60 protein-coding genes and 2 pseudogenes (1 of these 62 cut by a window edge) are annotated in these 55,594 nt (G+C 56.3%); 43 read left to right on the top strand and 19 right to left on the bottom strand.

Annotation, left to right across the window (positions count from 1 at the left end; genetic code table 11):
- The 4 genes from EI185_RS18415 to EI185_RS13040 all read right to left on the bottom strand — a co-directional run.
- Window positions 1-553 carry the 5' portion of a phospholipase D-like domain-containing protein gene (locus tag EI185_RS18415; protein WP_306308281.1) on the bottom strand. It extends 29 nt beyond the left edge of the window, so only the first 553 of its 582 coding nucleotides appear in the window; the start codon lies at window positions 551-553; its stop codon lies beyond the left edge, outside the window.
- Between the two features lie 336 nt (window positions 554-889).
- Complete coding sequence (locus EI185_RS13050; RefSeq protein ID WP_223247825.1) at window positions 890-1,828, bottom strand: c-type cytochrome; 939 nt, start codon at window positions 1,826-1,828, stop codon at window positions 890-892.
- A 22-nt stretch (window positions 1,829-1,850) separates the two neighbouring features.
- Window positions 1,851-2,498 (bottom strand): c-type cytochrome, encoded by a 648-nt coding sequence (locus EI185_RS13045; protein WP_124705590.1) that lies wholly within the window; start codon window positions 2,496-2,498, stop codon window positions 1,851-1,853.
- 146 nt (window positions 2,499-2,644) lie between these two features.
- Entirely contained in the window at window positions 2,645-2,764 is a 120-nt protein-coding gene (locus EI185_RS13040; RefSeq protein WP_306308283.1) for a lmo0937 family membrane protein, read from the bottom strand.
- Here EI185_RS13040 and EI185_RS18215 point away from each other — a divergent pair.
- Window positions 2,715-2,894: a hypothetical protein gene (locus EI185_RS18215; protein ID WP_223247833.1), complete on the top strand. Its 180-nt coding sequence runs from the start codon at window positions 2,715-2,717 to the stop codon at window positions 2,892-2,894. The two genes, EI185_RS13040 and EI185_RS18215, sit on opposite strands and share 50 nt — an antisense overlap.
- Window positions 2,895-2,921: 27 nt before the next feature.
- On the opposite strand, the gene EI185_RS13035 is transcribed toward EI185_RS18215, so the two are convergent.
- The 4 genes from EI185_RS13035 to EI185_RS13020 all read right to left on the bottom strand — a co-directional run bounded on the left by EI185_RS13035 (window position 2,922) and on the right by EI185_RS13020 (window position 4,617).
- Window positions 2,922-3,533, bottom strand: a complete 612-nt coding sequence (locus EI185_RS13035; RefSeq protein WP_124705588.1) for a hypothetical protein — start codon at window positions 3,531-3,533, stop codon at window positions 2,922-2,924.
- A gap of 27 nt (window positions 3,534-3,560) precedes the next feature.
- Window positions 3,561-3,749: a DUF2188 domain-containing protein gene (locus tag EI185_RS13030; RefSeq protein ID WP_124705587.1), complete on the bottom strand. Its 189-nt coding sequence runs from the start codon at window positions 3,747-3,749 to the stop codon at window positions 3,561-3,563.
- A gap of 75 nt (window positions 3,750-3,824) precedes the next feature.
- Window positions 3,825-4,040 carry a CsbD family protein gene (locus EI185_RS13025; RefSeq protein ID WP_124705586.1) on the bottom strand — a complete coding sequence of 72 codons (216 nt, stop codon included), beginning with the start codon at window positions 4,038-4,040 and terminating at the stop codon, window positions 3,825-3,827.
- A 91-nt stretch (window positions 4,041-4,131) separates the two neighbouring features.
- Window positions 4,132-4,617: a glycine zipper 2TM domain-containing protein gene (locus EI185_RS13020; RefSeq protein WP_124705585.1), complete on the bottom strand. Its 486-nt coding sequence runs from the start codon at window positions 4,615-4,617 to the stop codon at window positions 4,132-4,134.
- A 112-nt stretch (window positions 4,618-4,729) separates the two neighbouring features.
- Here EI185_RS13020 and EI185_RS13015 point away from each other — a divergent pair, with 112 nt between their 5' ends.
- The 22 genes from EI185_RS13015 (at window position 4,730) to EI185_RS12910 (ending at window position 26,717) form a co-directional block, all read left to right on the top strand.
- Window positions 4,730-5,458, top strand: a complete 729-nt coding sequence (locus tag EI185_RS13015) for a Crp/Fnr family transcriptional regulator (protein ID WP_124705584.1) — start codon at window positions 4,730-4,732, stop codon at window positions 5,456-5,458.
- 200 nt (window positions 5,459-5,658) lie between these two features.
- Entirely contained in the window at window positions 5,659-6,804 is a 1,146-nt protein-coding gene (locus tag EI185_RS13010; RefSeq protein WP_124705583.1) for an MFS transporter, read from the top strand.
- Window positions 6,805-6,867: 63 nt separating this feature from the next.
- Window positions 6,868-8,271, top strand: coding sequence for a 3-isopropylmalate dehydratase large subunit (leuC, locus tag EI185_RS13005; RefSeq protein WP_124705582.1), 1,404 nt, complete (start codon window positions 6,868-6,870; stop codon window positions 8,269-8,271).
- Between the two features lie 17 nt (window positions 8,272-8,288).
- Entirely contained in the window at window positions 8,289-8,417 is a 129-nt protein-coding gene (locus tag EI185_RS13000; protein WP_124705581.1) for an entericidin A/B family lipoprotein, read from the top strand.
- Entirely contained in the window at window positions 8,417-9,055 is a 639-nt protein-coding gene (gene leuD / locus EI185_RS12995) for a 3-isopropylmalate dehydratase small subunit (RefSeq protein ID WP_124705580.1), read from the top strand. Before EI185_RS13000 ends, leuD begins: the two co-directional genes overlap by 1 nt.
- A gap of 31 nt (window positions 9,056-9,086) precedes the next feature.
- A complete protein-coding gene (leuB, locus tag EI185_RS12990) occupies window positions 9,087-10,151 on the top strand; it encodes a 3-isopropylmalate dehydrogenase (protein ID WP_124705579.1) in 1,065 nt (354 codons plus the stop codon).
- A 30-nt stretch (window positions 10,152-10,181) separates the two neighbouring features.
- Window positions 10,182-11,294, top strand: a complete 1,113-nt coding sequence (gene asd / locus EI185_RS12985; protein WP_124705578.1) for an aspartate-semialdehyde dehydrogenase — start codon at window positions 10,182-10,184, stop codon at window positions 11,292-11,294.
- Complete coding sequence (locus tag EI185_RS12980; protein WP_124705627.1) at window positions 11,294-12,316, top strand: aspartate-semialdehyde dehydrogenase; 1,023 nt, start codon at window positions 11,294-11,296, stop codon at window positions 12,314-12,316. Before asd ends, EI185_RS12980 begins: the two co-directional genes overlap by 1 nt.
- 82 nt (window positions 12,317-12,398) lie before the next feature.
- Window positions 12,399-15,086: a motility hub landmark protein FimV gene (locus EI185_RS12975; protein ID WP_124705577.1), complete on the top strand. Its 2,688-nt coding sequence runs from the start codon at window positions 12,399-12,401 to the stop codon at window positions 15,084-15,086.
- On the top strand, window positions 15,086-15,739 hold the full coding sequence (locus EI185_RS12970) for a CbiQ family ECF transporter T component (protein ID WP_124705576.1): 654 nt from the start codon (window positions 15,086-15,088) through the stop codon (window positions 15,737-15,739). The genes EI185_RS12975 and EI185_RS12970 overlap by 1 nt, the downstream gene beginning before the upstream one ends.
- Window positions 15,740-15,746: 7 nt before the next feature.
- A complete protein-coding gene (gene truA, locus EI185_RS12965) occupies window positions 15,747-16,523 on the top strand; it encodes a tRNA pseudouridine(38-40) synthase TruA (protein ID WP_124705575.1) in 777 nt (258 codons plus the stop codon).
- 13 nt (window positions 16,524-16,536) lie between these two features.
- Complete coding sequence (locus tag EI185_RS12960) at window positions 16,537-17,160, top strand: phosphoribosylanthranilate isomerase (RefSeq protein ID WP_124705574.1); 624 nt, start codon at window positions 16,537-16,539, stop codon at window positions 17,158-17,160.
- Entirely contained in the window at window positions 17,147-18,346 is a 1,200-nt protein-coding gene (trpB, locus tag EI185_RS12955) for a tryptophan synthase subunit beta (RefSeq protein ID WP_124705573.1), read from the top strand. The genes EI185_RS12960 and trpB overlap by 14 nt, the downstream gene beginning before the upstream one ends.
- 16 nt (window positions 18,347-18,362) lie before the next feature.
- Window positions 18,363-18,989, top strand: a complete 627-nt coding sequence (locus tag EI185_RS12950) for an FMN-binding negative transcriptional regulator (protein WP_124705572.1) — start codon at window positions 18,363-18,365, stop codon at window positions 18,987-18,989.
- A gap of 24 nt (window positions 18,990-19,013) precedes the next feature.
- Window positions 19,014-19,814 carry a tryptophan synthase subunit alpha gene (gene trpA, locus EI185_RS12945; protein WP_124705571.1) on the top strand — a complete coding sequence of 267 codons (801 nt, stop codon included), beginning with the start codon at window positions 19,014-19,016 and terminating at the stop codon, window positions 19,812-19,814.
- 9 nt (window positions 19,815-19,823) lie between these two features.
- A complete protein-coding gene (gene accD / locus EI185_RS12940; protein WP_124705570.1) occupies window positions 19,824-20,696 on the top strand; it encodes an acetyl-CoA carboxylase, carboxyltransferase subunit beta in 873 nt (290 codons plus the stop codon).
- Window positions 20,697-21,965 (top strand): bifunctional tetrahydrofolate synthase/dihydrofolate synthase, encoded by a 1,269-nt coding sequence (gene folC / locus EI185_RS12935; protein WP_124705569.1) that lies wholly within the window; start codon window positions 20,697-20,699, stop codon window positions 21,963-21,965.
- Window positions 21,966-21,983: 18 nt separating this feature from the next.
- The gene (locus tag EI185_RS12930; RefSeq protein ID WP_124705568.1) at window positions 21,984-22,703 is read left to right on the top strand and encodes an SPOR domain-containing protein; all 720 of its coding nucleotides are present in this window, start codon (window positions 21,984-21,986) and stop codon (window positions 22,701-22,703) included.
- The gene (locus EI185_RS12925; RefSeq protein ID WP_189836403.1) at window positions 22,700-23,191 is read left to right on the top strand and encodes a CvpA family protein; all 492 of its coding nucleotides are present in this window, start codon (window positions 22,700-22,702) and stop codon (window positions 23,189-23,191) included. The genes EI185_RS12930 and EI185_RS12925 overlap by 4 nt, the downstream gene beginning before the upstream one ends.
- Before the next feature lie 5 nt (window positions 23,192-23,196).
- A complete protein-coding gene (gene purF, locus EI185_RS12920; RefSeq protein WP_124705566.1) occupies window positions 23,197-24,729 on the top strand; it encodes an amidophosphoribosyltransferase in 1,533 nt (510 codons plus the stop codon).
- Window positions 24,730-24,864: 135 nt separating this feature from the next.
- A complete protein-coding gene (locus EI185_RS12915; protein WP_124705565.1) occupies window positions 24,865-26,040 on the top strand; it encodes an O-succinylhomoserine sulfhydrylase in 1,176 nt (391 codons plus the stop codon).
- Window positions 26,037-26,717, top strand: a complete 681-nt coding sequence (locus tag EI185_RS12910; protein ID WP_124705564.1) for a hypothetical protein — start codon at window positions 26,037-26,039, stop codon at window positions 26,715-26,717. The genes EI185_RS12915 and EI185_RS12910 overlap by 4 nt, the downstream gene beginning before the upstream one ends.
- On the opposite strand, the gene EI185_RS12905 is transcribed toward EI185_RS12910, so the two are convergent.
- The 4 genes from EI185_RS12905 to EI185_RS12890 all read right to left on the bottom strand — a co-directional run bounded on the left by EI185_RS12905 (window position 26,689) and on the right by EI185_RS12890 (window position 30,274).
- Window positions 26,689-27,477, bottom strand: coding sequence for a UDP-2,3-diacylglucosamine diphosphatase (locus tag EI185_RS12905; RefSeq protein WP_189836402.1), 789 nt, complete (start codon window positions 27,475-27,477; stop codon window positions 26,689-26,691). The two genes, EI185_RS12910 and EI185_RS12905, sit on opposite strands and share 29 nt — an antisense overlap.
- On the bottom strand, window positions 27,446-27,937 hold the full coding sequence (locus EI185_RS12900) for a peptidylprolyl isomerase (protein WP_124705563.1): 492 nt from the start codon (window positions 27,935-27,937) through the stop codon (window positions 27,446-27,448). Before EI185_RS12900 ends, EI185_RS12905 begins: the two co-directional genes overlap by 32 nt.
- Window positions 27,938-27,962: 25 nt before the next feature.
- Complete coding sequence (locus tag EI185_RS12895) at window positions 27,963-29,174, bottom strand: L,D-transpeptidase family protein (RefSeq protein WP_189836401.1); 1,212 nt, start codon at window positions 29,172-29,174, stop codon at window positions 27,963-27,965.
- A 62-nt stretch (window positions 29,175-29,236) separates the two neighbouring features.
- Window positions 29,237-30,274 carry a nuclear transport factor 2 family protein gene (locus tag EI185_RS12890; RefSeq protein WP_124705561.1) on the bottom strand — a complete coding sequence of 346 codons (1,038 nt, stop codon included), beginning with the start codon at window positions 30,272-30,274 and terminating at the stop codon, window positions 29,237-29,239.
- A 102-nt stretch (window positions 30,275-30,376) separates the two neighbouring features.
- Between EI185_RS12890 and cysS the strand changes: the two genes are divergently transcribed.
- Entirely contained in the window at window positions 30,377-31,744 is a 1,368-nt protein-coding gene (gene cysS, locus EI185_RS12885) for a cysteine--tRNA ligase (RefSeq protein ID WP_124705560.1), read from the top strand.
- A 252-nt stretch (window positions 31,745-31,996) separates the two neighbouring features.
- Here cysS and EI185_RS12880 read toward each other — a convergent pair whose 3' ends face one another.
- Both EI185_RS12880 and EI185_RS12875 read right to left on the bottom strand, forming a co-directional pair.
- Window positions 31,997-32,881 (bottom strand): NAD-dependent epimerase/dehydratase family protein, encoded by an 885-nt coding sequence (locus tag EI185_RS12880; protein WP_124705559.1) that lies wholly within the window; start codon window positions 32,879-32,881, stop codon window positions 31,997-31,999.
- 5 nt (window positions 32,882-32,886) lie between these two features.
- The gene (locus EI185_RS12875) at window positions 32,887-33,939 is read right to left on the bottom strand and encodes an LLM class flavin-dependent oxidoreductase (protein WP_124705558.1); all 1,053 of its coding nucleotides are present in this window, start codon (window positions 33,937-33,939) and stop codon (window positions 32,887-32,889) included.
- Between the two features lie 41 nt (window positions 33,940-33,980).
- Here EI185_RS12875 and EI185_RS12870 point away from each other — a divergent pair, with 41 nt between their 5' ends.
- From EI185_RS12870 to asnB, 16 genes are all read left to right on the top strand, one after another.
- Window positions 33,981-34,466 carry a DUF72 domain-containing protein gene (locus EI185_RS12870; RefSeq protein ID WP_124705557.1) on the top strand — a complete coding sequence of 162 codons (486 nt, stop codon included), beginning with the start codon at window positions 33,981-33,983 and terminating at the stop codon, window positions 34,464-34,466.
- Window positions 34,467-34,765: 299 nt separating this feature from the next.
- Window positions 34,766-35,575 (top strand): ABC transporter ATP-binding protein, encoded by an 810-nt coding sequence (locus tag EI185_RS12865; protein ID WP_124705556.1) that lies wholly within the window; start codon window positions 34,766-34,768, stop codon window positions 35,573-35,575.
- Window positions 35,572-36,366, top strand: a complete 795-nt coding sequence (mlaE, locus tag EI185_RS12860) for a lipid asymmetry maintenance ABC transporter permease subunit MlaE (RefSeq protein WP_124705555.1) — start codon at window positions 35,572-35,574, stop codon at window positions 36,364-36,366. Before EI185_RS12865 ends, mlaE begins: the two co-directional genes overlap by 4 nt.
- A 4-nt stretch (window positions 36,367-36,370) precedes the next feature.
- The gene (gene mlaD / locus EI185_RS12855; RefSeq protein WP_124705554.1) at window positions 36,371-36,886 is read left to right on the top strand and encodes an outer membrane lipid asymmetry maintenance protein MlaD; all 516 of its coding nucleotides are present in this window, start codon (window positions 36,371-36,373) and stop codon (window positions 36,884-36,886) included.
- On the top strand, window positions 36,883-38,250 hold the full coding sequence (locus tag EI185_RS12850; RefSeq protein ID WP_223247824.1) for a TolC family protein: 1,368 nt from the start codon (window positions 36,883-36,885) through the stop codon (window positions 38,248-38,250). The genes mlaD and EI185_RS12850 overlap by 4 nt, the downstream gene beginning before the upstream one ends.
- Window positions 38,251-38,293: 43 nt before the next feature.
- A complete protein-coding gene (locus EI185_RS12845; RefSeq protein WP_223247823.1) occupies window positions 38,294-38,986 on the top strand; it encodes an MlaC/ttg2D family ABC transporter substrate-binding protein in 693 nt (230 codons plus the stop codon).
- A complete protein-coding gene (locus EI185_RS12840; protein WP_124705552.1) occupies window positions 38,983-39,261 on the top strand; it encodes an STAS domain-containing protein in 279 nt (92 codons plus the stop codon). Before EI185_RS12845 ends, EI185_RS12840 begins: the two co-directional genes overlap by 4 nt.
- Complete coding sequence (locus tag EI185_RS12835) at window positions 39,262-40,167, top strand: ABC transporter ATP-binding protein (protein WP_124705551.1); 906 nt, start codon at window positions 39,262-39,264, stop codon at window positions 40,165-40,167. It begins immediately after the preceding gene.
- The gene (locus EI185_RS12830; protein WP_124705550.1) at window positions 40,167-40,922 is read left to right on the top strand and encodes an ABC transporter permease; all 756 of its coding nucleotides are present in this window, start codon (window positions 40,167-40,169) and stop codon (window positions 40,920-40,922) included. Before EI185_RS12835 ends, EI185_RS12830 begins: the two co-directional genes overlap by 1 nt.
- A 5-nt stretch (window positions 40,923-40,927) precedes the next feature.
- Window positions 40,928-41,170: a BolA family protein gene (locus EI185_RS12825; protein ID WP_124705549.1), complete on the top strand. Its 243-nt coding sequence runs from the start codon at window positions 40,928-40,930 to the stop codon at window positions 41,168-41,170.
- On the top strand, window positions 41,170-42,423 hold the full coding sequence (gene murA / locus EI185_RS12820) for a UDP-N-acetylglucosamine 1-carboxyvinyltransferase (RefSeq protein ID WP_124705548.1): 1,254 nt from the start codon (window positions 41,170-41,172) through the stop codon (window positions 42,421-42,423). Before EI185_RS12825 ends, murA begins: the two co-directional genes overlap by 1 nt.
- A 12-nt stretch (window positions 42,424-42,435) precedes the next feature.
- Entirely contained in the window at window positions 42,436-43,077 is a 642-nt protein-coding gene (hisG, locus tag EI185_RS12815; protein ID WP_124705547.1) for an ATP phosphoribosyltransferase, read from the top strand.
- Between the two features lie 6 nt (window positions 43,078-43,083).
- Entirely contained in the window at window positions 43,084-44,190 is a 1,107-nt protein-coding gene (locus EI185_RS12810) for a glycosyltransferase family 9 protein (protein WP_124705546.1), read from the top strand.
- Window positions 44,183-45,094, top strand: a complete 912-nt coding sequence (locus EI185_RS12805) for a glycosyltransferase family 9 protein (protein ID WP_124705545.1) — start codon at window positions 44,183-44,185, stop codon at window positions 45,092-45,094. The genes EI185_RS12810 and EI185_RS12805 overlap by 8 nt, the downstream gene beginning before the upstream one ends.
- Window positions 45,091-46,167, top strand: a complete 1,077-nt coding sequence (locus tag EI185_RS12800) for a glycosyltransferase (RefSeq protein WP_124705544.1) — start codon at window positions 45,091-45,093, stop codon at window positions 46,165-46,167. The genes EI185_RS12805 and EI185_RS12800 overlap by 4 nt, the downstream gene beginning before the upstream one ends.
- Window positions 46,167-47,966, top strand: coding sequence for an asparagine synthase (glutamine-hydrolyzing) (asnB, locus tag EI185_RS12795; protein WP_124705543.1), 1,800 nt, complete (start codon window positions 46,167-46,169; stop codon window positions 47,964-47,966). The genes EI185_RS12800 and asnB overlap by 1 nt, the downstream gene beginning before the upstream one ends.
- 165 nt (window positions 47,967-48,131) lie before the next feature.
- On the opposite strand, the gene EI185_RS12790 is transcribed toward asnB, so the two are convergent.
- From EI185_RS12790 to EI185_RS12775, 4 genes are all read right to left on the bottom strand, one after another.
- The gene (locus EI185_RS12790) at window positions 48,132-49,406 is read right to left on the bottom strand and encodes an O-antigen ligase family protein (RefSeq protein ID WP_124705542.1); all 1,275 of its coding nucleotides are present in this window, start codon (window positions 49,404-49,406) and stop codon (window positions 48,132-48,134) included.
- The gene (locus tag EI185_RS12785; RefSeq protein ID WP_124705541.1) at window positions 49,403-50,410 is read right to left on the bottom strand and encodes a glycosyltransferase family protein; all 1,008 of its coding nucleotides are present in this window, start codon (window positions 50,408-50,410) and stop codon (window positions 49,403-49,405) included. Before EI185_RS12785 ends, EI185_RS12790 begins: the two co-directional genes overlap by 4 nt.
- 1 nt (window position 50,411) lies before the next feature.
- Complete coding sequence (locus tag EI185_RS12780) at window positions 50,412-51,395, bottom strand: class I SAM-dependent methyltransferase (protein ID WP_124705540.1); 984 nt, start codon at window positions 51,393-51,395, stop codon at window positions 50,412-50,414.
- Between the two features lie 141 nt (window positions 51,396-51,536).
- A complete protein-coding gene (locus tag EI185_RS12775; protein WP_124705539.1) occupies window positions 51,537-51,734 on the bottom strand; it encodes a glycosyltransferase in 198 nt (65 codons plus the stop codon).
- A 9-nt stretch (window positions 51,735-51,743) separates the two neighbouring features.
- On the opposite strand from EI185_RS12775, the pseudogene EI185_RS12770 reads away from it, so the two are divergent.
- A pseudogene (locus EI185_RS12770) lies at window positions 51,744-52,175 on the top strand (DDE-type integrase/transposase/recombinase); the annotation flags it as partial.
- Between the two features lie 12 nt (window positions 52,176-52,187).
- Here EI185_RS12770 and EI185_RS18210 read toward each other — a convergent pair.
- A pseudogene (locus EI185_RS18210) lies at window positions 52,188-52,729 on the bottom strand (transposase); the annotation flags it as partial.
- 223 nt (window positions 52,730-52,952) lie between these two features.
- Between EI185_RS18210 and EI185_RS12760 the strand changes: the two are divergent.
- Together EI185_RS12760 and EI185_RS12755 are read left to right on the top strand one after the other, a co-directional pair.
- On the top strand, window positions 52,953-54,770 hold the full coding sequence (locus EI185_RS12760) for an alkaline phosphatase family protein (protein ID WP_223247821.1): 1,818 nt from the start codon (window positions 52,953-52,955) through the stop codon (window positions 54,768-54,770).
- Between the two features lie 391 nt (window positions 54,771-55,161).
- The coding region (locus EI185_RS12755; RefSeq protein WP_223247667.1) for an alkaline phosphatase at window positions 55,162-55,594 on the top strand (433 nt) is incomplete at its 3' end.

Here is a 55,594-nt window from a genome sequence, read left to right as displayed (position 1 = left end):
CGTAAATCAGGTTGACCTTGACTCCGTGGGCCTGTTTATCCAGCAGTAATTCCTCAAACTCATCGCCGACCTTGCCAACTTCAAAGATGTAAGTTTCCAGGTTGATCGTGTGCCGTGCGCTACGGATGGCAGAAAACATGGCTTTATAGGTGGATGGCCCATCCTGTAACAAAGTGACTTTGTTACCTAATACCAGCGGATTTTCAGGATTGATTTGCTGCTCCAGCGCCAGATGCTTCTGCAAGATATCCAGACTGCCTGCCTCCAGCTTTAATTGCCTGAGGATGGCTTGACTTTTTTTTGCAGGTAATGCGCCGTCGGCGTTATCAAATTGCACCGCCTGCGGAGGGGTCGCGAGGGTGGCTTTGGCATCGGGAAGACTGGCGCAGCCAGCCATCATCAGTAGACTTGTCATAGCTGCAATCAGTAATTTGGTATGCGATAAGCAATTAGAAAAACAATCTGCGAAGTATTGCAATTGCATCGTCATCACCATGAACAAACCAGTTTTTTGATTAGTATGTATATCCAGTCGGAACTGGCTTACTGTCATTCTTCAAGTGCAAATTTTGATCCCTATTCATGTTCGGGGCTTGCCTTTAAGCACTGGGAAGAGGTAAGAAGCAAACAGAATGCTTACTGTTGCATGATGTACTTTTTCACTGGCGGAAGATTTCCAATCCAGCCGCAGCCCAATGCGAGACAACGATATCGATGACGCAAGACCACCATGCTGATTAAACGGTCGATAAGTCTACGGTGTATGCGTGCCAACGCACCTCCACACGCCGGGCAGACTGGCCGTCTAATCTGGAGTGTTACCGTCTCTGGTAAGGGGTTAGGCATGCCGCATTCACCTATGATTTTCCTGCAGGCAGAATGAACTGCCTTATTTTTTTACTCTAGGGTCTGGCGGCCTGTCGTGGCTATCCACGAACTGTGCAACGTCCCAGGCCTCTTGTACCGAGAGCGAGTTGCCTTTGCCGAGCGGCATGTTGGCCTTGATAAAGGCAGCTGCATTTTTTACTGAATGCATACCTGCGCCCGCATTAAAGGAATCTTTTCCCCAGAGCGGCGGGAACGCATATTGTGCGTTTACTTTCGTACCCAGTCCATCTGCGCCATGACAAATTGCGCAGTTTTTCTCGAATACCGCAGCGCCGCGTTGCGCATCAGGCTGCCGTGGAGGTTTGTCCAGCTTTGGATAACCACGGCCAGCGAGTTCTTTACCGGTAGGAGCGCCTGTCGCCAGCCAGTAGCTGTAACTGGTCAAGGCCAGCATTTCCTTGCTGTTATAAGCGGGTGGCGTGCCATTCAGGCTGAATCGGAAGCACCCCGCTAAACGATCTTCAAAGCTGTTTACTTTGTGATTCTTGCTCCGGTAAGCAGGAAACATTACATACGCACCCCATAATGGCGCCGAGTCAGCTTTGCGACCTGCATCCAGGTGGCAATTCACGCAATTCAAACCATTGCCGACCAGATTTTTTGCATACACTTGAGTATGTACAAAAATATTTCTGCCCAGTTTGATCATGTCGCCCATTTCGCCGGTGGGCATATCGCGCTCTGCCGGGGGCGTGAAATGTGTCGTTTGGATAACTGCCGGCTCCGGTTTTGATTCGTGCTGTCCCGCATCCGGCTCGGGCAGGGTTTCTGCGGCTGCATGGTCGGCAACGGCTATTTTTTGTTTGGGTTCCTTGGAACCTTCATAACGCGCGGGAATAAAGACTATGGATGCAACAATCAATACCCCGGTGACGGCCAGCACGATCCACATGGGATGAAATTTGCCATTTTGCGTCAGTCGATCAAGCAATCGATTCATGGCGTGTCTCCATCAACTCTCATCATTTCGGATTCGCAAGATAGGCGCTGACAGCACTGATATCCTCGGGGCTCAGTTTGTCTGCAACAGCCTTCATCAATCCTTCAGGATCATTGATACGCGTTCCGGCTTTCCAGGCATTAAGCTGATTGCTTATGTAAACGGCATTTTGCCCGGCAATACTCGGGAAGTGCGGCGGGATCCCGGCGCCATTTGCACCGTGACAGGCAAAACAGGCAGGCATGCCTTTGTCCCAGTTGCCGTGCTGCGCCAGTTGCGCGCCACGGGGCGTTTGCGCTGTATTTTGGGCAGGGCCGGTGCCTGGTTTCCAGGGCGGCAAACTGGCGTAATAATCCGCGACGTCGTTCATCTGGGCAGTGTTCAATGCACTGGCGATGGGTCGCATCAAAGGATTGGTACGCAATTTTGCCTTGAAATCCTTTAATTGCTTGACCAGGTAGTCCCGATTCTGCCCTGCCAAACGCGGAAATCCAGCAGGCGGCCGACCTTCCCCGTTAAGGCCGTGACACAGCATGCAGGCGGAAATATTCCCGGTCCCGCTTTTTGCGATCGCTTCACCCGCCTTGACGTCGGCATGGCTCACGCCTGCTTGCCCTGCCAGGAGCAGGAGCAGTCCGATTTCTACCGCAGGATTGCGTGCGAAAGTCATTCTATTGCTCTCTTTGATTTTCTGTTCAACGCGGAGCCATGTATGGGAAACCCAACCATAACCGCCCTGGCTAAACGTGGCGAAATCGCCGTGGCAGCCATGACGCAAGCTGGGTGTCCATACATGAAACGATCACCACGCGCGGTTCATACCGGGGGCCGGCCGCTGATCACGCGGAGCAGGATAACCACTATCGCAATGACCAGAAGAATGTGAATGAATCCCCCCAAGGTGTATGAGGTGACCATGCCCAGCAACCAGAGAATGATTAAAATAACGGCGATGGTATATAGCATGACAAAACCCCTCTTTAAAATTTGTAATCAGTTTATGCTGGTCTATGACCCTTATCCGGTGCCGGAATATTCATTAAAATTGAACACCATTTCCGGATAATGGGTTGTAGCAGTTTCAGATGTCCAATTACATCCCGAACTGTGCTTTCGCCTGATTGATGCAACGGTCTTTGGCCGCACCGGAATAGGTCTCGCATTTTTCCTTGGCCACAGCGAAATCTGCCGAACGCTTGTCCTTTGCAGCGTCATGCTGCGCGTCGGAGGTTTTTTCCTTGGCTTTCATGTTGGCTTCTGCGGATGTATTGCTGGCCTTTTCATCTGCCTGCAGGCTCTTCATCTGGACTTTAGCATCGGCTTTCGCATGCACAAAAGCGGCCTTGGCTTCTTTCACGCAAACATCTTTGGCATTGCCCGATTTGTCGTCGCAGCGTTCCTTGCCCACTTTGTATGCGGCCTCTGCTTTCGCCATCAAAGCCTTGTAACGCGTCTTCTCGCTGGGTTTGTATTTCGCTTCCAGTTCAGCCTTGGCGACATTTTCGTTGCCCTTGGCCTCGGCCTCGCAAACGTCGTTGGCATTTCCTGACAATGAATCGCATTTTTCCTTGGCGGCCTTGTATTCGGAACTGATGCTGTTTTTGCTCGCCTTGTAATCGCTTTTGGACATGGTCTCAGCCATGGCCCCAGCGCTGAAAGCCAACAGAATGGCTGCGGTAAGTGCGGTAAGAGTGGTTTTTTTCATGATATTTCCTTTTGAGAATCAAGTGAGTCAGTCGATTACTTTGACGCCAGAACCTTCCTTGGTTTTGGCCAGGTCATTGGCATATTTCTTGGCATCTTCAGGGCTGTCGAAGGATGCAAGCGGCTTGTCAAAACCTTCTTCGCTTACTTCCCACTGCCCGGATTTACCATGTTGAACACAAAAAACGGTGGATCCTTTTTGGTCAAATCCCATCATTTTTCTCCTTCGGTTATCTGGCGGTTCTGATTTCATAAACCCGAACCGGGTGGTCGATGTGGTTTCGGGTACGCCTCAATGGGCGCGGAAGTCCTTGTTGCGCTCTTCGAATTCCTTGATCTGCTTTTCAGCCTCATCCTTGTTGACGCCATAAGCTTCCTGGATCTTGCCCACCAGTTGGTCGCGTTTGCCGGCGATTTGATCCAGGTGATCATCCGTAAGCTTGCCCCACTGTTGTTTGACATTACCTTTGAATTGTTTCCAGTTTCCTTGAACGATGTCCCAGTTCATGTTTTCTCCTTTGCAGTGAATTCGACAGGCGGGATTACCCGGCGAGAATTGATGCACTCTGGTACGGATGCAAGGGCAAAACCGCGTGATATCAATAGCGCGTGACGTGGTTGTTGTCGATGCGAACCCGATCCCCAACACGCATATCGCCTATATCATTCTGGGTAAAGGTTTCGTAAGCCCCGTTATCCAGACGTACGCGTATCTGAAAAGCATTGGCGTTCGCAGCATTGCGGTTCTTTTCGATTTGGTGACCCACAATGGCACCACCGACTGCGCCCGCCGCCGTGGCCACAGTTCTGCCTGTGCCACCGCCGACCTGGTTGCCCAGTACGCCGCCCACGACACCGCCAATGATGGTACCGATGCCTATCGGGCTGCCGTTACTGTCTGTACGCACTGTGTTGATGGAATCGACCACCCCATAGGCGCTGCTGTAACGCGGAGCATTGCCGTATTGATTGTCGGGGTATGGATTACTGGAGCGCGTATCCGGATATGGATTGGTGCTGGCGCAGCCACCCAGCAAGATCACGCTCACGCCTGCAATCGCAAGCACCTTGTGGAATGTTTTCATGGAATCTCCTATGATCGAGTTCGCAGATTAGGAGAAATGCCGACAGCAGTCTGTACGCTGTCGCACATTAAAGAGCCAAATCTTTTCGTGTCACAAAATCTGGGGCCAGGCCATGTCAGCTATACACGATCCAAAACAGAATCACTTGCTTGGCGCAATGCCCGACGATCAATTCGAGCACATCGCACCCCATCTTGAGTTGGTATCTCTGGAACGCTCCGAGGTGCTATATGAATTTGATGAAGCGCTGGAATATGGTTATTTCCCGACAACCTTGATTGCGTCCTTGCTGTGCAGTATGGAAGACGGCACCTCGGCAGAGGTCGCTGTGGTCGGAAACGAAGGCGTGCTGGGCGTGTCGATCTTCATGGGTGGACAGACTTCGCTCACGCAGGCCACGATCCAGCATTCAGGCCATGCTTACCGGATGAAATCCAGCATTCTGAAAGAGGAGTTCGACCACTGTGGAAGCTTGCAGCATTTGCTGATGCGCTACACTCAGACACTGATTGTTCAGATGTCGCAAACCACCGGCTGCAACCGTCGCCATTCGGTGGAACAGCAATTATGTCGCTGGCTGTTACAGAATATTGATCGCCTGCCTACGGACGAATTACGCATGACGCAGGAATTGATTGCAAACATGCTGGGTGTGCGTAGAGAGAGCATTACTGAAGCCGCAGTCAGGCTGCAGGATGCCGGTCTGATCAGCTATTCCCGGGGTCGCATCGAAATTCTGGATAGGCACAAGCTGGAAGCGCAGGCCTGCGAGTGTTACGACATTGTAAAAAAACAGTACGACAGCTTGCTCGCCGATTTGGCGGACAAGGCGGTGGGTTGACCCTGAGGCAATGAAGAACAGGACTGGAGCAATTCTGGCGGAAACATTTGGTGCTCGCGCAGCCACCAGCAACACGGGACTTTTAACGCCGCCGTAGATCATTGCGTCACGCTGAGTTCAGTGTCCGTTGCGAGTGCTTCATCACTCATCGCGGGACGGATTTTTTCCCATTTTCCCGTTTTTCCCGGTTTGAATTTCTGATGCAAAATCTTCCCTACTGGCGCCTGTCCGGTTTCTATTTTTTTTATTTTGCCTTTGTCGGGGCGATGTCACCGTTCTGGGCGATCTACCTCGAGTCGCTGGCGTTCAGCGCGTTCCAGATCGGTGTGCTGATGTCGCTGTTGCAGGTGATGCGTATTTTCGCACCGAATATCTGGGGCTGGATGGCGGATCGCAGCGGCAAGCGCGTGATGATCGTGCAAATCGCGGCGCTGGGGAGCCTGTTGTGCTATCTCGGCGTATTTTTTGGCACCAGCTTTGCCTGGTTGTTTGCGGTGATGGCGACCATGAGTTTCTTCTGGAGCGCGTCGCTGCCGCTGGTGGAGGCCACCACGCTGTCGCACCTGGGTGAGCACAGCCATCGCTACGGTCGCATCCGCCTGTGGGGGTCAGTGGGATTTATCGTGGCAGTGCTGGGGCTGGGTTACTGGTTCGATGTACGGCCCATCAGCGATTTGCCCTGGGCGGTACTGGGCTTCATGGCCGGTATTGCGTTGCTGGCACGGCGCATTCCGGAAGCGGCGATCGAAGTGCACGCGGCCGATCACCAACCAGTGTGGCACATCCTTCGCCGTCCCGAGGTGATGGCGCTGATCGCCGCATGTTTCCTGATGGCGGTGGCGCATGGCCCGTATTACACCTTTTATTCCATTGATCTGGTCGAGCATGGCTATACGAAAAGCGCAGTGGGCTGGTTGTGGGCGCTGGGGGTCATTTGCGAAATCGCCGTATTCATGTGGCTGCCGCGTCTGCTGCCGGGGGTATCCATGGCGCGCATTCTGCTGGCGACTTTTGCCATTGCAGTGTTGCGCTTCCTCCTCATCGGCTGGGCGGTGGACTACCCCGGCTGGGTGATTTTTGCCCAGGTGCTGCACGCGGCAACTTTTGGTGCATTCCACGCAGCGGCGGTGGCGTTGATCCACCGTTATTTCCGCGGCAGGCATCAGGCGCGCGGGCAGGGCATCTACAGCAGCCTGGCGTTCGGCGCGGGTGGCACGCTGGGCGGGTTATACGCCGGCGCCATCTGGGACAGCCTCGGCGCGCAATGGACGTTTACCATCGCAGCGGGATTCGCCTTGCTGGGATTCGGGCTGGTGGCATGGAAACTCAAGGCAATGGAGGCCTGATTCAGTGCATGGTTGCGACAGCCTGTGTATAATTTTCGGTTCAACTATTGAGTGGCTGCATCCATGAGCGCGCAAACCCTTTATGACAAACTTTGGCAGTCCCATCTGGTTCACGAGGAGCCGGACGGCGCCACGCTGCTCTATATCGACCGTCACCTGGTGCATGAGGTAACCAGCCCGCAGGCATTCGAGGGCCTGCGTCTGGCTGGGCGCAAACCCCGGCGACCTGCGGCGGCAGTGGCGGTACCCGACCACAACGTGCCCACCACCAACCGCGCCGGCGGTATTGCCGACCCGATTTCGCGTCTGCAGGTGGAAACGCTGGATCAGAATTGCGCTGACTTCGGCATTGTCGAATTCAAAATGGAAGACGTGCGTCAGGGCATCGTGCACGTGATCGGCCCGGAAGAAGGGCTCACCCTGCCTGGCATGACCGTGGTATGTGGTGATTCCCACACCAGCACCCATGGGGCATTCGGTGCGCTGGCGTTCGGTATCGGCACTTCTGAAGTGGAACACGTGCTGGCCACCCAGTGCCTGGTCACCAAAAAATCCAGGGCCATGCGCGTCAATGTGGAAGGCGAACTGGGACACGGCGTGACCGCCAAGGACGTGGCGCTCGCCATCATCGGAAAAATCGGCACTGCCGGCGGTAACGGCTACGCGATCGAGTTCGCCGGTTCGGCGATATGCGGACTCTCCATGGAAGGGCGCATGACCTTGTGCAACATGGCTATCGAGGCGGGTGCACGCGCCGGCATGGTGGCGGTTGACGACAAGACTATCGACTATGTAAAAGGCCGTCCTTACGCACCCACGGGCAAGCAGTGGGATCAGGCGGTGGACTGGTGGCGCACGCTGGTGTCGGATGCAGATGCGGTGTTCGACCAGGAAGTGCACATGGACGCCGCTGCCATCGTCCCGCAAGTGACCTGGGGCACTTCGCCTGAAATGGTGACCAGCGTGGACGGACGCGTGCCCGACCCGGCGGATGCGCCCTCCGAAGTAAAGCGCAGCGATTGGGAACGCGCATTAGCCTATATGGGGCTTGCGGCCAATACGCCGATCGAGAAAATCGCTGTGGACAAGGTGTTCATCGGTTCCTGTACCAATTCCCGCATCGAAGACCTGCGCGCCGCCGCCGCAGTGGTGAAAGGCCGGCAAAAAGCCGCCAGTGTGAAGCTGGCGATGGTGGTACCCGGTTCTGGCCTGGTCAAACAACAGGCGGAACAAGAGGGCCTGGACCGGATATTTCTCGCAGCCGGTTTTGAATGGCGCGATCCGGGCTGCTCGATGTGTCTGGCGATGAATGCCGACCGGCTGGAGCCGGGCGAGCGCTGCGCCTCCACCTCCAACCGCAATTTCGAAGGCCGCCAGGGGCAGGGCGGGCGTACCCATCTGGTGAGTCCGGCCATGGCTGCCGCCGCCGCCGTGGCGGGACACTTTGTCGATGTCCGTAAATTTTAACTTGAAGGAGTGAAATCATGCGCACCCTTGCTCTTATTGTTACCCTGTTTTCCGTTCTTGGCCTTTCCGCCTGCAATACCATGCATGGCTTCGGCCAGGATGTTGAAAAAGTCGGGGACACCATCCAGAAAAAATCGGAAAAATAATGCGTGCATTTACCCTACTAGACGGCTTGGTGGTGCCGCTCGACCGCGCCAATGTGGATACCGATGCCATCATTCCCAAGCAGTTCCTGAAATCCATCAAGCGTAGCGGTTTCGGCCAAAATCTGTTCGATGAATGGCGTTATCTCGACCATGGCGAGCCGGGGCAGGATGCCAGTAATCGCCCGAAAAATCCGGATTTCGTGCTCAACCAGCCGCGTTACCAGGGTGCGCAGGTGCTGCTTGCGCGCGAGAACTTCGGCTGCGGATCGAGCCGCGAACACGCGCCGTGGGCGCTGGAGGATTTTGGCTTGCGCGCCCTCATCGCGCCCAGTTTTGCGGATATTTTCTATAACAACTGCTTCAAGAACGGTCTGCTGCCTATCGTGCTGGACGCGGCCATCGTCGATCAGTTGTTCCGTGAAACCGAAGCGACGCCCGGTTACGCCCTGCAGGTGGATCTGGAACGGCAGAACGTTACCACGCCCGCTGGCGAGTCCTTCGGTTTCGACGTGGATGCGCACCGCAAGTATTGCCTACTTAACGGTCTCGACGATATCGGCCTGACCCTGCAACAAGCGGACAAGATCAAGGCTTATGAAGAACGGCGCAAGGCGGAAGCGCCGTGGCTGTTTGTGTAGTTTTTTCTGATTTTGAATTGAAAGAATCCTTATGAAAATCGCAGTATTGCCCGGCGACGGTATCGGTCCCGAAGTAACCGCCCAGGCAGTGAAGGTGTTGCAGGCGCTGAATAGCGACGGCTTCAGGATCGAGATGGAACATGCCGCCATCGGTGGGGCGGGGTATGACGCCGCTGGCGATCCATTGCCGGACGCTACACTCAAGCTTGCTCGCGAATCCGACGCAATTCTGCTCGGTGCGGTGGGTGGCTATCAGTACGATACGCTGCCGCGCCCGATGCGCCCGGAGCAGGGCTTGCTGCGCATCCGCAAGGAACTCAACCTGTTCGCCAACCTGCGTCCGGCCACGCTCTATCCGGAGCTGGCTGATGCTTCCACGCTCAAACCGGAAGTGGTGGCGGGGCTGGATCTGATGATCGTGCGCGAGCTTACCGGCGACCTCTACTTCGGCCAGCCGCGTGGCATCCATGTCAACGAGGCGGGCGAGCGCGAAGGCTACAACACCATGCGCTACAGTGAGTCGGAAGTGCGGCGCGTCGCGCACATCGGTTTCCAGATCGCCATGAAGCGCGGCAAGAAACTGTGCTCGGTGGAAAAAGCCAACGTGCTGGAAACCAGCGAGCTGTGGCGCGAGGTGGTGATCGAGACCGCCCGGCAATATCCCGAGGTGGCACTGTCGCACATGTACGTGGACAACGCAGCCATGCAACTGGTGCGCAACCCGAAGCAGTTCGATGTGATCCTCACCGGAAATATCTTTGGCGATATCCTTTCCGACGAGGCCTCCATGCTCACCGGCTCCATCGGCATGCTTGGTTCAGCGTCGCTGGACGAGAGCCGCAAGGGCATGTACGAGCCCATCCACGGTTCGGCGCCGGATATTGCCGGCAAGGACATCGCTAATCCGCTCGCCACGATACTTTCCGCCGCGATGATGATGCGCTATACCTTCGGCCACGATGGTGTGGCCGACCGCATTGAGAATGCGGTCAAAAAAGTGATTAGCCAGGGGCTGCGCACCGCCGATATTTACACGCCCGGCACCACCCGAGTGGGTTGCGCGGCCATGGGCGACGCAGTGCTTGCCGCGCTGTGACCGAAAATAGAACAACAGGAGACACATAAAATGATGCGAGTAGGTCTGGTTGGCTGGCGCGGCATGGTCGGTTCGGTGCTGATGCAGCGCATGCGCGAGGAGCGCGATTTCGACGTGATCGAGCCGGTATTTTTCACCACCTCGCAGGTGGGAGGCAAAGGCCCCGATATCGGCAAGGACGTTCCCGCATTGAAAGATGCCCGCAATCTGGATGAGCTGCGCGCGATGGACGCCATCATTTCCACCCAGGGCGGCGACTACACCAGTGAAATCTTCGGCAAGCTGCGCGCCGCCGGCTGGAAAGGCTACTGGATCGATGCCGCTTCCACGTTGCGTATGGAAGCGGGCAGCGTCATTATTCTCGACCCGGTCAACCAACACGTCATCCAGGATGCGCTGGCCAAGGGCGGCAGGGATTTCATCGGCGGCAACTGTACGGTTTCGCTGATGCTGATGGCGCTGGGCGGCCTGTTTCGCGAAGACCTGGTGGACTGGATCAGCGCGATGACCTATCAGGCTGCGTCGGGTGCCGGTGCTCAGAACATGCGCGAATTGCTCAGCCAGATGGGTGAAGCGCACCGGGTTGCGAAAACGCTGCTGGACGACCCGGCCTCCGCCATACTCGACATCGACCGCGAAGTTGCCGGCACACTACGCGACAACAGCTTTCCTACCGCCAATTTCGGCGTTCCGCTGGCAGGCAGTCTGATCCCGTGGATCGACAAAGACCTGGGCAACGGCCAGAGCAAGGAAGAATGGAAAGCGCGTGCCGAGACCAACAAGATACTTGGCCGCAGCGACGATGCCATTGCCATAGATGGCTTGTGCGTACGCATCGGCGCAATGCGCTGCCATAGCCAGGCGTTGACCGTGAAGCTGAAAAAAGACGTACCGATGGATGAGATAGAAGCCATCGTCGCTTCCCATAACGACTGGGTGAAGGTCGTGCCCAACCAGCGCCAGGCGAGCATGACCGATCTTACCCCCACCGCCGTGACCGGCACGTTGACCGTGCCGGTAGGCCGCATGCGCAAGCTCTACATGGGCGGCGAATACCTGTCTGCCTTCACGGTGGGCGACCAGTTGCTGTGGGGTGCTGCCGAACCGTTGCGGCGCATGTTGCGCATACTGGTAGAAGCTTGATGCCGAAAAAAGTGGATGTCGCCGTCCTTGGCGCGACCAGCCTGGTCGGTGAGGCAATACTGGAACATTTGTCCGAACGCGATTTCCCATTGGGCAAGTTATATTTGCTGTCGCCCAGCCTGTCCGTAGGTGAGGAAATCAGCATTGCCGGACGCGATATCGTGGTTCAGGATGCCGAGCAATTTGATTTTACCCAAGTGCGCATTGCATTGTTTGCAGCAGGCGCTGAAGCGGCAGCGCATTATGCCGCCAAGGCCGCAGCGGCTGGCTGCGTGGTGATCGACAGCAGCCCGCAATTCCGCACGGATGCAGCGGTGCCGCTGGTCGTGGCGGAGGTGAATCCGGACAGCATCGCAGATTATTTGCCACGCAAGCTGATCGCCAGTCCCAATGCTGCAACCATACATTTGCTGAAAGCCCTCAAACCGATTTACGACGCAGCTGGCATCAGCCGCATCAATGTGGTCTCTTTCCAGTCTGTATCGGGTAGCGGCAAAGAAGCCATCAATGAATTGGCTGATCAGACCCGCGCCATTTTTAATCTGTCGGAAACCGAAAATAACGTTTATCCAAAACGGATAGCATTCAATCTTCTGCCGCAAATTGGGGCCTTTTTGGACAATGGTTACACGGTGGAAGAAATGAAAATGGTGAATGAAACCCAACGTGTGCTGGCCGATGAAAGCGTGGCAATCAACCCGACTACGGTGCGCGTACCTGTGTTTTATGGGCATGCTCAGGCAGTGCACATTGAGACGCGCAACAGCATAAGCGCAGCGACCGCACGCGATTTACTAAAGAATACGCCGGGTGTGACCGTAATAGACGAACGCGAGGATGGCAGTTTCCCGACGCCGCTTGATGCAGCGGCACAAAATGATGTGTTGGTAGGCCGTATCCGTGCGGATATTTCGCATCCTAACGGATTGAATATGTGGATTGTTGCTGACAATGTACGGGCTGGAACGGCCCTGAATTGTGTCAACATTGCAGAAATTTTTATTGAAAAATATCTGAAATAAGCGTATTGATATGGTTGGCTTTAAATTCACAATATAACTACATGAAGTTCTTGATAAAAGTCTTCAGTAACGAGGGATTGGCATGAGTCAAAAAAAGATCATTGCGAGTTATCTGTCGGCAGGCATGTTGATGTTGCTGCCATTGACTTCACATGCGGCCGGACTGGGGAAGCTGTCCGTCAGATCGGCGCTGGGACAGCCTCTTAACGCAGAAATCGAGTTGCTCGCCAGGGACAAGTCCGAGCTTGATGCATTGTCTGCCCGCCTCGCGGGTAATGATGCGTTCCGCGAAGCTAAAATTGATCCGGCAGCGGTGCTATACAACCTTAAGTTTACGGTTGATAAAAAGCCCAATGGCCGCGCAGTATTGAAAATAACCTCGAGCAAGCCAATCAACGATCCTTTTCTGGACATGCTCATCGAGCTTGACTGGGCAACCGGTCGAATGGTTCGCGAATATACGGTTTTACTTGATCCTCCAGGCATGACGGCTGCACAAACGCCGGTGTCACCATTGGAAGTTAACTCGGCCAGCACTGGCGGCAACGAATCCGGGAAATCCGCAGAGTCGTCGGCAGAGACCAAGCCTTCCTCTTCGATGGGATCCAAAACAACGGGCGGAGCGACGGCAACTCGCAAATCCGCTCAAGCTGCCGAAAAAACAACCAAGCAATCTTACGGCCCGGTCAAACGGGGAGACACGCTGTCGTCCATCGCCAGTCAAACCAAACCGGATGGCGTCAATCTCGAACAGATGCTGGTTGGCTTGTACCGCGAAAATCGCAAGGCTTTCGCTGGCGATAACATGAACCGGCTCAAAACCGGCAAGATTCTTAAAGTACCGAGCCCGGAGCAAATAGCCGCGATTCCTGTGGCAGAAGCCGCGCGCGATATCAAACTGCAATCAGCCGATTGGCAAAGCTATCGTCAGAAGCTGGCCGGAGAAGTCGCCCAGGGAACGGCAGCGCCGGAGAAATCCGCACAGGCTGTCGGCAAGATCATGCCCAAGGTGGAAGATAAGGCTGCTCAGATGCAAGCCGGCAAGGACGTGCTGACGCTCTCCAAAGGAGAAGCTCCAGCCACCGGGAAACAGCCGGCATCCGGCAAAGATGCCAAGCAGGTAGCAGCTACCCAGGACAAACTTAATGCCCTGCAGGAAGATGCTGCTGCCCAGAAAAAAGCTTTGCAGGATGCCAACAACCGTGTAGCTGCCCTGGAGAAAAATATCCAGGACATGCAGCGGTTGCTGGATATCAAGAGCCAGGCGCTGGCAGAACTGCAAAAAAATGCAGCCAAGGCTGGCTCCACTGCAGCCCCTGCTGCAGAATCGACCCAGGTAATGCCGCCCGTTGCTGCGCCTGCAGCCGTCAAGCCAGCCACTCCGCCGGCACAGACAGCAACGGTACCCAAGCCGGTTGTGCCGACGCCAGCACCCATGCCCGCAAGCGCGGGGCCAAGCTGGTATGAAAATATTAATCCGCTCTACCTTGGCGGTGGCGCCTTGGCTGCACTGTTGCTGGCCCTGCTCGCATTCATGATGCATGGCAAACGCAAGCGCAAGGGGCTGTCAAATTTTGAAGACAGCATCATGGCTGGCACCGACATCAGAGCCAATACCGTCTTTGGAACCCAGGGCGGCGGTGCAGTGAATACCAACAACACCTCATTCCTTACTGACTTCAGTCAGGCCGGGCTGGGAACTATTGATACTCATGATGTGGATCCGATCGCCGAAGCCGAGGTTTACATGGCTTATGGACGTGATGCGCAAGCTGAGGAAATCCTCAAGGAAGCGTTGACCAAAGATCCGGGCCGGCATGAAATTCACCTCAAGTTACTGGAAATCTATGCAGCGCGCAAAAACCTGCCTGCGTTTGAGTCGGTAGCCACTGAGCTGTATGCAGCACTGGGCGGGGAGATGACCCCTGTGTGGGCAAAGGCGGCTGAACTGGGACGCAAGCTGGATCCCAATAATCCGCTGTACAACAATACTGGCGAAGCCAGCCATATTGGCGCAGCGCAGCAATCAGGTGAAAATAGGGACCCCGCAGCAGCAGTCGTGGTCGCCGCTGGCATGGCAACCGTTGCTCTGGCTTCGCGCAGGCGTGCAGAAGATGGTGATGCGCCTCCCGCAAGCGAGGAAATTCATGGCGATGCTGCGCCGGATTTTTCACACAATTTCAACATTGCAGATGTGGATGCTGCAGATGCGCCGATAGACCACAGCCTGGATTTTACGTCTAATGCAGAACAGGGGATTATCGCCGACGCAGTAGAAAAACATGCAGCGCATGAAGACTCGGTATTTCATGATCTGGATTCGATGGTGGCTTCAGATGCGGATGAAGATATCCAGGTAGGTTCTGTTGCTCATGATGAGTTGAACTTCCCTGATCTCGACTTTGCTGCCCATGATTTTGGCAGCCAGCCTGCTCCTGCACCACTCGAATCAACCAACGCGAATGAGTCAGGACTGGATTTTGACTTTGACTTGCCTGAACCTGAAGCGCCTCTGACGTCGCCGGATTCGGCTGCGGATTTGGATTTTTCTGATATCAGCCTGGATTTGAATGACATTGGTGACATGAGTCAGGCTGCGGGTGAACCGGACGAGGCCTTCCAGGAAGCAGCAACCAAACTTGACCTGGCACGCGTTTACCATGAAATGGGTGACAAGGAAAATGCCCGTGAAATTCTGCAGGAAGTGATGCAGGAAGGAAACCCAACGCAAAAAGAGGATGCGCAAATGCTCCTGGCCCAGATAGGCTGATGCATCGCATCATAGATTCGACTCGTTGCAAACTTCATCCAGCCACAGCCATCGTGCTGTGGCTGTTTTTTGTTGTATGGCTTGAATTCGCACCTCCTTCGATGCTCGGACTGGCAGCACTGGGATTGCTGTCCTGGCTGCGGGGTGCTGCCATGGCTCAATTTCTACGCTACCTGCGCCGCACCCGCTGGCTGCTGCTCACATTGCTGGCGATATATGCCTATACGCTGCCGGGTGAAAATATATCCACAGTGCTAGGTAGTTTCAGTCCAAGCGTGCAAGGTTTGCAGTACGGAATATTGCGCCTGGTGCGTATGGTCCTGCTGCTTGCTGCACTTTCCATACTGATGCGAAGCATTCCTCGTGATGATTTACTGTTGGGCATATACCGGATTTTAAGTCCGCTGCAATGGTTTGGCGTGGATGCGGAACGCATCGCCGTGCGTCTCTGGCTTACACTGCACTATGCCGAGACCGCTTTGGGCAATACCCGGACAACCAATATGAAACAGCGACTGGAAGCATTGCAGTTAAACTCGGTATTACCCGTTGATACGCAGTCGCAGGTCGAATTGCCGGATCGGACCATGGGATGGACTGATTATCTATGCATGTTTGTAGCGCTAGTCGGCGGCGCCGTTACGCTCTGGTAGATATGTCATGGTAAGAATAGCCCTCGGGCTGGAATATGACGGCAGGAATTTTTGTGGCTGGCAGACGCAATCCGCTGGCTGCAGCGTACAGGATGCATTACAGCGCGCATTGACGAGTATCGCCGGTCACCCGGTTGAGGTTGTCGCCGCGGGACGTACTGATGCGGGTGTCCATGCAGCCATGCAGGTAGTCCATTTTGATGCCCAATTCGACCGCCCAGCCAGCGCCTGGGTGCGTGGCGTCAACAGCTTTCTGCCGGATAGCGTGGCAGTGCTGTGGGCGTGCGTGGTAACGCAAGAATTCCATGCCCGTTTTAGCGCATTGGCGCGCAGCTACCGCTATGTGTTGCTCAACCATCCGGTGCGCCCGGCTTTGCAGGCGGGTAAGGCAGGCTGGTTTCATGCGCCATTAGCGCTCGAACCCATGCATGAAGCGGCGCAATTGCTGATCGGAACACATGATTTCAGCGCCTTTCGGGCTGCTGCCTGTCAGGCGAAATCGCCGGTGCGCGAGCTACGCAGCCTGGAAATCAGGCGCGATGGCGACCGCATCCTCTTTGACCTCAGTGCCAATGCCTTCCTGCATCACATGGTTCGCAACATCGTCGGTGCGCTGGTATATGTCGGCAAAGGCCGATATCCGTCGCACTGGGTAGCCGAGTTGTTGCAACAGCGCGACCGCAAACTGGCCGCGCCGACCTTCGCGCCGGATGGGTTATACTTGAGCGCCGTGCAATATGCTGATGAGTGGGGTTTGCCAACATCACAACGCATTGATTTATAAAGTCATTACCTTCATGCGAACCCGAATAAAAATCTGCGGCCTGACCCGCGTTGCCGATGCTGTACACGCAGCCCGCTGTGGCGCAGATGCCATCGGCCTGGTGTTTTACCCGCCCAGCCCACGTCACATCGCGCTGGAGCAGGGCCGTACCATCAGCCGGGCGTTGCCCGCGTTTGTTACTCGTGTCGCGTTGTTTGTGGATGCCGATCCGGCACAAGTGGAAACAGTGCTCACGGATGTGCGCCCCGACCTGCTTCAGTTCCACGGTGATGAATCGCCCGAATACTGCCGCCAGTTTGGTGTACCTTATATCAAGGCAGCGCGGGTCAAGGCAGGCTTGAATTTGGTACAATATGCGGCTTTATATGCGGATGCGCAGGGTTTGCTGCTGGATGCCTTCGTACCCGGGCAGCCCGGCGGTACGGGGCTATCGTTCGATTGGACGCTGATTCCGGAAAACCTGCCGCTGCCGCTGATACTGTCCGGCGGGTTGGACCCGGAAAACGTGCGCCACGCAGTGCAAAGTGTACACCCGTGGGCGGTGGATGTTTCCAGCGGCGTTGAAACAAGTAAAGGCATCAAGGACGCGGCTAAAGTAGCGAAATTCATTCAAGAGGTGGGTAATGCGGATCGGTGAACTTCCGGACGAACGCGGGCATTTTGGCCCTTACGGCGGTATTTTCGTGGCAGAAACGCTGATCGCCGCGCTGGACGAACTGCGCCGCGAATACGAGCTTGCGCGCAAGGACGCTGCCTTCATGGCCGAATTCCGCCATGAGCTGAAGCACTATGTGGGTCGCCCCAGCCCCATTTATCATGCCAAACGCTGGTCGGAGCACTTGGGTGGCGCACAGATTTATCTCAAGCGCGAAGACCTCAATCACACCGGCGCGCACAAAATAAACAACACGATTGGTCAGGCGCTGTTGGCGCGGCGCATGGGCAAGAAGCGCGTCATCGCCGAAACCGGCGCGGGTCAGCACGGCGTCGCCTCCGCCACTGTCGCCGCACGCTATGGCATGGAATGCGTCGTCTACATGGGCGCCGATGATGTGGTGCGGCAGTCGCCCAATGTGTTTCGCATGAAGCTCCTCGGCGCCACCGTGGTGCCGGTGTCTTCCGGTTCCAAAACCTTGAAGGACGCACTCAACGAGGCCATGCGCGACTGGGTCACCAATGTCGAATCTACCTTCTACATACTTGGCACTGCCGCGGGCCCGCACCCTTACCCCATGCTGGTGCGTGATTTCCAGTCGGTCATTGGTGATGAATGCCTTACCCAAATGCCCGACATGATTGGCCGTCAGCCCGACGCGGTGATTGCCTGCGTAGGTGGCGGCTCCAATGCCATCGGAATTTTCTATCCATACATAGATCACAAAAACGTACGCTTGATCGGTGTCGAAGCTGGCGGTGACGGTGTTGCCACAGGCCGCCATGCTGCGCCCCTGTCCGCGGGTACTCCGGGTGTGCTGCACGGCTTCCGCAGTTATCTGATGCAGGACGAAAACGGCCAGATCATCGAAACCCACTCGATTTCTGCCGGCCTGGACTACCCCGGCGTCGGCCCCGAACACGCCTGGCTCAAAGACAGCGGCCGCGCCGAGTATGTTGCCATCAACGACGACGAAGCCCTGCGCGCCTTCCATGATTTATGCCGGTTTGAAGGCATCATTCCAGCGCTGGAATCCAGCCATGCACTCGCTCATGCAGCCAAGATTGCGCCGGGCATGAGCAAGGATCAGGTACTGCTGGTCAATCTGTCCGGGCGCGGGGATAAGGACATCAATACCGTGGCGAAGCTGTCAGGAATTGAACTGTAGACTGGGCGAGGCTTGCATGTATATCCCATCGCAATTCAAGGAAGAAAATTTGGAGCGGCTCACGGCGCTTATTGAAGATTATTCCTTTGGAACGCTTGTTTCTACACACGAAGGATTGCCTTTCGTGAGCCATCTTCCGTTTTTGTTTGAACAGGATGCGAGCCCTCACGGCAAGCTGATTGGGCATATGGCGCGCGCCAATCCGCAATGGCAGCATTTGGCTCAAGGGCAGATGGCGCTGGCGGTTTTTCAGGGGCCTCATGCTTATGTATCTTCCGGCTGGTATGCCAAGCCGGGTGTTCCTACCTGGAATTATGCCGTTGTGCATTTATATGGCAGAGCGAGGATAGTTGAAGAGGAATCTCAACTTGAGGAGATTCTCGATAAATTGACTGCAGTACATGATGCGGACTATCCAGAGACTATGCAGACGGGCTATATGCGCGAGAATAAAACACGACTTTTGGATATGATTGTCGGCTTCGAAATCGAAGTCACCGAAATTCAGGGAAAATTCAAACTCAGCCAGAATCGCAGCAATGACGATCAGCAAAGTGTCATTCAACATCTGCAAGCTTCAGCGATAGCCTCGGATAAGGAAACCGCAGCCTTGATGGTTTCAAATCTTAAAGCGCGGCGCTAATCCAAATTTACCTATTGGTTATCTATGTCTCGTATTTCATCCGTTTTTGAACAACTCAAGGCGCAACATAAAACCGCGCTGATTCCTTTCGTTACTGCAGGCGATCCTGACCCGCAGCTCACCGTGCCGATTCTGCATGCCCTGGCGGCGGCGGGGGCGGACATTATCGAACTGGGAGTTCCTTTTTCCGATCCGATGGCGGATGGCCCGACCATCCAGCGTGCGTCCGAGCGGGCGTTGAAGCATCATATCGGCCTGAAGGATGTGCTGGCGCTGGTGGCGGAGTTTCGCAAAACCAATACCGCCACCCCGATTGTGCTGATGGGTTATGCCAACCCGGTGGAACACATGGGGTATGAAACGTTTGCAAAAAATGCCGCAGCTGCCGGCGTGGACGGGGTGTTGACGGTGGATATCCCGCCCGAGGAAAGTACCGGCGTCGCCGATGTGTTTGCCGCCCATGGTGTGGACATGATTTTCCTGCTCTCGCCGACCACGCCCGAGGCGCGCATCAACGTGGTGGCGCAGAAGGCCAGCGGTTTTGTATATTACGTCTCGCTCAAGGGTGTAACTGGTTCGGCCAGCCTGGACCTGACAGAGGTAGCGTCGCATATCCCCGCCATCCGTGAGCATTGCGGGCTGCCTGTGGGTGTGGGATTCGGTATTCGCGATGGTGAAACCGCCCATGCCATCGCCCGGTTTGCCGATGCCGTAGTGATAGGAAGCCGTATCGTACAGGAGATAGAAAACTCTCCGCGCGAGAAAATTATTGAAAACCTCACTAACTTCGTGCGCGGTATCCGCGTTGCGATAGACGCCAAATAAGGAAATCCCATGAGCTGGTTCCAGAAAATCCTGCGTCCCAAGATCAACCGCAGAGAAACTGACGGTGTAGCCAAGAAAGTCATGCCGGAGGGATTGTGGAGTAAGTGCCCGACCTGTGAAACGGTGCTGTACCGAGCTGATCTGGAAAACAATCTGGAAGTCTGTCCCAAGTGCGGCCACCATCATCGTATTGATGCGCGTGCCCGCCTGGCAATACTGCTGGACGCGGAGGATCAAGAAGAGATCGGTGCCAATGTGACGCCGCTGGATACGTTGAAATTCAAGGATAGCAAGCGTTACATTGATCGTTTGACCGAAGCTCAACGCGCCACCGAGGAAAAGGACGCGCTGATCGTCATGCGGGGCAGCATATTGTCGGTACCGGTAGTCGTGGCGGCATTTGAATTCAAATTCATGGGCGGCTCGATGGGTGCAGTGGTGGGCGAACGTTTTGTACGCGGCGTCGAAACCTGTCTGGAGCATGGCTTGCCGTTTGTCTGTTATGCGGCCAGCGGCGGGGCACGCATGCAGGAAGGGCTGTTCTCGCTGATGCAGATGGCCAAGACCAGCGCGGCACTGACCAAGCTGGCCGAGGCGAAGTTGCCGTTTATTTCGGTGCTGACTGATCCGACCATGGGCGGCGTGTCCGCCAGTTTCGCGATGCTTGGCGATCTGATCATTGCCGAGCCTAAGGCACTCATCGGTTTTGCCGGACCACGCGTGATTGAACAGACGGTACGAGAAACCTTGCCGGAAGGCTTCCAGCGTTCCGAGTTTTTGCAACAGCACGGTGCGATAGACCTGATTATTGACCGCCGCGAAATGCGTGGACGACTCGCCAGTTTGCTCTCCATGATGCAGCGTATGCCTACTGCTGCCTGAATGCCAAAAAATTCCCCGGCCAATCTTGCAGATTGGCTGACCTACCTCGAAACGCTGCATCCCAAGACCATAGAGTTGGGACTGGAGCGTGTCAATGCAGTCAAAACGGCACTGCAACTCACACCATCCTTTCCGGTGATTCTCGTTGGCGGTACCAATGGCAAAGGATCCACCTGTGCCTATCTGGAAGCCATGCTTGCGGCAGCTGGCTATCGGGTAGGGCTGTATACCTCACCGCATCTGCTGCGCTACAACGAGCGTGTGCGCATTGATCATCGCGTAGCAGATGACGCAGCGCTGTGTACCGCTTTTTCTGCGGTTGAAACCGCGCGCGGTGCGGTATCGCTGAGTTATTTCGAGTTCGGCACCCTGGCCGCCATGTGGTTGTTTGCACGCGCCGAAGTCGATGTGGCGGTACTGGAAGTAGGCCTGGGCGGACGGCTGGATGCGGTCAATGTGTTCGATCCAGAATGCTCGATTGTCACCAGTGTGGATATCGACCACACCGAATATCTGGGCGACACGCGCGAGAAGATCGGGTTTGAAAAAGCGGGTATTTTTCGCGCCGGACGTCCGGCAATTTGCGGAGATGATCTGCCACCGCAATCGTTGTTGCAACATGCCGCCGACATTGGCGCGGATTTGTGCGCCATCGGCGTCGCGTTCAGCCCTGTGCCTGAAGCAAGCGGCTGGCATTACAACGGGCAACACAAATTTCGGGATTTACCCAATCCAGCCATGACGGGTCGGTATCAGTTCAATAATGCCGCTTGCGCAATCGCCGCACTGGAAACCTTGGGCGAACGCTTGCCGGTGACCGAGGCGGCGATTCGCCACGGCCTGCAGACCGCGTGCGCAGTGGGGCGCTTCCAGATATTGCCGGGACAGCCGGAGGTGATATTGGATGTGGCGCACAATCCCCATGCCGCAGCTGCGCTGGCAGTTAATTTAAAAGCCCGTCCGAGCCAGGGTAAAACACTGGTGCTCATGGCGATGCTTGCAGACAAGGACATAAACGGTGTGGTGCAAGCCATGCACAACGAGGTGGACGAATGGCTGGTGGCCAGCCTGGATGTGCCGCGCGGCGCAACAGCACAGGCTCTGCACGAGGTGCTGCGTAAAGCAGGGATCAACGCACCGATAACATGTAGTGATAATGTGGAGGACGGGTGGCGGCTTGCCTGTGAACGGGCCCGCGAAAATGATAGAATCTGCGTCTTTGGTTCCTTCTACACTGTCGCTCAAATGTTGCAGCTTACTGGCAGATAAACAGGAAAATATTGCATCATGGCCATTCAAGCCACTTCCGAAGAACAATTGCGTATGCGCCGTCGCGCGCGGCGCCGATTACTGGGTGCAGCGACACTGCTATTGCTGGCAGCGATAGTTCTGCCCATGTTGCTGGATAAGCAACCACGCCCGCTAGATCGCGATATCGAAATTCGCATCCCTTCGCCCACGGCAGCGCCGATGGCTTCCGCCCCGCCGGTGGCTTCCAGCACACCGTCTGTTCCGCCGACTACAACTCAATCGGCACCCGTTGCAACGGATAAAACAGCCCCACCATCCCCGGCAACAACGGTCGACCGGACCGAACCTGCCATTACCCCTTCCAGGCCGCCCGCGGATACGAATACTGCGCATGAGATGACTGCGCCCAAAATCGCGGCAGCGCCCAAGCCGGAACAAACTTCCGGTAAATCTTCGGAAAAACCCGCACAGAAGGCCGAGCCTGCTCCAAAATTAGCCAAAGCACCCCTTGAAAAACCTGCAGTCTCTACCCATTTTGTTGTTCAACTGGGTGCATTCAGCAATGCCGAAAATGTGCGTCAGTTGCGCGACAAACTCCTGGCCGGAGGAATTCATACCTATACTGAAGGCCTGCCGGGCGGTGCAACCAGAGTGCGTGCCGGACCATTCAAAACGCGTGAGCAGGCGGATAGTACGCAGGCCAGGATTGCATTGCTGGGGGTGCAAGCCACAGTGGTGAGTTTAGACAAACCGTGACCGGTTTCGATTTTGTTGTAATAGGTATCGTTGCTCTGTCAGTCCTGGTTGGACTGATGCGGGGGATGGTCAAAGAGGTATTGTCGCTGGCTGCCTGGGTGCTGGCCTTTGTTGCGGCAAAATCATTTGCCAGCACTGCAGCGAACATGATACCGGGTTTTATAAGCAATCCGGCATTGCGTTACCTGGCCGGATTTATCGCGATCTTCATCGTGGTGATGGCACTGGCAATGTTGCTGAGCATGCTTTTATCCGAATCGTTGAAAGCGCTCGGTCTGGGAGCGATGGATCGAATATTGGGGATGGTGTTCGGTTTTTTACGAGGTATGGTGATTGTAACCATTTTGGTCTTGTTGGCCGGGCTGACCCAATTGCCGAAAACCGATATATGGCGTCAAGCATTGCTTTCCGGGGTGTTTGAACATTTGGCTATTATGATTCAACCGTGGTTGCCGATTGATCTGGTCAATCATATTCATTACAGGTAATTATCATGTGCGGCATTATCGGCATCGTCTCTCATAGTCCCGTCAATCAGTTACTCTACGATGGCCTGCTGGTGCTCCAGCATCGTGGCCAGGATGCTGCTGGTATTGTTACCGCCGAGGGCAACACTTTCCACATGCACAAGGCCAACGGCCTGGTGCGCGATGTGTTCCGCACCCGCGACATGCGCAATCTGCTGGGCAACGCAGGTATCGGTCATGTGCGTTATCCGACTGCCGGCAATGCCGCTTCGAGCGCCGAGGCGCAGCCGTTTTATGTCAATTCGCCGTTCGGTGTCGTGCTTGGTCACAATGGCAATCTAACCAATGCTGATCAGCTCAAGGAAGACCTATTCCGCCTCGATCTGCGTCACGTCAATACCAGCTCCGACTCCGAAGTATTGCTGAATGTGCTGGCGCACGAACTGGTCGAAGTGGGTAACAGCCAGCGGCTCAATCCGGAGCGGATTTTCAAGGCGGTATCCGGTGTGCATCGGCGCTGCAAAGGCGCCTATGCAGTGGTGGCAATGATTGCCGGGCATGGCCTGCTGGCGTTCCGTGACCCATACGGCATCCGCCCGTTGATCATTGGCAGCAGGCAGAGTGCTGAAGGCATGGAATACATGGTGGCCTCGGAAAGTGTGGCGATTGATGCGCTGGATTTCAAAATCATGCGCGATGTGGCACCCGGCGAAGCGATATATATCGATGAAGCCGGGCAGTTTCACAGCATGCAGTGCGCGCAACAGCATCAATATTATCCGTGCATTTTCGAATACGTTTACCTGGCGCGTCCGGATTCGGTGATCGATGGCGTGTCCGTGTACGAGAGCCGGCTGCGCATGGGCGAGAGTCTGGCGGAAAAGATACGCCGCGACTGGAGCCATCTACAGATTGACGTGGTGATCCCGATTCCCGATACCAGTCGCCCCAGCGCGCTGCAACTGGCCAACCAGCTTGGCCTGGACTACCGTGAAGGGTTTATCAAGAATCGCTATATTGGCCGCACTTTCATCATGCCGGGGCAGGCGATGCGCAAGAAATCGGTGCGCCAGAAACTCAACGCCATCGGTATTGAATTCAAAGGCAAAAACGTACTGCTGGTGGATGATTCCATCGTGCGCGGCACCACCAGCCGCGAGATTGTACAGATGGCCAGGGATGCCGGCGCACGCCAGGTATTCTTTGCATCCGCTGCGCCGCCGGTGCGTTTTCCCAATGTGTATGGCATCGATATGCCTACGCGCCAGGAATTGCTTGCCACCGGCCGTAACGATGCGGAAATTGCCCGTGAAATTGGCGCGGATGCCTTGATTTATCAGGATATCGATTCGCTGATCGACGCCGTGCGCGAACTCAATCCGGGTTTGTTGCATTTCGATGCGTCCTGCTTCAATGGAGAATATGTTACTGGTGATATCTCCGAAGCCTATCTGGCCTTGATCGAGTCCGTGCGCTGCAATCCAGGTATGAAAGACGGCAAGGACATGGATACCCTGCAGCTTGACCTTAATCTGGTCGCTGGCGGGCGCGGTGGTTGACGCGCTGTTGCGGGTAGGGCTATAGTCAATCCACACGCGCCGATTTGAAACAGCTTGCGGGCGCTTAATAAATTCAGCTAAAGCGGAACAACCCGTTCCAGCTTCTGGCTGAACGGGTTTTTTATTGGAGACAGCATGGACGAAAATTACGATATTGAAACCCTGGGCGTGCGCGCCGGTATAGAGCGCAGCCAGTTCAACGAGCATAGCGAGGCGTTGTTCCTCACTTCCAGCTTCGTGTTCAACAGTGCCGCGCAGGCAGCGGCGCGCTTCAAAGGTGAAGAACCGGGCAATATTTACGCGCGCTTCACCAACCCCACCGTGACCATGTTCGAACAGCGTCTGGCCGCACTGGAGGGAGCGGAGCGCTGTGTCGCTACGGCTTCCGGCATGTCCGCCATCCTGGCCACCGTGATGGGGCTGCTGTCGGCCGGCGACCATATTGTTGCTTCGCGTTCCATCTTCGGTTCCACCGTGCAATTGTTCAACAACATCATGGCGCGCTTTGGAGTTGAGACGACGCTGGTGTCACCGACGGATCTGGACGAATGGCGCCGCGCCATTCGTCCCAATACCAAGTTATTTTTCGTTGAATCGCCATCCAATCCACTGACTGAAATCAGCGATATCGGTGCGCTCGCTGCCCTGGCCCGGGAATGCGGCGCGCGGCTTGCGGTGGATAACTGTTTCTGTTCTCCGGCGCTACAACGCCCGCTGGAACTGGGCGCGGATATCGTGATTCATTCCGCTACCAAATACCTGGATGGCCAGGGCAGGGTGCTGGGCGGTGCTGTCCTGGGCAGCAAGGAACTGATGGAAGGCGTGTTCACTTTTTTGCGTACTGCCGGCCCTACCCTGAGCGCATTCAATGCCTGGGTGTTCCTGAAGGGGCTGGAAACGCTCAAGCTGCGCATGGATGCGCATTCAGCCTCGGCACTGCAACTGGCGAACTGGCTGGAACAGCATCCGGGTGTGGCGCGAGTGTATTATCCGGGCCTGTCATCGCATCCCCAGCACGCGCTGGCCATGCGCCAGCAGCGCAGCGGCGGCGGTATCGTCGCGTTTGATGTGAAGGGGGGCAAGGAAGCGGCATGGAAAGTAGTGGATGCAACCCGCATGATCTCGATCACCGCGAATCTGGGCGATGCAAAAACCACCATTACCCATCCGGCTACCACCACGCATGGCCGATTGTCCCCGGAGCAGCGCAGCGCAGCCAGTATCGGTGACGGTCTGTTGCGGGTGGCGGTTGGACTGGAATCAGTGCGCGATATTCGGAATGATCTGGCTAGAGGGTTAGACGCGCTATGAACAAGTTGGCTAAAAAACTGCTCTGGGTGGTACTGTTATGGCCTATGTTGGGATTGGCCGAGAGCATGACGGAACTGGATTATCTCGATCAGGATCCTGGTACTGCGGCTTATCCCACCCGTATCCTGGTGAACAAAAAATTCATGCGTATGGATTCGGGCAAGGACGCCGGCGATTTCATTTTGATGGATCGCCACACCGGCACGGTTTATAACGTGATACGGAGCGAGGCAAATATTTACCGCTACAATCCGCATCCGGTGACGCTGGCAAAGCCCACGCCCTGGAAAATCCAGGAGCAGGTCAAACAGCTGCCAGGCAACACGCGCAAATTTACCATCGGCGTCAATGGCAAGCCATGCATGGAAATCACAGCGACTGACAAACTTTTACCCGATGTCACCTCAGCACTTGCCACCTATCGGCAAACGCTGTCCTGGGTGGAAGCGTTAACCTGGCAGCGTACCCCCCCGGAAATGCGCGATCAGTGCGATCTGGCACAACATGTATTCGAGATCCGGCGTACCTTGCAATACGGGCTGCCTATTGAAGAGGTGTACGCCAATGGGCGCAGCCGTCGCTATGTCTCACACAGTACGCATGCATCGCAAGCGGCATTATTTGAATTGCCGCCCAAATACAAAATCATTAACGCGGATCAGGTTCAGGGCAAGTGAGTGAATGTGTACTGCAACCTTCAGCATCGCAGCGTAGATAGCCTCCGCTGTCATACCAGTCCTGCAATACCCAGCGCTCGCAGGCATGTCCATCGATTTGCAGAAGGTGGCGCGCAGGACGGTGAGTATGGCCATGGATCAGGCGCGGATAAGCATATTCGCGCAGGATTTCGATTACCGCCTGTTGATTGACGTCCATGATCGCGGCGGTTTTTCCCTGTTTGGCTTGTTCGCTCTGGTTGCGTGCCTGTTGTGCCATGGCGTGACGTTTTGCGAGCGGCTGTGCCAGAAAACCTGACTGCCAGGCAGGATCGCGCACCTGTGCGCGGAAAGCCAGATAGGCTGCATCATCGGTGCATAGCGTGTCGCCATGCATCAGCAAGGTTGGTTGGCCGTATATATCCATCATCGTGGGGTCAGCCAGCAGACGCGCGCCGCTGGCATCGGCAAATGGCCGCGCCAGCAAAAAGTCGCGATTGCCGTGCATCAGGTATACGGCCACGCCGCTATCTGAAAGGCTCCGTAATGCCTCAACAACACTGCGACTCAACGATGTTTCGTCATCATCCCCCACCCAGGATTCGAACAGGTCCCCAAGTATGTACAGGGCCTCGGCGTTGCGCGCGTGCGTCCTCAGGAAATCAAAAAAAAGCCGGCTGATTTGCGGCCGGCTTTCGCACAGGTGCAGATCGGAGATGAACAGGCTATGCGGGATGCCGCTCATCCGATCAGACGACTTCAGCGCGCTCGATGATGACATCTTCAGCAGGGACGTCCTGGTGGCCGGCACGACTGCCGGTTTTGACCTTCTTGATTTTGTCCACCACGTCCTGGCCTTCCACTACCTTGCCGAATACGCAGTAGCCAAAGCCTTGCGGTGTGGCGGCAGTAAAATTGAGGAAGCTGTTGTTGGCGATGTTGATGAAGAACTGTGCGGTCGCCGAATGCGGGTCTGGGGTACGTGCCATGGCAACGGTATAGGCCTCATTTTTTAGGCCATTGGCGGCTTCGTTTTCGACCGGTGCATTGGTGGGCTTCTGGCTCATGCCGGGTTCAAATCCGCCACCCTGCACCATGAAACCGTCAATCACGCGATGAAAAATAGTGTTGTTGTAAGCGCCGCTATTTACATAGTCGAGAAAATTGGCGACAGTCTTGGGTGCCTTGTCAGCGTAGAGGTCGAGAGTGATGATGCCGTGATTGGTGTGCAGCTTGACCATGTATATGCTCCGTATTGAATGTAAGTTAAAGAGTGGTTTCCATGACGATTTTCCATTCGCCATTCGTATGTTGCCAATATTGCTGCTTGCGACTACGGGCGTTCAAATTGTTGCTCCGATAATCCTGATCGAAATTGACCACCGCCAGGTTGGCCTCGCCGGGATATTCAAGTGCGCTAATTTGTGACAGTTTGACCTTGATCCAGCTTTTCGTCTCGTTAATACGTCGCTTGTCTGCGGCCCATTCGCTCAGGTTTTCACCATTTGCGCTGAAATTTGAGGCGTAATGGTTCAGATAAAGTGAGGGCTTGAGACTTTCCCAGTCACGCCGCCAGGATTCCACGGCACTTAGCAGAGTTGCCTTGTCGTTATTGATACTCTGCGGAGCAACCCAGTCAATATGCGAGGTAATAACCATCGGCGTTTTCCCTACGGTCAGATATTTACCCAGTTCGCTCAAGTCAGCATTCGCCAGCACGACACAACCGTCACTGGATTTTGGTGCGCGACTGTAGGTATTGTTTGGTGTGCCATGCAGCCAGATACCATGTCCGTGTCGTCCCTGTCTTTGATCCCAGTCGTTGGGATAATTGAGCGGGAAGACTTCATCACCGTATAAAGCTCCTATTTTTTTGCCATCTTTTTTTCCGGTAATGTAATACACGCCCAGCGGCGTACGTTTATCACCTTCACGCATTTTGTCGACGCCATTCTTGCCGATAGTGACATAAAAATCGGCAAGGTGTGTCAATACGCCATTCTGATTTTGAAACAGGTATAAACGCGATTTAGAAGTGTCTACTACAACGGCTGTTGTCTGGCTCGAGTCGAGTTTCAGTAACTCCCGGGGCACCAGTCCGCTGGCAGGCCGCTGCAGATAGCTATTCAATCGTACGCGTGCTTCTGAGCGCAAATCATCGAGCTGAGGTGGAGCGGCGTTGACGTTGCCCAAGCTCAGGATAGGCTGAACCCGGGCTAGCAGCAAATCGCCGCGGATGAGTTGCGCGAGACGAAAATCCGGGTAAAGGCTTACCAGATGATTGATGCTTTCGAGAGCCTGATCGAGATGATTGTGGCTGATCGAAAGGAGTGCCTGATTGAGCATGGCTTCCGGATGATTGGGTTCCGGCTTGAAAGGGCGCGGCGATTCGTTCGATAGCGAAAAAGGCGCTGTCGCCATCGCCATGAGTTCCTGCGTTTGCGCGGTAGTCGCCACGCACAGCATGACCAGCAGCATGGCAGTTATGATTTTTACCAAGATACTGGACGAAGGCATAGGGAATCAGGCAACGGGTAGATTTAGCGACTGCGTTCTTCGACAATTTGCCATTTGTGGCCGGACTTTACCAGTTCCATCACTTTATGGGTGCGCGAAACCAGTTTATCGGAACGATAGCTTTGCCGGAAGTTCGCCTGGTAACGGTTGGCGCCGAGGTCTTTAATATGTATGTCCGTTAATTCAACGGCTATTTTCTTGGGGGATGTAATCCGTTCGCGACGGCTGTTCTCCCACGATGTCCGTGATTCCCCGCCGGATGGCTTGAATTTGGGAGAATAAGCGGCAAGATAGGCATCGACATCGCGCCTGGACCAGGCCTTGGCCCAGGCTTCAATAGCAGCAGTCACTGCGGCATCATCCGGATTTTCCTTGGGCGCTGCAATTTTTTCCTGGGCCTTGGCTACTGTTCCCGGTGGTTTCACGGAGAGTAGTGCAACTGGCTTGGCTGCAGTAGTGGCAACGATGGTTTTTTCATCCAGCATTTTTCCAGCTGCAGGTTTCCTTGCTTTATCGTTGGCAGTTTTGGCTGGCACGGGATTGTCGTTTTTGCTGAATAATTCGCGAATCAACAACAATTTTGTTTGCGCAGAAGTATTGCGGGTATCGAGCTGTAAGGCTTTGTCGTAGGCGGCAGTAGCCATTTTGGCATATATGTCGCCCAGATTTTCCTGAGCTGTGGCATAGCTAGGGTTGGTGCGGATTGCCATTTGCAATGCGGTTTTTGCTTCGTCGTACTTGCCTTGTGCGGCATACAGTACGGCCAGATTATTGTAGGGTTCTGGCAAACTCGGGAAATCCCTGGTGAGTGCAGAGAAGGTTTTGATGGCTTCTGCCTTATTGTTCTGTTCAGTCAGAATCAGGCCCTTCATAAAACGTGTTTGCGCATCTTGTGGATGCTTTGCGATGTAGGCGTTCGCCTGGTCAAGTGCTGCGGCCAGCTGTCCTTGCTTCATTAAATTGCTAATCTCTTGTACTTCAGGTGCAGGTGCTGCGTTTGCTGAAAATGAGAATATGGAAAACAGGGCAAATAAAAGTACAAAAATTGAAGGGGATTTCATTATGTTATACTCGGTCAGCCACGATTCCAGGGAGGCTAATTCTAGCAAGAACTCCTACGGCTTCAAAATCTTCGCTACTTTCTTTCATTCGCAATTTATATCATGCTGACCGTCTATAATTCCCTGGGCCGCGAAAAGCAGACCTTTATTCCGATTACTCCCGGCCAGGTGCGCATGTATGTGTGCGGCATGACAGTGTATGACTATTGTCACTTGGGTCATGCACGCGTACTGGTGGTTTTTGATATGGTGACGCGCTGGTTGCGCGCGTCAGGTTATGTTGTTGAGTATGTGCGCAACGTGACCGACATCGACGACAAAATCATCAAGCGCGCCGCCGAGAATCACGAATCCATCAACGCACTCACTACGCGCTTTATCGCCGCGATGAATGAGGACGCCGCCGCGCTGGGTGTGCTGCCGCCTACCCATGAGCCGCGCGCCACCGAATTCGTCGCGCCCATGCTGCATATGATCGAAACCCTGATCGCGCGTGGCCTGGCTTACCCGGCTGAGAATGGCGATGTCTACTACGCGGTGCATGCTTTTCCCGGTTACGGCAAGCTGTCTGGAAAATCGCTGGATGAATTGCGTGCGGGCGAGCGCGTCGAAGTGGACCGGAACAAGCGTGACCCGCTCGATTTCGTGCTGTGGAAAGCTGCCAAGGCAGGCGAGCCGGCGTGGGATTCGCCGTGGGGAGCCGGACGTCCGGGCTGGCATATCGAGTGCTCGGCGATGGGCGAACATTATTTCGGCGCGCATTTCGACATCCATGGCGGCGGGCAGGATCTGCAGTTTCCCCACCACGAAAACGAAATCGCACAGTCCGAGGGTGCCCACAGTTGCACCTTTGTGAACTACTGGATGCACAACGGTTTCGTGCGCGTGGATAACGAAAAGATGTCCAAGTCGCTGGGCAACTTTTTCACCATCCGCGAAGTGCTGACCCGCTATGATCCCGAAACCGTGCGCTTCTTCATCCTGCGCGCGCATTACCGCAGCCCGCTGAATTATTCCGACCAGCATCTGGATGACGCCAGGCAGTCGCTGACCCGGCTATACACGTCGTTGCGGGATATTCCGCCGCTGGGCATCCAGATCGATTGGGCGCACCCGCATGCGGCGCGTTTCAAGGCGGCGATGGACGACGACTTCAATAGCGCCGAGGCCATGGCGGTGTTGTTCGAACTGGCAAGCGAGACCAACAAGTCGCGTTCGGTGCAGGATGCTGCGTTGCTGCGCGCGCTTGGCGGCGTGCTGGGTTTGCTGCAAAACGATCCGGCAAGCTATCTGCAGGCGCTGACCGGCAGTGCCTATTCAGCACAACAGATAGACCAACTGATCGCTGACCGTGCGGCGGCGCGCAAGGCCAAAAATTTTGCCGAAGGCGATCGTATCCGCAAGCAATTGCTGGACGCCGGGATCGTGCTGGAGGATGGCGCACAAGGCACCAGCTGGCGGCGCGAGTAATACTGAAAACGGCGATTAATCCACGAAAAACACAAAAGACACGAAATCAATCAATATATTGCATTGATTAAGTCATTCACCTTTTAGGAGGTGGTCTACAATTTCTATTTCATTGAATATTTTGCGAGCTTTTGCCTTACGGCGAAATACCCGCTTACTCCATTTCGTGCTTTTTGTGTTTTTGCGAGTTATTGCCCAAGGGCAATATCCCTGCGAGAACCGTTTCGTGGACCAGCTTGTTTTTAGAATAATTCAACGCGTCAACATATCCCGGCTGGTGTGCAGCGGACGCCAGCCGAGTTCATTGCGAGCGCGGCCGCAGTCCAATGTAAGACTCTGGTGCACACCCTCCATCCAGCCGGGTTCGCCGCCTGCGCCTGTCATTCCCCAGACCAGTTTAAGCACCGCGTCGGCCAATTTTGGCGAAATCGGCACCGCCACGCGGCTGCGTGCGCGAATCGCGTCGCGGAAGCTGAAGCTGTCGTCCGCGGCCAGATTGTAGGCGCCCGCTGCCGGTTGTTTGAGTGCCAGCACAATCGCCGTGGCCACGTCGTCTTCGTGTACGCATTGCAGTTGCGGTTGCGGATCGGGCAGGCGCACATAAAACGGTTGATGCAGCAAGGTTTTCAGCAGGGGCTGGGCATGGGCGCCGAGGATGATGTGCGGGCGCATCCGCACCACATCCGGGTAATGTGACGCGAGCCAGTGTTCCAGTTCGGCTTTGTGCTCGCCATACAGAAAGCCTGGGATGGGCTTGAGTGGCACTGCTTCATTAATCAGCACGCCGCTGCCGTACACCGCTGCGCTGGACAGATGCACCTGGCGTGTCACGCCCGCGGCGCTGGCTGCGGCAAACAAACGCTGCGAGGCATCCAGGTTGATCGCGCGCATCGCATGCGCCGGAGTCTTGCCGCGCAGCACCACAAACGCCAGGTGCACCAAGCCGTCGCAGCCTTGCAGCAGCGGGGCAAGACTGACATCGCGCAGATCCGCCTGGACGTGGCGATATTTCCGGTGTTCAAACCATCCCGGCTGAATATCCAGTCCGAGCACCGATTCGATCGCCGGGTCATCGCACAAGCGCGGCAACAGGGCGCGGGCAAGGTGGCTGGCGCTACCGCTAATGAATACACGCATGGCGTTCAGGTGCGCAAGGCAGGCATGACGTCCTCTGCAATGCAATGCATGGATTCCTGGATGGCTTCGGTCGGAAGTGCACCGGCCCCTACCGCACAGAGCAGGTTGGTCACCCCGGCCTCACGATATTTTTGCAGTTTCTCGATACATTCTGCGGGCGTGCCCACGACGGCCATGCCGAATGTTTCCAGCAGCTTCAGATTGATGCCGAGCTTGATCAGGCTGCGGAAGCGTCCCAGATCGTGAAAGTGTTCATAGCTGGGGTAGAGTTTTTCCAGCACCGGCAGCGTGGTCGCGAAGAGAGCATTGTAAAACCACGTCAGTGCCGGTTTGGCGAGTTCGCGGGCACGCTTGCCGTCGGGCAGACAGAAGATGCCGACGGTCATGCCGGCACGCGGCGCAGGCGCGGCAGCCGCGCTGTCGAGATAGTTGCGGATGTCGTGTTTCACCATCATCCACGGCTTGAACGGGCCGGCCAGCATCCCGAGCTGTTGCTGCGCCGCCCAGGTGAAAGTGTCCGGGCTGACCGCTGCGGTCCACAGCGGTGGATGCGGGGATTGCACCGGGTAGGGCAGGATATCCAGCGCATCCAGGTGATAATGCTCGCCATGAAAGGTGACCGGGCGGCGCAGGAATGACTGGCGCAGGATCGCCAGCGACTCCGCCGTGCGGCTGCGGCTGTCGCTCATGGCGGCGCCGAACACGCCATATTCCTGAGGAGAGAAACCACGTCCGATACCCAGTTCCAGACGTCCTCCGGTGAGGATGTCCAGGGTGGCGACGCGCTCGGCAACGTGCACGGGGTGGTGGTAGGGCAGCGGCACCACGCTCAAGCCCAGGCGGATGCGCCGGGTGCGCTGGCTGGCCGCGGCTAGCACCAGATCAGGCTTGGAAGAATGCGAGTAGCCGCGCATGAAGTGATGCTCGACCAGCCACGCACAACCGAAACCCAGGCGATCGGCCAGCTCGATTTCGGCCAGGGTATCGGCGTATGCCTGCGTCTCGCTGCGCGCCAGATGCGGGGGCTGGGAAATCTCGTAAAACAGGTCGAATTGCATGGCCGGAGCGGGTCACAGGGGGCTGTTATAATGCCAGCATCATGACGGATTCGCCAAACTATACGTGTTATGTCGGTGCGCAGGGCTGGGATCATGAGGGCTGGGCAGGCAGCTTTTACCCGGATGATCTCCCGGCGGATTGGCGGCTGACCTATTACAATAATTTTTTCACTTGCTGCTACCTCAGCTACACGGACTGGGCGCAACAGCCCGAGGCGATGCTGGTACAGTGGCTGGACGATACCTTGCCACGTTTTCGTTTTGTGCTGGAGACGCCAGCCAGCTTGTCAGAAGCCGATCGCAGGCGCCTGGCTGTATTGGCGCCGCGCACCGGACAGGCCGCCACTGCATCCGCATTGCAGGCATCCTGCCTGTGGCTGCCGGATGAGACGGATTGGCGCGCGTTGTCGGCACAAATTCAGCAACGCGCGCAAACGCCCGGAACGCCGTGTTATCTGATCAGTCGAACGCAGGTTGTGGCCGATTTACAACAGGCGATGACTTTGCTGGAAATTCTGGGTTATTAAATTGTTCACGCCTCGCAGCCGATATAAAATGCGTTTGTCCTGAATACAGTGCTTAATCGGTGTCAGTAGAAAATTCAGGTGTATTTTTTCAGTCAGTTTTCACCTTGTTCTCGCCGTATTCAGAAAGGTGCCGCATTAATGGACTTCGCAATCCTGAGCTTGCAAAGTGGGTTCAGTGCCAGCCGTTTGTATGCGTAGTAAATTCTGGTAAAGACATGGTTTGATCGATATGCCACAGCCTGTCCTGTGGCACCATGGCGCCAAGTTTTTTATTTTTCTATTTTTTTTAAGGCATATCCGTGTCGACAGACAATCTGGTCGAGATTAGCAATCTTTCTTTTGCTTATGGCAAGCGCCCGATTTTGCAAGGGATCAATCTTGTTGCGCCACGAGGTAAAGTGATCGCCATCATGGGAGGCAGCGGTTGTGGTAAAACCACGCTGTTGCAACTGATCGGTGGGCAGCTTCGCCCCAGCAAGGGCGAGGTGCGCGTGTCCGGGCAACTGGTGCATGATCTTGACCAGCAGGCGCTGTATCAATTGCGCCGCAAAATGGGCATGTTATTTCAGTTTGGCGCACTGTTTACCGACATGTCCGTGTTCGACAATGTCGCCTTCCAGATGCGTGAACATACGGATCTGTCTGAAACCCTCATCCGTGATCTGGTATTGATGAAACTGCACGCAGTGGGCTTGCGCGGCGCCAGCAAGCTGATGCCGTCCGAGCTGTCCGGCGGCATGGCACGGCGCGTCGCATTGGCTCGGGCGGTGGCTCTCGATCCCATGTTGATCATGTACGATGAACCATTCGCCGGTCTTGATCCGATTTCGCTGGGTGTAGTGGGCAATTTGATTCGCAGATTGACCGATACACTCGGGCTGACCTCGATTCTGGTCACCCACGACGTGCATGAATCCCTCAAAATTGTCGATTATGTTTATTTCGTCTCCGAAGGCGCGATTGAGGCCGAAGGCACACCGGATCAGATTCGTGCATCAGGCCTGCCTTTCGTGCACCAGTTTGTGCATGGTGAAGAAGATGGCCCGGTGCCTTTCCACTATCCTGCATCCAGTTATACGCAGGACCTCGGACTAGGGGCGCGCAAATGATGCGTATCGGCGTGAATTTTTTCTCCGCTATCGGGCGAAGGGTGATAGAAGGCGTTTGGCGTCTAGGCTACGTTACGCGTTTTCTGATGCTTACGCTTCTGCGCTCATGCACCAGCCTGACGCGACCTGGTCTGGTGATCCGCGAAATTTATTCAAGCGGTGTCTTGTCACTGATCATTATTGCGGTGTCGGGATTGTTTGTGGGCATGGTGCTGGGTTTTCAGGGTTATGAAACCTTGAAAACCTATGGTTCGGAACAATCCCTGGGGGTGCTGGTTGCATTGTCGCTGGTGCGCGAACTTGGACCGGTTGTGGCTGCTTTGCTGTTTGCCAGTCGTGCCGGATCCGCGATTACTGCTGAAATCGGTCTGATGAAAACCACGGAGCAATTAAAAGCCCTGGAAATGATGGCGATAGACCCTATCGCAAGGATTGTGGCGCCGCGCTTCTGGGGTGGTGTCATTTCGATGCCGCTATTGGCGGCGATTTTTTCGGTGATGGGTGTATTTGGCGGATATCTTGTGGGTGTGGTGCTGATAGGCGTCGACGACGGTGCATTCTGGTCGCAGATGCAGGCGGCGGTGGATGTGCGCCACGATGTGGTTAATGGCTTCATCAAGAGTTGTGTGTTCGGTTTCGCGGTGACGACCATTGCGTTATTTGAAGGCTACGACGCGCCACCCACAGCGGAGGGTGTGTCGCGTGCGACCACGCGTACGGTGGTGACTTCCTCGCTGACGATACTTGCGCTGGATTTTGTGCTCACCGCATTCATGTTCAAAGGGGTATAAAGAAATGGGAAGAACTACTCTCGATTTATGGGTAGGTGTGTTTGTAGCGGCGGGACTGGCGGCTTTGCTTGTATTGGCGTTTAAGGTGGGGAACATGAGAAGCGTAAATCTGTCCGATGCCTATACAGTAACGGCCGACTTCGACAATATTGGCGGGCTCAAGCCGCGCGCCGCGGTAAAAAGTGCGGGTGTGGTGGTCGGGCGGGTGAGCGAGATTGCGTTTGACGACAAGACTTACGAAGCAAGGGTCACCTTGAGCCTGGATAAACGCTATACCTTCCCCAAGGACACTATCGCGGCCATTCTGACTTCAGGATTGCTGGGTGAACAATATATAGGCCTGGATGCCGGTGGCAGTGACAAAAAGCTCGCGAATGGCGATAAAATCCAGATTACCCAGTCGGCCGTGGTATTGGAGAACCTGATCAGCAATTTTCTCTATAGCAAGGCTGCCGGTGGTTCGGACAAATCGCCCGCACCCGCCGCAGGCGCGCCTGCAACTCAAGGAACCCAGCAATGAATATTAAGATGATGAATGGTTTATCGGGATTCATGCTGGTGCTGGCGGTTGCCTTTCCAGCAGCCAGCTTCGCGCAGACCGTCGATTTGCTGCAGGCGGTGCAAATGAGTCTGAATGCCGATCCTCGGGTCAAGGAGCGCGAACAACTGGTGGAATCGGCGCGTGCGCTGCTCGAAGAGGCGCAAGCCAATGATGGCTGGCGTATCAATGCCAACCTGTTCGTAGGTCTGGCACCCGCAGTGAGCGGTGGCTTTTATCAGGGCGGGGCGACATCCGGCACGACGCCGCGTACCGATGGCCCATTTCCGGGCGGTCTGTCCGACTGGACTTCGTTGCAGGTTGCGTTAATCAAGCCGCTGTTTACGTTTGGAAAAATCAAGCATTACAGCGAGGCCGCAGAGGGCAATATCGATGTCAAGCGCGGTGATGTGCGTATCAGCAAGGCGGACACGGTAATGGATGTCAAGCGTGCTTATTATGGCTATTTGACTGCGCGTGATTCACGCCGTTTCCTGGAAGATGTGCAGAATCGGCTGGATAGCGCGCTGAAGCGAGTCAGCCAAAACCTCAAGGATGATAATGGTGAATCCAAGCAATCCGATTTGTACGCGATGCAAGCGGCGCGAGGCATGTTGGGAAAATATCTGAGCCAGGCCAAAGCCATTGAAAAAATCAGCCTGAATGGTTTGAAGGTACTCACTGGTGTGGGGATGGATGCCGATTTGCAAGTAGCGGATGATAGCCTGACCCCGGTAGCGTTGCCCAAGGATAGCCTGGCAGAATTACAGTCAAAAGCATTGCAGGATCGTCCGGAAATGGCACAGCTGGAAGCGGGGATGCGTGCTCGCCGCGCACTGGTTGCCGCAAAAAAATCGGAGAAGTATCCGAACGTTTATGCGGGTATTGTCAGTACTGCGAATTACGCATCGCGGCGTGACCGGCTGAACAATCCCTACGTATATGATCCATTTAACAATGTCGGCGCAACGCCGGTTGTGGGGGTTAAATGGGACATGGCATTTGACGTAACCGATGCCAAGGTGGCGCAGGAGCAGGCCGAACTGGAAGCACTCAATTATAAAAACCAGTACGCGCAAGCCGGGATTCCATTTCAGGTATCCGAAGCCTACCAGCATGTTCACGCTAACTATCAGGCGCTGCAGGATCTGGCCGAAGGTGCCACAGCGGCGCGGCGCTGGATGATTTCTTCACTGGCAGATTTCAATGCCGGTCTTGAATCGGCAGACAAAGTGGCTGATGCCCTGAAAACCTATGCGCTGACCCAAGCGGAGTATCTGAAAACGGTGAACGATTACAACATGGATGTTGCCCAAATGTACCGTGCCGCCGGCGAACTCAAATAAAATGAACCCGAGTACAAATTTAATCATGAAGGATGAACCCATAGTGAAATCATTTACGCAGGTAGAGAAATGGCTGCTGGGGAGTCTGGCAGCGTTGAGCCTTTTGATTGCCGCCCACGGACCGGCTGCGGCCGCCGATGTGTCGCCCGATGTGCTGGTCAAGACCACCACCCAGGAAGTGGTTGCCATTCTCAAAAAGGACAAGGACATTCAGGCTGGCGACACCCACAAGGTATACGAGTTGGTGGACGCCAAGGTCCTGCCCAATTTCGACTTTAACCATATGACCATGCTTGCTGTGGGAAAATATTGGCCGCGGGCCACGCCGGCTCAGCGCCAGTCGCTGATTCAGGAATTTCGTACCCTGCTGGTGCGCACCTATGCCAGTTCGCTGACCGAATTCAATAATCAGACCATTGAATTCAAACCTTTCAGCATGACTCCCGGCGCGACCGACGTGACAGTGCAGACGCAGGTCAAGCAGCCCGGCGCGCAGCCTATCCCGATTGACTACAGTATGGAAAAAACGTCCTTCGGCTGGAAAGTCTACGATGTGGTTATCGACGGCGTCAGTCTGGTGACCAACTATCGTAGCTCGTTTGGTACGGAAATTCGCCAGTCTGGCATTGATGGGCTGATTCGCACGCTCGCTAGCCGCAATCAGCAGAATACTGGCCATCAGCCCGAAAAACCGGGAGCCGGGATGGATAAAAAATCGCATAGTACGCACAAATGACAGCAGTCGAAAACGCCATCTGCGTTCTCGATGCGGAAGTGACTATTTCCACCATTACCCAGGTGCTCAAGTCCAGCACCGATGCCATCAGGCAGGGCGCAAATATCATCGATTTTCACCAGGTGAACGAGCTCGATTCGGCAGCGCTCGCCCTGATTATTGAATGTCGACGTGAGGCCGAGCACGCTGGAGTTGAACTGCGCTGCATCAATCTGCCTGCCAATCTGAGAGGGCTCGCCACGCTTTACGGCGTATTGGATTTGATCCCGCAATAAATGGGCACTACACCGGCCATTCTGGTTCGCCAGTTACACAAGCATTTCGGCAGTTTGCATGCTTTGCAGGGCATTGACCTGGAAGTGCAGCAAGGCGAATTTTTTGCCCTGCTGGGCCCTAATGGCGCGGGCAAAACCACGCTTATCAGCATCCTTGCCGGGCTCACTCGGGCCAGCAGCGGCAGCGCCGCAGTGATGGGTCACGACGTGGTGAAAGATTACCGCGCCACGCGCACGGCGCTCGGCGTAGTGCCGCAGGAACTGGTGTACGACCCTTTTTTCACCGTGCGCGAGGGACTGCGCATTCAATCCGGATATTTCGGCCTGCGCCACAATGACGACTGGATCGACGAGATCATGGCGCATCTCGATTTGCTCGACAAGGCCGATCGCAACATGCGTACATTATCCGGTGGCATGAAACGACGCGTGCTGGTTGCGCAAGCACTGGTGCACAAGCCGCCAGTGATTATCCTGGATGAACCGACCGCCGGGGTGGACGTGGAACTGCGTCAGTCACTGTGGGCTTTCATCCGCAAGCTCAATGAGGATGGTCACACCATCGTACTCACCACCCATTATCTGGAAGAAGCGCAAGCCTTGTGCAATCGGGTCGCCATGCTCAAGCAGGGTCGTATCGTGGCATTGGACAGCACTGCCAACCTCCTGAAGAGTATCGCCGAGCGCCATCTGTGCTTAAGGATTACACCCGACGCACTACCTGCCGGACTGGCCGCACGTGTTGTCAGTTACACCGAAGGTTTGTATGTACTGGCACTGGATCACTACGCGGATATGGAGGGGGTGCTGGCGCAGTTGCGCGAGTCGGGTATTTGCATTCAGGAAATGGAGCTCACCCAGCCGGATCTGGAAGATGTTTTCGTCCAGGTAATGGGGGCGTCGTGATGGTCGGTTTCTACACTCTGCTGTACAAGGAGATGTTGCGCTTCTGGAAAGTGTCGTTCCAGACGGTGCTGGCGCCGGTGATTACCGCGCTGCTCTACCTGCTGATTTTTTCACACGTGCTGGAAGCGCATGTGCAGGTTTATCCGGGCGTTCGCTACACTGCGTTTCTGGTACCCGGACTGGTGATGATGTCGATGCTGCAGAATGCCTTCGCCAACAGTTCGTCCAGCCTGATTCAATCCAAGATCACCGGCAATATTGTATTCATGCTGCTTCCGCCGCTGTCCTATCTGGAGTTCTTTGCGGCTTACCTGCTCGCCTCGGTGGTACGCGGCGTTGTGGTTGGTTTGGGTGTATTTGTGGTCACGCTGGCGTTTACCCAGCTCACCATTCTGCATCCGCTGTGGCTGATTGTTTTTGCGTTTTTGGGTACGGGTATCCTCGGCGCACTGGGAATTATCGCCGGTATCTGGGCGGAAAAATTCGACCAGCTGGCTGCGTTTCAGAATTTCCTCATCATGCCGCTGACGTTTCTCTCCGGAGTGTTCTACTCGATCCACTCATTGCCCGCATTCTGGCAGGAGGTGTCGCGTTTTAACCCGATTTTTTACATGATAGACGGGTTCCGCTACGGCTTTTTCGGCATTGCCGACGTAACGCCGCAATTGAGCCTGCTGGTCGTAGGGGTGTGCTTTGTGGCATTATCCGCACTCACCCTGATTCTGCTCAAAAGCGGCTACAAACTCCGGCATTAATAGACATGGTTACTCCCGAAAACATCCAGCAATATATCGAACAGGGCATGCCCTGCGAACTCGTGCGCGTGGCCGGCGATGGCCAGCATTTTGAAGCGCTCATCGTCAGCGCTGAATTCCGCGGCAAAAATCGCGTGCAGCAGCACCAGATCGTGTACCGCGCGCTGGGCGATCGCATGAAGGCGGAAATCCACGCGCTTTCCATGAAAACCCTGACCCCGGAAGAATGGGCAGCAGGAAATAACTGATGGATAAATTGGCGATACAGGGCGGCGCACGTCTGTCGGGAGAAGTGCGCATCTCTGGTGCGAAAAATGCAGCGCTACCGATACTCTGTGCCGGCCTGCTCAGCGCGGATAAGCTGCATCTGGAAAACCTGCCCAAACTCAAGGACATCAGCACCAGCCTGACACTGCTCGGCCATCTCGGCATGCAGGTCTCGCTCGACGACCAGGGCGGCGTGGCGTTGCAGGCAGCGCATCTGGACAAGCTTGAGGCGCCCTACGAACTGGTCAAAACCATGCGCGCATCGATTCTGGTGCTTGGCCCCATCCTGGCGCGCTATGGTGAAGCCAGGGTATCGTTGCCGGGCGGCTGCGCCATTGGTTCGCGCCCGGTCGATCTGCATATCAAGGGTTTGCAGGCGATGGGTGCGGAAATCCACATCGAACACGGCTACATCCACGCCAAGGCTAGCCGTCTCAAGGGGGCGCGCATTTTCATGGATACCGTGACCGTGACCGGTACTGAAAACCTGATGATGGCTGCTACCCTGGCCGATGGCACCACCTTTCTGGAGAACGCGGCGCGTGAACCGGAGGTGGTGGATCTGGCCAATTGCCTGATTGCGATGGGCGCCAGAATTGAAGGCGCGGGTAGCGATGTCATCGTTATTGAGGGGGTCGACAAGCTGCACGGCGCCACCCATAAAATCATGCCTGACCGGATTGAAACCGGTACCTACCTGGTGGCTGCCGCGATCACGCAGGGGCAGATCCGAGTGTTGAATACGCGTGCCGACATTATTGAATCGGTGCTGGACAAGTTGCGCGAAGCCGGTGCCCATATCGATGTGGGTAACGACTGGATCAGCCTGGAAATGCGTACCCGCCCCAAGGCGGTGAACCTCAAAACCGCGCCTTACCCGGCATTTCCCACCGATATGCAGGCACAATTCATGGCGCTTAACTGTATCGCCGAGGGCGTGGGGACGGTCACCGAAACCATTTTCGAAAACCGCTTCATGCATGTGCAGGAAATGCAGCGCCTGGGTGCCGACATCTCGGTGGAAGGCAACACCGCTCTGGTGCGTGGCGTAGACAAGCTGGAAGGCGCAGTGGTCATGGCGACCGATCTGCGCGCCTCGGCGTCATTGGTGCTGGCGGCGCTGGTGGCCGAAGGTGAAAGTATCATTGAACGCATTTATCATATCGACCGTGGCTACGAATGCATCGAGGAAAAATTCGCCCAATTGGGTGCGAGTATTCGTCGCGTAAAATGACCAGAGGTACCCATGATTACCATTGCACTGTCCAAAGGCCGCATTTTCCAGGAAACCCTGCCGCTGCTCGAAGCTGCAGGGATCACTCCACGCGAGGATCCGGAAAAATCGCGCAAGCTGATTATCGCCACCAACCGGCCCGATGTGCGCCTGGTGATTATCCGTGCCTCTGACGTGCCTACCTATGTGCAATACGGCGCGGCGGATATCGGCGTGGCGGGTAAGGATGTGTTGATCGAGCACGGCGGCGAGGGTATGTACCAGCCGCTGGATTTGAACATCGCGCGTTGCAAGATGATGGTGGCAGCCCACCCGGCTTTCGACTACGAACAGGCCGTGCATCAGGGCGCGCGCCTGCGCGTGGCCACCAAATACTTGAAAACCGCACGCGAATACTTTGCCGCCAAGGGCGTCCATGTCGATCTCATCAAGCTGTATGGTTCGATGGAGCTGGCGCCATTGGTCAAGCTCGCCGATGTAATCGTCGATCTGGTGAGCAGCGGCAGTACGCTCAAGGCCAATGGTTTGGTGGCTGTGGAAGACATCATGGACATCAGTTCGCGCCTGGTGGTCAACCAGGCCTCGCTCAAATTGAAGCGCGCAGAAATCCAGCCGGTACTGGACAGCATCGCTTCGGCCATCAAGACGGATTGACGCCCGTTGTCGGCAAAGCCCGTCGACCTGCCCGCCGATTCATCCATCCAGCGCATCCTGATCATCAAATGGAGTGCGTTGGGCGATCTGGTGATGGCCAGCGCATTGTTCGAGGATATCCGCCGCGCTTTTCCGCGTGCCGAAATCCATTTAAATACCCAACCCGCCAATCAGGCACTGTTTGCCGCCGATACGCGCTTTGCGAGAATCATCGCGCTGGATACGCGTCCAAAATCAGCTAGGTTCGGCGCCATGCTGCGCTGGCTGCGCAGCATACGCGCAGGGCGCTACGATCTGGTCGTAGATCTGCAGACCAGTGACCGCAGCCGTTTGTTGCTTGGCGCGTTGCAACTCACCGGCAAGGGGATCCGCCATCGCGTCGGCAATCATGGTTTTTGGCCATACACCATCGGTCCGGACGACCTGCCGCTGGACATCAACCCGGTGCTGCGCATGCGCGCTGCGCTCAAGCTGGCAGGTATTCCCACAACCACCAGCCATCCGGTGCTGGCGGTGCCGGAGCACAACCGTGAACGTGTGCAACATCTACTGGCCCAACATGGCATCGCGGATGGAAACTATGCGCTGCTGTTCCCCGGCTGCCATCCGCGCGGTTACCTCAAACGCTGGGGAGAGCAAAACTACGCCGAATTGGGCCGCTTGCTGCTGGCAGAGGGGCTGGTCAGGCACATTGTCATCGCAGGCGGCCCGGATGAGGCCGAACTGGGCAACACCATCGCCGGCAGCATAGGTGCAGCGGCAGTGAATCTGTGCGGCGCCACCGAAATGCTGGACATCATTCCGCTGGCCGGGCATGCCCGCTGCATCATCGGCAACGACACCGGCACCTCGCATCTGGCCGCCTGCAGCGAACGTCCGCAAGTAGTGATTTGCGGGCCTACCGACCCCACCCGCGTCAAACCGCTGGGCGACCGGGTTATCGCCATCCAGGCCGACTTGCCGTGCAGCAATTGCTATCGCAAGCATTGCGCGCATCACTCGTGCATGCGCGAGGTGCACCCGGCGCAGGTTCTGGCATTGCTCACTGCACCGCCAGCGCAAGCCATCGTCCGGGTGCCGGCCAGAATCCTTGAGGCGCTTCCAGATGCCTGACCCGCGCCACATTCTGTTCGTCACCCTGAGCAATATCGGTGACGCGGTCATGACCACCCCGGTGCTGGCCGCATTGCACGCACGCTATCCGCAGGCGCGCTTCGACATCGTCGCCGATGCGCGTTCGGCCGCCTTGTTCGAACACTTCGATGCACTCGACGAGATCATTCTCAAGCACAAAAATGCGCGCTGGCGCGACAAGCTGGCCTTTGTGAGGCAACTGCGGCGCAAGCGCTACGACCTCATCGTGGACCTGCGCACCGATGGCCTAGGCTGGCTGCTGCGGGCCAGACGGCGCTTGCATAAAGTCAAACATCACCCGCCTGAACGCCATAGCGTGGTGCGGCATTTCATGGCAATTGAACCGCTGCTGGGCCACAGCCAGCCACCGCCCGCTGAGTTATGGATAGCACCGGCGATCCATGCGCGTGTGGCAGCCTGGCTGCAAGGGCTGCCCGGCAAACGCTGGCTGGCATTGGGGCCGGGCGCCAACTGGGAAGGCAAGATCTGGCCGGCCACGCACTTTGCTGAACTGGCGCAGCACTGCAGCGGACAATTCGACGCCGTGATTTTTCTGGGGAGCGCTGCCGACAGTGCGCGTGTGGCGGACATCGCCCGCACGCTGTCCTTGCCCTGCCTCGATCTGACGGGTAAAAGCGGTCTGCTGGAGGCCGCTGCCGTGTTGCAACGCGCAACGGTGTTTGTGGGGAATGACTCCGGCCTCGGCCACCTCGCCAGCGCAGTCGGCACCCCTACGCTTACCGTATTCGGTCCGGGCGAGCCGCTGCGTTATCATCCCTGGGGCGCCCGTGCGCGCTGGCTGATTGCGCCGGGCAACGACCTTGCCCGGCTCGATGTGGCAAGGGTAGCCGAACAATTGAACGATCTGCTGAACTCGCCATGAACATCCATTCCTTGCACATTATCGGCAGCAAGCAATCCGGCGGCGCGGAACGGTTCTATGCGCGCCTGGTGAACGCGCTGGCGCAGCGCGGCGAGCGTGTCACCAGCATCACGCCGCCGGGCAGTGCGATCAACGCCGAACTGAGCGCCAACGTGCAGCAGCGCCATCTGCCGTTGCGCAGTGTGTGGGACTTGCCTTCACGCTGGAAAATCGGCATGACCGCCCGCGCCGAGGGTGCCGACATCGTGCAGACCTACATGGGGCGTGCCACGCGCCTCACCCATTTCAAGCTCGGGAAAAAACCGGTGCATGTGGCGCGTCTGGGCGGCTATTACGACCTCAAGGGTTACCGCCACGCCCACGCCTGGGTAGGCAATACGCGCGGCATTTGCGATTACCTCATCCAGCATGGACTGCCTGCGCAGCGCGTGTTCCATATCGGCAATTTCGTCGAGCCGGGCGCGCCGCTCGGTGTTACGGAGCAAGCCATGCACCGCCATGCACTGGGCTTGCCGCACGATGCCTGGGTCGTGTCGGCGGTGGGCCGTTTGCACCCGAACAAAGGCATGGCGGATTTGCTCGACGCTTTTCATCTATTGCCCGCGCAGCTGGCAGGCCGCTCCTTGCATCTGGCGATTGCGGGCGACGGTCCGTTGCGCGCTGCGCTGCACCAGCACGCGGCGCAGCTCGGCATCGGTGACCGAGTACACTGGCTGGGCTGGCAGGCCGACCCCGCGCCGGTATATCGCAGCGCCGATGTGTTCGTCTGCCCGTCGCGGCACGAGCCGCTGGGCAATGTGATCCTGGAAGCCTGGGCACAGGGGGTGGCGGTGGTGTCCACGCGCAGCCAGGGCGCGCAGGAGTTGATCGAGGAAGGCGTGGACGGTGTGCTCACCCCGCTGGAGGATGCCGCTGCCATGGCCGGCGCGATACGCGCGCTGATCGGGGATGAAAGCGCTTGCAGCAAGCTTGCCGCGCAGGCGCGCCATAAGCTTGAGCAGCAGTTTTCGGAAGCCGGAATCGTGGGCGAATACACCGCACTGCATCAACACCTGCTGGCGGCGCTGCGCTGATGTGCGGCATTGCGGGCATTTATTCGGTGTCGGCAGCGGTGCCGCAAGCAGCGCTTACGCAACTGGCGGCTGCGCTGCACCACCGCGGACCGGATGCGACTGGCTATTACCAGACCGCCAGGCTGGGCCTGGTGCACACCCGGCTGTCCATCATCGATCTGGCCGGAGGCAACCAGCCGCTGTATACCCGGGATCGCCAGCTGTGTGTGGTGGCCAACGGCGAAATCTACAACCACATCGAGTTGCGCGCCACGCTGGAAGCGCGCGGCCATGTGTTCAGCACGCATTCCGACTGCGAAACCATCCTCCATGCCTACCGCGAATATGGCGATGATTTTGTCCGGCATCTGTTCGGCATGTTTGCCTTTGCGCTGTACGACGTGGCCCGCGATCGCCTGCTGCTGGCGCGCGACCGGCTCGGCATCAAGCCGCTGTTCATCAAGGCGGATAGCGCGGGCGTCGTGTTCGCTTCCGAAATCAAAGCGCTGTTGCCGGCAGGCGAGCCTGCACGCATCGAGCCCGACGCGCTGCTGCAATATTTCCAGAGCAATTTCATCAGCGGTGCGCGCACCATCGTCGCCGGCATCGAAAAAGTATGGCCCGGCGAGTTGGTGGAAGTGCGCGGCGGTCGCATTACCGCGCGCAGACGCTACTGGCAATTAAGCGATGTCGAGCCGCTGGAAATTTCTTATGCGGAGGCGGCACGCCGCTTCGACGATCTGATGGCGACCGTGGTGCAGCAGCATCTGCGCGCCGACGTGCCGTTCGGCGTGTTTCTCTCGGGCGGTGTGGATTCTTCCACGCTGGTGGCGCTGATCCGCCGTTACAGCGACCAGCCGCTGCATACCTATTCGGTGGGATTTCCCGGCGCGGCGGTGAATAACGAACTCGCCACTGCGCGCCGCATCGCCGAACAGTTTCACACGCAGCATACCGAGCTGGCTCTCAGCGAGCGCGAACTGCTGGCGGTGCTACCCGACACCATCGCCGTCTCCGGCGAGCTGATGGCCGACTACGCCAACCTGCCCACCTGGCTGTTGGCCCGGCGCGCCAGCGTGGACGTCAAAGTGGTGCTGTCCGGCGAAGGCGGCGATGAAGTCTTTGCGGGTTACGGACGCTATCGCGCACCCCGCATCAAACGGTTGTGGCAGGCGCTGCAACACCCTGGCAGCGGCGGCTACCGCACCCGCGGGCTGGCAAAATCAGTGTCTGTTGCGGATTTGTTCAATGGCAGTGACGTGGAAAGCATTGCCCGTGCTCCTTTCATACAGGCCTGGCGCGCAGCCAACCCGCGCTGGAGCAATCTGGCGCGCATGCAATATACCGACATTGCCACTTGGCTTGCCGACGACCTGTTGGTGAAGGCCGACCGCATGATGATGGCGCATGGCGTGGAAGGGCGCGTGCCGTTCCTCGACCATCGCGTGGTGGAATTCGGCCTGGCGCTGCCGGACCGGCTCAAGGTGGAAGGCCGCACCGGCAAAATATTCCTGCGCCGCTGGGCCGAGCAGTTTTTGCCGAAAGATCACCTGTGGAGCAAGAAAAAAGGTTTCACCGTACCGGTCAGAGAATGGCTGCGCGGCGAGCGTATGGCGCAGTTAGGTGCGGCTTGTCGTGGCCATGCGGCGTTCCAGGCGATGCGCACCGAGTCGCTGACGCGGCTGATTGACCGACAATCCCGCAGCGGGGATGAAACCACCTTTGTCTGGGCCTTGTTGCAGTATGGGTTGTGGTATGAGCGTTTTATGGAAGGCCGAACTGGGACGCTGCATGATTGGGTGGGCGCTGCAGCGACCTGACTTTAACCTGAAAAAGGCATTTAGCCACAGAGAACACAGAGGTCACAGAGGTCACAGAGAGTCGCGCAGGCTTTGAGGTGAATCGTTTTTTTGACAAGTGATGCTGGAAAAACACCAAAACATTTTTTCTCAGTGTTCTCTGTGGCTTCGACCGCTTTTCCAGCCTTAATTATCTGCCTGGATCAATGTCGCGCAATACAACGCAACCAGCCACCACACCAGCGCTGACAAAATGCTGCCATAAAATGCGATGCCCGCATTCACCGGCAGGGTTGCCACCAGCACCGACAGCCCCAATGGTACGGCGTAGGTATTGCCGGCGCGCATCGCCTGCCAGGTGCGGCGTAGCATCAGAATCAGGAACGCCACGAAGCCCAGCAGCCCGATTACACCGGTTTCAATCAGAATTTCCAGCGTGATCTGGTGTGGATGGGTGGGGCCGGAGGTTGGGTTGACCTTCATGAAAGGGTCGTCCGGGGCTGCATACTGGGGATAGATGTAGCGGAAGCCGCGTGCGCCGATCCCGTTCAGCCAATGCTCCTTGACCATGTTGATGCCGGTTTTCCAGATCGGCAGACGGATGCTTGTTGCCTCGTCCATTTTTTCATAATTGCCGCTGAACAGACCGGCTGTGACACGCAGCTTGTCCTGCAGAGGCGGGGAGACGGCAATCAGCGCCCCGATCGACGCGGCGCACAGCAAAACTATCAGGATTGCCCGGCCCAAGTGGCGTCTGGGTGCGGTGAAATAGGCATACACGGCAAAGCCCACCATCCCTGCAGCGTACATTCCCCACGCAGCGCGGCTGCCCGATAGCAGAATTGCCGCGGAGTAAGGCAGCAATGCCAGCCAGTACCAGCCACTTGAGCGTGCCGCATAACGGCGGATGACTTCAAAATAGATCGGTGCCAGCACCGCCAAGATGAGTCCCATGGTGAGCTTGGCGAACGGACCGGTGATACGGCCGCCGGCGGGTTGATAGCCGAATACATCATGACCGATGGCGGCTTGCAGCAGTCCATCGGCAATCCACAAACTCAGCAGCACCGTGATGGCTATGAACAGCTTGCTGCGGCTGGCCTCATCGCGCAGCGCATACAGCGCAAATACACCGGCCAGCGGAAAGCGTACATAAGCCAGTGCCGTGCTGGCAGCCGGCTCGAAGGTGATTGCATCCGGCAACGCCGTCACCAGCGGAAGCCAGATGCAGACGAACAGCAACAGCAGCCAGCGCATCGAAGGGTGCCGCCAGATGGCGCGTCCATCCTTGAACATCAGCGCAATACCGCCGAAGGTCATCAGCGCCAGCGGTACCTCAAAGCCTTTGCCCATGGGTGAGGCGAAAACAAATGCGGCGATCAGCCACCAGCCATGCTGGCGCACGGCGTTCGCAAATGATCCGGCGGGGGTAGAGAGAACAACGGGTTCAGAGGAAGTCATGCGGGGGTTTCCTGGTGAGCAATGAGAGATGTGACAAGTTGCCTGCTGGCAGTATTGGCGGCTGGCGACAACCAGTCCGCAAGTATCGAGAGCAGGCGATGGTAATAGGTATGTTCGGCCAAGGCGCGAGTACGCGCCCGTTGCGCGATGCCAGCGGCGGCATCAGGATGCGCCAGCAGATATTTTACCTGGTCTGCCATTTGCCCGGGAGTATGGCTGATCAGCATCTGGGTGTCAGGCTCGAAATATTGTGCGAGTCCATCCCGATAATCGAGGACCTGCGGGATGCCGTAAGCCGCGCATTCGAAACTGCGCATATTGGTGCCGTGCCGCACCACCTGGGCGTGGATGTTGAGCGAGATACGATGGCGTGCATAGACTTCCCCCATTTTTGCGTTGGCGAGTGCTGGGCGAAACAGTTGCGGGTGCTGCCAGAAAAGGCGTGTACGCAGGAAGTAATTGCCATACACCACCGGCCGCATGCCTGATGCAATCAGACCATTCAGCCAGAGGTCGCGCTGGTTATCCTTGTTGCCAATAAAACAGCAGCCTGTCGGATTGCGCGCTGCCGGGGCAGGGCGATGCACCTTGGGGTGGCAGGCAAATGCCAGTTCCCCCCGGTAATGCGCCGGATTGATGACCTTGAACAAGTCTTCCGCATAACCCGCATCCGAGAGATAAATACGCTTAAAAGGGGTGCAATCACCCACTGACAACCTCGGCGCATCAGTGAGCCAGAGGATGTGCTTGCGGTCAGTGTGCAAATCTCTGAAAGCGGGAATGTGGTTGATGAACAGCGCGCAGTCATAGTCGCTGGCGTTGATCCGTGCGACCCGGTCGCGCTGCCATTTGCGCTTATCAATACGGTAGGCCAGATAGTCGGCAAGGCTGTCAGGGTAGGTAGTCATCCACTGCGCCTGTCCGGGGAACAAGTCCTGCAGGGCATCGAACAGGTATTGCGCAAGCCCGCCTTTCCAGGGTTTGGCGACCAGCAGGATGCGCACTTCAGTTCGCCTGAGGCGAGATGCCGGCCAAAGACAGATAAAACACGGCTTGATCGCCTCTTTGCTGTTGATTCAGTTGCTCGGCCTGGCGCTTGAATTCCTTGATTTTTGCCCGCGAGAAGATGCGTTTTTCCTTTTCGCTGACATTCAACGGGATATCCCGACAGTAGAGTTCGCTATGGGTAAATTGCTGGATGGTGGAGTCGTATTCGGTGCGCCATATCTGCAGCCCGGCCTGCTCGGCCAGAATCTGCATACTCTTCCGGGTCAACAAATACAGATGCCGGGGCGCGTCGAGAGGCATCCAGTTGACGCCATAATGTTCCCAGGCATAGCAGTCTGCGACCGGAATTCTGACCATGATGGTGCCCCTGCTGGACAGGAGACGCGCAGCGCTTTTCAACATTTCGCCGGGGTTCTCCATATGTTCCAGGGAGTGGTGGAACATGATCAGATCGTATTTTTTGGAAGCGGTTCGGGCAAATTCTGTGAGACTGGTTTTGTGGATGGTCACGCCATTGTCATAGCGAACCGTCTCTGTCAGGAAAGGGTCGACCCCGGTGCAATCCTGCACGCCACCCAGGCGCATTCTCAGTAGCAGCTTTCCGCGCCCGCAGCCCACATCCAGTATGCTGGCACGCGTATCCAGCCTGGTTTTATTGAGCCATTCAACATAATTGAGTGGTTTGGCAAATAGGCCCGCGAAACGCCCTATCCAGTCTGGCTGTCCCAGACCTTGCATGACCCGATGCCGGTCGAAAAAGCCACGTAATGGATTTTGCGTGGAGCGGCTGAATTTTTTGAAGGAGAAATAGTCGTTCGGATAATGGCGCGCGAGGTCGGTTGGGATGTCCGCTATTTGCAGACAGCCGCATTGTTTGCATTGGAAATAATCAAATACTTCGCGTGTGCCGAACATCATTTCTCGAACGCGATAAGGGATGTTGCCTTCCACGTTGCCGCAAATCCTGCACACCAAAGTCATAGTACCAATCCAGATAAATGTGCGCGCTTATGCTCGCGCTGAGTGCAGATAAACCGCCAGTGTATCGTCCAACATCGCTGCCAAAGGGTAAACGCCAGAATCGGCAACCCCACCGGCTGTTCCAGTAATTCGGTAACGCGTTCAACCAGCATATCCATATCCCCCCAGTTCAAACAGCCCGGCAGGATAGGCCGCCGCCAGTATCTCGCCGACGCCGCCGTGATTATACCCGACCACCGGCGTGCCCAGCCGCAGCGCCTCCAGCACCGTGCGGCCAAATGACTCCGGTTTGCTGGACAGTGAAAGCACGATGTCGGACACCGCAAACACTTCGCGCATGTCGCTGCGATAGCCGACTGGGTGATCCGGCTGACCACGCACCAGCGCAACTGGGGCTTCGGCCTGTGCTTCCTGTACCTGCGCAACGTGAAGCAGTTCGGCTGGAACCACAAACGCGTCTACCGCATCTACCGGGAGTTGGAACTGAACCTGCGCATCAAGCCAAGACAGCGCCTGGTGCGTGAGAAACCGCTGGCACTGGCGGTGCCGGCGCAGATCAATGAAGTAGGGTCGATGGACTTCATGCACGATCAGTTGGCCGATGGCCGCAGCATCCGGCTCTTCAACGTGATCGACGATTTCAACCGGGAAGGGCTGTGCATTGACGTCGATTTCTCGCTGCCGTCAGAGCGTGTCGTCCGCTCGCTGGACCAGGTCATCGAGTGGCGCGGCGCACCGAAGGCGATCCGCTGCGACAACGGCCCGGAATACATCAGCGCCGTCACGCTGGTCTACCGGGATGCCTCTGTGTTGTAGCTCTCGCCACATTCTGGGGCTGCCGTATTCCTGCCGCACCTGGGCATGGATGGCGCAGATGTGGGTCAGCAAGGCGGCAGCACTGATGCGCTTGAGCTCAGGCGTGCCAGGCTGTGTTGACCGGCTACGGTGGGCAAAGTAGCCGCTGACGCTGACACTCAACACCTCACACGTCAGGCGGATGGGCCAACGGCTTGTATGCCGGTTAATCCAGGCGTACTTCACAGTAGCTCCCGTGCAAAGTACGCCGTGGCTTTTTTTAGGATGTCGCGTTCCATCTTGAGGCGGGTATTCTTAGCACGCAGGCGTGTGAGTTCCATTTGCTCAGCGCTGACCGGTTTGCGGTCTGCTCCGACAAGCCGTCCCTGTCGATGGGCTTTGACCCAGTTGAACAGGGTCTGGTCTACGATGCCCAGGGTACGTGCTACTGCTGCCATGCTTTTGCCTGCCAGTACCAGCCGAACCGCTTCTTGCTTGAATTCCAGTGAGTACTGCGCGCGGCGTTTTACTTCACTCATTGCGTTCTCCTTTTGCTGATTGTAACAATCAGCTAAGAGATACGTTTTCATGGGTAAGGTCATCTTTAATATGGCCGTCATGTTGGACACCTAGGATGGTCCGTGCGTGGTGTTATCCGCGCATCGCCTTTGCGCAGCAAAGGGAGCCTATTTCCCCATGCGTGGGCGCACTCAGGCTCGACAACCATGAAATTCAACCATTGAACAGCCATAGGGGTTCCTGATGAAAATGAATAACAGTCCGAAATTATCGGTATTGGCGCTTAGCCTTGCCATGATCTGGCAATTCAACGCTGCCCATGCCATGAATGAAAGTGATGAAAATGGACATTCCCATGAACGCTTGAAGACCGCAACGCCGATCGAGCACGTAATCGTGATCATCGGCGAAAACCATACCTTTGATAACCTGTATGGCGGCTACAAGCCGCGTCGCGGGCAAACCGTGGAGAACTTGCTGTCCAAAGGCATCATCAACGCGGACGGTTCGCCCGGCCCCAACTTCTCGCTGGCAGCGCAGCAGCAGGCTTCCAATCCGAACAGCTACAGCATTGACCCTTCGCTGACCGGACCGTATGCGCATTTGCTGCAACCCGCCACCACCTATGCAACAGGCCTGCCGCCGGGTGTTCCCGATGCGCGCTTCCCGGCAAATCTGCCCAATGGGCCATTCCAGATTACCAAGTATGTATCTTATGACGCACACACCGGCGACCCGATGCACCGCTTTTTCCAGATGTGGCAGCAATCCAACAAGGGAAAAAATGATCTGTTTGTCTGGGCTAACCAGACGGTCGGCATCGGTCCGCAAAACAGTGCGCCAGCCCCCACGCCCGGCAACACCTTTCAGGGCGGCGAAGCGATGGGTTTTTATAACATGAGCACCGGCGATGCGCCTCTCTTCAAGGCCATGGCGGATCATTATGCAATCAGCGACAACTACCACCAGTCCATCATGGGCGGAACCGGCGCGAACTTCATTGCCATTGCCACGGGCGACGTTGCGTTTCACAATCTGGATGGTGTGCCGGATATGCCGCCTGCCAACCAGATCGAGAATCCCGATCCGCAACCCGGCACCAATAATTTTTACAAGCAGGACGGTTATCGCGGTGGTTCCTACGTGGACTGTTCGGATATCAAGCAGCCTGGTGTCGCGCCCATCATGGATTACCTCAACTCGTTGCCGGGCAACGCCTTTAACAACGGCAACTGCGCACCCAATACCTATTATCTGCTGAACAACTACGGGCTGGGATATACCGCCACAGGCGCGGTGAAACCACTGGGTGCGAACCTGTTCACGTTGCCGCCGCAGACCATTCCCACCATCGCCGAAGCCCTGTCGGCCAAAGGCGTTTCCTGGAAATGGTACAGCGGCGGGCGCAATGACGGCGTCACGCCGACCAACGAGTATTGCACCATCTGCGATCCGTTCACCGGTTTCAAGGGCGTGATGACCACCCCGTTGAAGAACAACCTGCAGGATGTCACGCAGTTTTACCAGGATGTCACCAACGACGCGACCTTGCCCGCCGTATCCTTCATCCGGCCGTTCGAGAGCAAGGCCGGCCATCCGGCGAATGCCACCATGCCCGATTTCGAGAACTTCGTTGCGGACGTGATCAAGCGCGTCAAGAGCGACAAGAAGGCATGGGCGAAAACGGCGATTATCATCACCACCGACGAGGGCGGCGGCTACTATGACTCAGGCTATATCCAGCCGGTGGATTTCTTCGGCGATGGCACCCGGATACCGCTGATCGTGGTTTCCCCACTCGCCAAAAAAGGGTATGTCGACCATGTATACAACGATCATGCCTCCATCCTCAAGTTCATCGAGAAGAACTGGGGGCTCAACCCGCTTTCCAAGCGTAGCCGCGACAATCTACCCAACCCGATTGCCACCAAAAACAACCCCTACGTGCCGCTCAACCGCCCGGCGATTGGCGACCTGATGAGCATGTTTGATTTCGACCATGCGCATTTCGAACAGCGCGATGGGGATGCGCAGGATCACCATGCAGGTCAGGATGACTGATGTTAATCCCCGGCTAGCCGGGCAGAACATTTAGCGTATCCAGTAAGCGTGGTTTGGAATGGCCAAGGGCGACCTTGGCCATTTTTTTCGACTTTGGCATACCGGCAGTTTAGCGGGCGGACTTGATGCAGGTGACACATTTGCGACACGAGTCGCTCGCGACTATCCGCTATGGATAACCCAGGAATCGTAAAAACAATAAATTGTAGAGTTCTGGAATTCACAATTCTGACAAATCTGTCAGGTATCTTGGGTCACTGTTTAATCAGTTGAAGTTGGCTGCGTCTGTTTGCCCAGTCTGCAACGGCACCGCAAAACTGGTTTGAACATGTTGAGTCATTGGCAAGTGCAGATTCTGATTTAAAACCAACATTTCTCCGGGAGCCTGAAAATGAAAATGAAATTTGGATTGAAACCCATCGTAGCCGCCACGGCTTTTGCATTATGTGCACACAGCATGCTGGCTGCTGCCGAAGTCGAGGAAGATAGCGCCGCCGGCGTCGAAAGCGCTGCCACCTGGTACAAGGCCGGCCAGAAAGCGCTCAGGGAAGCCAAGCAGCTTCACCCCAACGCGCGCCGTGCCAAGAATGTGATCCTGTTCATAGGCGACGGCATGGGCATTTCCACGGTGACGGCCTCGCGCATTCTGGAAGGCCAATTGCAGGGCAAGGATGGCGAGAAAAACTCGCTGGCCTTTGAAAAGCTGCCTTACCTGGCGCTGTCCAAGACCTATTCCGCCAACCAGCAAACGCCGGATTCCGCACCCACCATGACCGCCATGGTCACCGGCGTAAAAACCAGCGACGGGGTGTTGAGCATCGACC

This window comes from Sulfuriferula multivorans (genome assembly GCF_003851125.1).
Taxonomy (GTDB): Bacteria; Pseudomonadota; Gammaproteobacteria; order Burkholderiales; family Sulfuriferulaceae; genus Sulfuriferula; species Sulfuriferula multivorans.
This window is presented reverse-complemented; position numbering and strand designations above follow the sequence as displayed.

Excerpts from the sequence above, each read along its gene's own strand:
- trpA (WP_124705571.1), top strand. The coding sequence starts at position 19,014 with ATGTCTCGTATTTCATCCGTTTTTGAACAACTCAAGGCGCAACATAAA.
- EI185_RS12890 (WP_124705561.1), bottom strand. The coding sequence starts at position 30,274 with ATGAAATCCCCTTCAATTTTTGTACTTTTATTTGCCCTGTTTTCCATA.
- EI185_RS12895 (WP_189836401.1), bottom strand. The coding sequence starts at position 29,174 with ATGCTGCTGGTCATGCTGTGCGTGGCGACTACCGCGCAAACGCAGGAA.
- EI185_RS13050 (WP_223247825.1), bottom strand. The coding sequence starts at position 1,828 with ATGAATCGATTGCTTGATCGACTGACGCAAAATGGCAAATTTCATCCC.
- accD (WP_124705570.1), top strand. The coding sequence starts at position 19,824 with ATGAGCTGGTTCCAGAAAATCCTGCGTCCCAAGATCAACCGCAGAGAA.
- EI185_RS13010 (WP_124705583.1), top strand. The coding sequence starts at position 5,659 with ATGCAAAATCTTCCCTACTGGCGCCTGTCCGGTTTCTATTTTTTTTAT.
- EI185_RS12805 (WP_124705545.1), top strand. The coding sequence starts at position 44,183 with ATGCCTGACCCGCGCCACATTCTGTTCGTCACCCTGAGCAATATCGGT.
- leuB (WP_124705579.1), top strand. The coding sequence starts at position 9,087 with ATGAAAATCGCAGTATTGCCCGGCGACGGTATCGGTCCCGAAGTAACC.
- purF (WP_124705566.1), top strand. The coding sequence starts at position 23,197 with ATGTGCGGCATTATCGGCATCGTCTCTCATAGTCCCGTCAATCAGTTA.
- EI185_RS12825 (WP_124705549.1), top strand. The coding sequence starts at position 40,928 with ATGGTTACTCCCGAAAACATCCAGCAATATATCGAACAGGGCATGCCC.
- EI185_RS12910 (WP_124705564.1), top strand. The coding sequence starts at position 26,037 with ATGAACAAGTTGGCTAAAAAACTGCTCTGGGTGGTACTGTTATGGCCT.
- truA (WP_124705575.1), top strand. The coding sequence starts at position 15,747 with ATGGTAAGAATAGCCCTCGGGCTGGAATATGACGGCAGGAATTTTTGT.
- mlaD (WP_124705554.1), top strand. The coding sequence starts at position 36,371 with ATGGGAAGAACTACTCTCGATTTATGGGTAGGTGTGTTTGTAGCGGCG.
- EI185_RS12835 (WP_124705551.1), top strand. The coding sequence starts at position 39,262 with ATGGGCACTACACCGGCCATTCTGGTTCGCCAGTTACACAAGCATTTC.
- EI185_RS12915 (WP_124705565.1), top strand. The coding sequence starts at position 24,865 with ATGGACGAAAATTACGATATTGAAACCCTGGGCGTGCGCGCCGGTATA.
- leuC (WP_124705582.1), top strand. The coding sequence starts at position 6,868 with ATGAGCGCGCAAACCCTTTATGACAAACTTTGGCAGTCCCATCTGGTT.
- EI185_RS13025 (WP_124705586.1), bottom strand. The coding sequence starts at position 4,040 with ATGAACTGGGACATCGTTCAAGGAAACTGGAAACAATTCAAAGGTAAT.
- EI185_RS12950 (WP_124705572.1), top strand. The coding sequence starts at position 18,363 with ATGTATATCCCATCGCAATTCAAGGAAGAAAATTTGGAGCGGCTCACG.
- EI185_RS13020 (WP_124705585.1), bottom strand. The coding sequence starts at position 4,617 with ATGAAAACATTCCACAAGGTGCTTGCGATTGCAGGCGTGAGCGTGATC.
- EI185_RS13030 (WP_124705587.1), bottom strand. The coding sequence starts at position 3,749 with ATGATGGGATTTGACCAAAAAGGATCCACCGTTTTTTGTGTTCAACAT.
- EI185_RS12840 (WP_124705552.1), top strand. The coding sequence starts at position 38,983 with ATGACAGCAGTCGAAAACGCCATCTGCGTTCTCGATGCGGAAGTGACT.
- EI185_RS13035 (WP_124705588.1), bottom strand. The coding sequence starts at position 3,533 with ATGAAAAAAACCACTCTTACCGCACTTACCGCAGCCATTCTGTTGGCT.
- EI185_RS12780 (WP_124705540.1), bottom strand. The coding sequence starts at position 51,395 with ATGACTTTGGTGTGCAGGATTTGCGGCAACGTGGAAGGCAACATCCCT.
- EI185_RS12850 (WP_223247824.1), top strand. The coding sequence starts at position 36,883 with ATGAATATTAAGATGATGAATGGTTTATCGGGATTCATGCTGGTGCTG.
- EI185_RS12970 (WP_124705576.1), top strand. The coding sequence starts at position 15,086 with ATGCATCGCATCATAGATTCGACTCGTTGCAAACTTCATCCAGCCACA.
- hisG (WP_124705547.1), top strand. The coding sequence starts at position 42,436 with ATGATTACCATTGCACTGTCCAAAGGCCGCATTTTCCAGGAAACCCTG.
- EI185_RS12930 (WP_124705568.1), top strand. The coding sequence starts at position 21,984 with ATGGCCATTCAAGCCACTTCCGAAGAACAATTGCGTATGCGCCGTCGC.
- asnB (WP_124705543.1), top strand. The coding sequence starts at position 46,167 with ATGTGCGGCATTGCGGGCATTTATTCGGTGTCGGCAGCGGTGCCGCAA.
- EI185_RS13045 (WP_124705590.1), bottom strand. The coding sequence starts at position 2,498 with ATGACTTTCGCACGCAATCCTGCGGTAGAAATCGGACTGCTCCTGCTC.
- asd (WP_124705578.1), top strand. The coding sequence starts at position 10,182 with ATGATGCGAGTAGGTCTGGTTGGCTGGCGCGGCATGGTCGGTTCGGTG.
- EI185_RS18215 (WP_223247833.1), top strand. The coding sequence starts at position 2,715 with ATGAATCCCCCCAAGGTGTATGAGGTGACCATGCCCAGCAACCAGAGA.
- folC (WP_124705569.1), top strand. The coding sequence starts at position 20,697 with ATGCCAAAAAATTCCCCGGCCAATCTTGCAGATTGGCTGACCTACCTC.
- EI185_RS12980 (WP_124705627.1), top strand. The coding sequence starts at position 11,294 with ATGCCGAAAAAAGTGGATGTCGCCGTCCTTGGCGCGACCAGCCTGGTC.
- trpB (WP_124705573.1), top strand. The coding sequence starts at position 17,147 with ATGCGGATCGGTGAACTTCCGGACGAACGCGGGCATTTTGGCCCTTAC.
- EI185_RS12830 (WP_124705550.1), top strand. The coding sequence starts at position 40,167 with ATGGTCGGTTTCTACACTCTGCTGTACAAGGAGATGTTGCGCTTCTGG.
- EI185_RS12975 (WP_124705577.1), top strand. The coding sequence starts at position 12,399 with ATGAGTCAAAAAAAGATCATTGCGAGTTATCTGTCGGCAGGCATGTTG.
- EI185_RS12875 (WP_124705558.1), bottom strand. The coding sequence starts at position 33,939 with ATGCAATTCGACCTGTTTTACGAGATTTCCCAGCCCCCGCATCTGGCG.
- EI185_RS12880 (WP_124705559.1), bottom strand. The coding sequence starts at position 32,881 with ATGCGTGTATTCATTAGCGGTAGCGCCAGCCACCTTGCCCGCGCCCTG.
- EI185_RS12790 (WP_124705542.1), bottom strand. The coding sequence starts at position 49,406 with ATGACTTCCTCTGAACCCGTTGTTCTCTCTACCCCCGCCGGATCATTT.
- murA (WP_124705548.1), top strand. The coding sequence starts at position 41,170 with ATGGATAAATTGGCGATACAGGGCGGCGCACGTCTGTCGGGAGAAGTG.
- EI185_RS13000 (WP_124705581.1), top strand. The coding sequence starts at position 8,289 with ATGCGCACCCTTGCTCTTATTGTTACCCTGTTTTCCGTTCTTGGCCTT.
- leuD (WP_124705580.1), top strand. The coding sequence starts at position 8,417 with ATGCGTGCATTTACCCTACTAGACGGCTTGGTGGTGCCGCTCGACCGC.
- EI185_RS12900 (WP_124705563.1), bottom strand. The coding sequence starts at position 27,937 with ATGGTCAAGCTGCACACCAATCACGGCATCATCACTCTCGACCTCTAC.
- EI185_RS12905 (WP_189836402.1), bottom strand. The coding sequence starts at position 27,477 with ATGTCATCATCGAGCGCGCTGAAGTCGTCTGATCGGATGAGCGGCATC.
- mlaE (WP_124705555.1), top strand. The coding sequence starts at position 35,572 with ATGATGCGTATCGGCGTGAATTTTTTCTCCGCTATCGGGCGAAGGGTG.
- EI185_RS12760 (WP_223247821.1), top strand. The coding sequence starts at position 52,953 with ATGAAAATGAATAACAGTCCGAAATTATCGGTATTGGCGCTTAGCCTT.
- EI185_RS13015 (WP_124705584.1), top strand. The coding sequence starts at position 4,730 with ATGTCAGCTATACACGATCCAAAACAGAATCACTTGCTTGGCGCAATG.
- EI185_RS12800 (WP_124705544.1), top strand. The coding sequence starts at position 45,091 with ATGAACATCCATTCCTTGCACATTATCGGCAGCAAGCAATCCGGCGGC.
- EI185_RS12960 (WP_124705574.1), top strand. The coding sequence starts at position 16,537 with ATGCGAACCCGAATAAAAATCTGCGGCCTGACCCGCGTTGCCGATGCT.
- EI185_RS12775 (WP_124705539.1), bottom strand. The coding sequence starts at position 51,734 with ATGCGCGAAGTGTTTGCGGTGTCCGACATCGTGCTTTCACTGTCCAGC.
- EI185_RS12870 (WP_124705557.1), top strand. The coding sequence starts at position 33,981 with ATGACGGATTCGCCAAACTATACGTGTTATGTCGGTGCGCAGGGCTGG.
- cysS (WP_124705560.1), top strand. The coding sequence starts at position 30,377 with ATGCTGACCGTCTATAATTCCCTGGGCCGCGAAAAGCAGACCTTTATT.